This window comes from Nonomuraea sp. MTCD27, from assembly GCF_041950495.1.
Lineage (GTDB): Bacteria > Actinomycetota > Actinomycetes > Streptosporangiales > Streptosporangiaceae > Nonomuraea.
Genome location: NZ_JBGNUW010000027.1, coordinates 54,514 through 112,184, shown reverse-complemented (window position 1 = coordinate 112,184; position 57,671 = coordinate 54,514). Strand labels below are relative to the sequence as shown.

Genomic DNA, 57,671 nt, shown 5'->3' with positions numbered 1-57,671 from the left:
AGTGCTGGATCCCGGACTCGAAGAGCACCGCCAGGGCGAGCTCGAACCCGGCCGAGATGGCGCGCACCCCGGTGAAGGTGCACGGCGTGAAGTCCATCGGCCCCTGCACGTTGCGGGTGAACGCCAGCGACAGGTAATGGGTGGCCGGGTAGAGCGGCTCCTTGCCGGGCCTCGGCTTGATCCACTCAGCGCCCTTGACCGCCTCGGCGGTCATGAATTGGGGCCAGGTGCGCTCGGTGCCGCGCGGGATCGTGCCGCCGTGGAAGACCACCATGAGCCCGAGCCGGGCGGTGGCCGCCAGGACGGCGTCGAACCAGCGCATCCGGTCCTGGCCGTCGGACTCGGTGAAGTCGATCTTGACTCCGGCCGCGCCCCACTCCTTCCACAGCGCGAGCTTCTCGCGGTGCTCCAGCTCGGTGTCGACGTGCTGCCAGTGCGACCAGAGCCACACGCCGACGCCCCGGTCGCGGGCGTAGGCGATCAGCTCCGGCATCCACTCCTTGTTCCAGCCGGCGTCGGCCAGCACGTACGGCCAGCCGTGGGCGGCGGCGAAGTCGACCCAGCGCTTCTGGGCGCCGAGGTCGCGGGTGGAGGGGCCGTCGGACCACCACGACCAGGCGGCCGCCCCCGGCCTGATCCACGAGGTGTCCTCGACCCTGGAGGGCGCGGCGAGGCTGGTGACCAGGTCGCTCTCCACGATCGTGGCCAGGTCTCCCATGATCGTGGCACGCCAGGGCGTGGTCAGCGGAGAGGCCGCGGTCACGTACGGGTCGGGCAGGTCGAGGCGGAAGGCCCGGCCGTCGAAGCGCAGGCGTGACCCGGCGTATCCGCTGTCGAGGCCCGCCTCCGTGACGAACAGCCACGTATCACCGGTCCGGAAGAGCGACGGGTAGCCGTACAGGACGGGCTCGGCGGCGGCGACCGTGGTGTGCCGGTGGATCTCCTCATAGTCACAGCGGCCGTTCTCGTACGGGAGCAGGACCGCGCGAGCGTCGGCCGGCACCACGTATTCCGACATTTCCTCGACCACGGTGACCGGCCCGCTCCATGGCACTACATACCGATATGCCACGGCGCCTGCGCCGACACGTACCTGCAGGTCGAGCCGGTGCCCGTTCTTGGCGAACGACAACGTCCACTCCCCTGCCGCGTACCGGTGCTCGCGCCGCTTCCCCGTCACCGTCCGGTAGGACTCCTCGATCTGCCGCTCCGACATCCCGGCGAGCCTCAGCCCGGTGCTCAGGTCCTCGTGCGCGGTGCGAAGACCGAGCCTGGACGGCTCCACCACGACCCGCCCGGCGTACCGCAGTTCCAGCGTGAGCTCTCCCCTGCCGGAGAGGGCGAGCGCCGCCTCCACGTCCCCGTCGTTGAGCGTCCAGTTCGGCACGTGGCCCTCCAGGAGTCAAAGAGATAGGAGGAGTCGATCGCAGCCCGCTGACCGGTCCATGCCCCGCCGGCGGCGGCGGATGGAGCCCTCCGGCTCCCCTCACAGTGGGCATGAGCCTAGGTTGAGAGCGGTTTCAATTCAATTCTTGACGAAGTTAATTACCAGGTCTACGGTACGGCCATGCCCCATGGATCAGAGCGAGACGACCGGAGAGCCGGCGGCATTCATCCGATCTCTGCCGCCAGACTGGCAGAATTCCGTGAACAGCGCTTCGGGTTGTTCGTGCACTGGGGCCTGTACGCGCTCGCCGCCCGCCATGAGTGGGTCAAGCAGCGCGAGCGATTGACGGACGAGCACTACCAGCGGTATCTGGACCACTTCGACCCCGACCTGTTCGATCCGGACGCGTGGGCGGAGGCGGCGGCCGGGGCAGGGATGCGCTACCTGGTGCTGACCAGCAAGCACCACGACGGCTTCTGCCTGTGGGACTCGGCCCACACGGACTACTCGGTGGCGCACACGCCGTACGGCAAGGACCTGGTCGGCCCGATCATCGAGGCGTTCCGGGCGCGCGGGCTCGGGGTGGGGCTCTACCACTCGCTGATCGATTGGCACCATCCGCACTTCCCGATCGACGGTCTGCATCCGGCGTACCACGAGGGTGTGAGCAATACTGGCCGAAATATCGGGATATACCGCTCTTATTTGCACCACCAGGTCGAAGAGCTGCTTACCCGCTATGGCCGAATCGACACCATGTGGTTTGACTTCTCATATTCGACGAGAGTCAGGAACGGCCGGCTCACACCCGGCGGAAAGGGCGCGGCGGACTGGCACTCGGAGGAGCTGGCCGCACTGGTCCGCCGGCTGCAGCCGGACTGCCTGATCAACGACCGTCTGGAGATCCCGGGCGACTTCACCACGCCCGAGCAGTTCCAGCCGGCCGCGCCGCCGGCCCGGGTCTGGGAGGCGTGCCAGACGCTCAACGGCAGCTGGGGCTACGACCGCGACAACCTCGACTACAAGCCGGTGGACCTGCTGGTGCGCATGCTGGTCGACACCGTCTCCAAGGACGGCAACCTGCTGCTCAACGTCGGGCCCGACGGGCGCGGCGCCTTCGACCCCCGGGCGCTGGCGACGCTGCGCGGCATCGGGGACTGGACGCGGCTGCACGGCCGCGCCCTCTACGGCGCCGGCCCGAGCGCGTACCAGGCGCCACCGGACTGCCGCTACACCCAGCGTGACGACCGGCTCTACCTGCACCTGTTCGCCTGGCCGTACAAGTATCTGCACCTGCCTGGGCTGGCGGGCAAGGTGCGTTACGCCCAGTTGCTCAACGACGCATCGGAGATCCGCACGCTGACCCCCGACCCGGCCGTGGACAGCGGGCACACGAAGCTGGGCGCGCTGCCGCCCGGCACCCTGACCCTGCAGCTCCCCGTGCAACGGCCCGACGTGGCGGTGCCGGTGATCGAGCTCTTCCTGTGAAAGGCCCACCCCCATGGAGATGAACCGTCGGCAGATCCTGGCCCTGGCGGCGGCGGCCGCGGCCGCGCCGGTGTTGTCCGCCTGCGGCGACAGCCGCACGCAGAAGCAGGCCGCGGCCCCCGTCAAGTCGGGCGCGCAGGTCATCGACCCGAACCGGCCGGGCAGCGACGCCTGGCCGTTCGAGGAGGCCGAACAGCTCAACAACTCGCTGACCTGGCCCAGGACGAGCGTGCCCGACCCGGCCACCAAGATCGTGATCACCGTGGCGCTCACCACCGACGCCGTCACCGAGGTGCGCAACGCGCAGTTCGACTTCTTCTTCAAGCAGCGCCACCCGAACATCGAGATCAAGCGCGAGTCGGCGCCGTTCGACCAGTTCCTCACCAAGTACATGACGCAGGCGGCCGGCGGCACGCTGCCCGACGTGCTCTACAACCACTACTCCTGGACCCAGAACCTCGTCGCCAACAAGGTCCTGCATCCCCTGGACGATTACATCGGCAGGACGCCCGGGTTCGACATGGACGACATCCCGCAGTCCGGGCTCGGCTACTTCAAGCGTGACGGCAGCCTGTACGGCCTGCCCACCGACATGGCGCCCAAGCTGCTGTTCTACAACAAGGACCTGTTCGACCAGGCCGGCATCGCCTACCCCGACGAAACCTGGACCTTCGACCGCCTCTTCGTGACCATGCGGAAGATGACCAGCGGATCGGGCGTCGAGAAGGTCTACGGCTTCTCCCCGATGCCCAAGCCGTCACCCGACCTGACCGCCGTGTTCCTCCTCCCCTACGGCGGGCGGTTCCTCGACCAGGCCGAGGCCAAGGTGATGATCGATGACCCGGCGGCCAGGGATGTCATGGCCCGCTGGCTGGACCTGCTGATCAAGGACAAGGCCGTGCCGAGCCTGGCCGAGCTCCAGCTGCTGGAGAAGGTGGATCCGTTCAAGTCCGGGCACGCGGCCATGATGATCAACGGCGCCTGGCTGATGCTGGAGCTGTCCAAGCAGAAGGCGTTCAAGTGGGGCGCCACGCACGTGCCCAAGGGGCCCGAGGGCCGCTTCACCCCCGCCGTGGGCAGCGCGCTGGTGATGGCCGAATCGTCGCGGAACAAGGACGCCGCCTGGATCTACATGTACGAGTGGCTGTCGGCCTCCGGCTACAAGTTCCGCCGGATCGCCGCGCCGGCCCGCCAGTCCGCGTGGGAGGACAACGCCAAGGCGCTCGGCATCCCGGCGCAGGAGGTGAAACTGGTCAAGGACGTCCTGGCCGACTACGCCTCCGACGACGGCGTGCTGCGGCTGCCGGCCAGCAAGAAGGTCGAGAACACCGCCGCGCCGGTCTGGGAGCGGGCGATGCTCGGCAAGATCGGTGTGGACGACGCGCTGAGGGAGATCGCCGGCAAGGTCACGCCCGTCCTGGCCGAGAACAAGGTCGCATGACCGCCGTGAGCGCCACCAGCACGCCGGCCCGCCGGGAGGCCCGGCGCTTCCACCTGTTCGTCTCGCCATGGCTGATCGGGTTCGTGCTCTTCAGCGCGGGCCCGATCGTCGCCGCGGTGGTGCTCAGCTTCATGCAGTGGAACCTGCTCCAGCCGCCGAAATGGGTGGGTCTGGCCAACTACGAGCGCATGCTCGGCGATTCCGAGTTCTGGGAGTCGATCGAGAACACCGTGCAGTACGGCGTGGGGGCGGTGGCGCTCGGCGTCACGTTCACGTTCCTGCTGGCGATGCTGCTCAATCAGCCGCTGCGCTTCCAGGGCCTGTTCCGTACCGTGATGTACCTGCCCTCGGTCGTGTCGGGCCTGGCCACCGCGCTGCTGTGGCTGAACATCCTGCACCCCGACTACGGACTGATCAACAAGATGCTGGCCTCGGTCGGCATCGAAGGACCCGGCTGGCTCGCCTCCCAGGAGTGGGCCATCCCCGGGCTCGTGCTGATGAGCGTGTGGGGCGCGGGCAACACGATCGTCATCTACCTGGCGGGCCTCCAGGGCATTCCGAAGACGCTCTACGAGGCGGCCGAGATCGACGGCGCCGGATGGTGGCGCAGGTTCTGGAGCGTGACCGTGCCGATGATGTCGCCGGTCATCTTCTTCAACGTGGTGACCGGCTTCATCGCCGCGTTGCAGAGCTATGTGCTCATCCTCGTCATGACCGAGGGCGGCCCCGGCAACGCCACGATGGTGCTGGGGCTCTACATCTACCGGCACGCCTTCGTCTACTTCGACATGGGATACGCGGCCACGTTGTCGTGGGCCATGTTCGTGCTGGTCATCGTCGTGACCGCGATCCAGTTCAGCCTGGCCAGGCGCTGGGTGCACTACGAGTTCAAGTGAGGTACGCCGAGTGCTCGTCGAAACCGCGACGCATGATCGGGGACCCGCGCGCACCAGGCCGGGCCCGCCCCTGACCTCGGAGCAGGCCGAGCGGATCAGGCGGATCCGGCGCAGCGGCGCCTACGTCCTGCTGATCGTCAGCTCGGCGGTGTTCCTGCTGCCTTTCCTGTGGATGCTGACGACCTCGCTGAAGTCGGACGCGGAGAACCTGGCCTTCCCGCCGCAATGGTTCCCCGATTCCTTCCACTTCGACAACTACGTCAAGGGCTGGACGGGCTCGCTGCCGTTCGACAGGTTCCTGCTGAACACCATCGTGATCACCGCCCTGTCCATGGCCGGCAACCTCGTCTCCTGCGTGCTGCCCGCCTACGCCTTCGCCAGGATGCGGGCGCGGGCCTCCGGCTTCTTGTTCGCCGCGCTGCTGGCGACCATGATGATCCCGCGGGAGATCACCCTGGTGCCGAAGTTCATCATGTTCTCCGAACTCGGCTGGGTGGACACCTACCTGCCGCTGGTCGTGCCGGAGTTCTTCGGCGTGGCGCTCTACATCTTCCTGCTGCGGCAGTTCTTCACCACGATCCCGCAGGAGCTCATCGACGCGGCCCGCATCGACGGCGCCTCCGAACTGCGCATCCTGTGGAGCATCATGCTGCCGCTGGCCAGGCCGGCCATCGCGGCGATCTGCCTGTTCTCCTTCGTCGGCAACTGGAACCAGTATCTGGAGAACTCCATCTACCTCCGCTCGATGGAGAAGATCACTCTCGCGCAGGGCCTGGGCATGTTCAACGGCCAGTACGTCACCCAGTACAACCAGATGATGGCCGTCGCGCTGCTGTCGATGCTGCCCATCCTCGTCGTCTTCTTCCTGGCGCAGAAGACGTTCATCCGGGGCGTCACGCTCACGGGAATCGCCGGAAGGTGAGCTCTTGAATCACGAACGACAGCCGTACCGCGGCGGACCGGCCACCAAGGGGGCGGGCGACGGTGCGTAGGAGCACGCTGGCGGACATGCGCGCGGGGGTTTCGCTGCCCGGCTTCCGGGTGGCGTCCGGTGGGGTGTCGACACTCCGCCCCGGCCAGGTGAGCCATGCACACGAGGCTCATACGCACGTGGACCCGGAGATCTTCCTCATCCTCTCTGGCAGCGGAAAGGTCCACATAAACGGCGAAATTTCACAGTTTTCTGGGGGCGATGTGCTCATCGTGGAGGCCGGCGAGGATCACCACCTGGAGGCGGTCTCCGAGGTGGTCACCACCTGGCTGCACCTGGAACCCCGATGACGCCCGCCGTGGGGCTGGGCGGCGGGCCACTCGGCAACTACGTGCACGCCGTCTCGGACGCGCAGGCCGCCGCGGTGATGGAGGCCGCCTGGGAGGGCGGCATCCGCTACTTCGACACCGCCCCCTTCTACGGGCTCGGCCTGTCGGAGCGGCGCATGGGCCGCGCACTGCGACTGCGGCCCCGGTCGGAGTTCGTCCTGTCGACCAAGGTCGGCCGGCTCGTCCGCCCGGGGCCGGGTGACAACGGCGGCTTCGCCGTACCGGATGACCGGCACGTCGAGTGGGACTTCAGCCGCGAGGGGGTCCTGCGCAGCGTCGCGGAGTCCCTCGACCGCCTGGGCCTCGACCACGTGGACATCCTCTTCATCCACGACCCGGACCACCACTGGCCGCAGGCGCTGAACGAGGCCTATCCGGCGCTGGCGGACCTACGTTCCCAGGGCGTCGTGCGGGCCATCGGTGTGGGCATGAACCAGTCCCCCATGCTGGTGGACTTCGTCAGGCACACGGACCTCGATCTGCTGCTGGCCGCCAACCAGATCACCCTGCTGCGCCGCACGGCCTTCGACGAACTGCTCCCGCTCTGCCTGGATCGCGGGATCCCGGTCATCGCCGCCGGCCTGTTGCACCGCGGCCTGCTGGCCGGATCCCAGCCACCGCCGGACGCGCCCGCCGAGGCCCACGCACTCGCCGCCGTGTGCGCCCGGCACGGCGTCCCGCTGCCCGCGGCGGCCCTGCAGTTCCCGCTGCGGCACCCGGCCGTGCGTACGGTCCTCGTCGGGGCCCACCACCCGGCCCACATCGCCGCCAACCTGCGGGCGCTGGACCACCCCGTCCCGGCCGGCCTGTGGGACGACATCGCCTCTCACTCCACGACCCCCCGGTGGTGACCATGCCCTCCCGACGCTCTCTGCTCAAGGCCGGAGGATCCCTCGCCGCGGCCTCACTCCTGCCCGGGACCGGCCCGGCGGCGGCCGAGTCCCGGCCTCCCGATCCGTGGCGCAAGGTGCCGGACATTCTGCGCAAGATCCGACCTCCCCGGTTCCCGAGCCGGGAGTGGGACATCACCGCGTTCGGCGCGGTGGGCGACGGCACGACCGACTGCACGGCCGCGTTCGCGGCGGCGATCGGCGAGTGCCATCGCCGGGGCGGCGGCCGGGTCGTGGTGCCGCCGGGACGCTTCCTCACCGGTGCCGTCCACCTGCTGAGCAACGTCGAGCTGCATGTGTCGGAGGGCGCGGTGATCGCCTTCAGCACCGATCCGAACGCGTACCTGCCGGTTGTCCTCACCCGGTGGGAGGGCACCGAGTGCCGCAACTACAGCCCCTTCATCTACGCCCACGGGCAGCGGAACATCGCGGTCACGGGCAGGGGAACGCTCGACGGCCAGGCGCGGCAGGGTCCCTGGGAGAGCTGGTACGCCAACGGCGGACCGCAGGCCGGGGACCAGCGGGCGCTGCGGAAGATGGGCGACGACGGCGTGCCGGTGGAGGAGCGCGTGTTCGGGGCCGGGCACTACCTGCGTCCCGCCATGGTCCAGTTCGTGAAATGTCAGAACATCCTGGTCGGCGACATCACGATCCTCGAGCCGCCCATGTGGACCGTGAACCCGGTCCTGTGCACGAACGTGACCGTGCGCGGCATCACCGTCGTCAGCACGCTCTACAACACCGACGGCTGCGACCCTGAGGCGTCGTCGTACGTGCACATTCACCATTGCCGGTTCAACACCAACGACGACTGCGTGGCGGTCAAGTCCGGGCGTGACGCCGACGGCCGCAGGGTGGGCGTGCCCAGCGAGAACATCGTGGTCCAGGACTGCCAGTTCTCCGGCCGCTGGGGCGGCATCACGGTGGGCAGCGAGATGTCGGGCGGGGTGCGCGACGTCTTCGCCGAGCGGTGCGTGATCAACTCACCGGACTTCCCCGGCAACTACCCGGTGAAATACCCCGTCTACATCAAGGCCGGCAAGAAGCGCGGCGGCTTCATCGAGGGTGTCTACACGCGCGACTTCACCGGCGGGAACGTGGACCGTGAGGTGATGTTCGTCAACATGGACTACGCGAGCAACGAGCAGGGCACGGAGCCGGTGTCGGTGCGCGACATCCGGATGGAGCGGACCCGGCTCGACGGGGCCGACGCCGTGCTCAACCTCGTCGGCCTGGAGACCGACCACCTGGTCGGGGTGCGCCTGGAGAAGTGTGCGTTCACGAACGTGACCGGGCCGGACAAGATCGCGTACACGGACGGGCTGAGCCTGCGGAAGGTCTTCGTGAACGGGGTGGAGCAATGAGGCACCTCCTCGCCGTCCTGATCCTGCTGGCGACGGGCGTGGTGGCGCTGCCCGCACGGGCCGAGGCCGGACAGCCGGTGCGCGGGTGGACGATCCTGTCCGACAGCGACGCCGGGGCCGACGCCGTGATCGCCGCCGCGAAGCCGTACAAGATCAATCACCTGCAGCTGAGTCACGAGATCGTGCACGACCTGCGGGAGGTGCGCGACCCGGTCAAGCGGGCGCGGGCCAACCGGCTCACCAAGGCCGCGCACGACGCCGGGATCGCCGAGGTGGCGATCTGGGACCACTCGCTCTACGACCTGAGCCACTACCCGGCCGAGTTCCGCACCGGACCGGGCGGCACCATCGACCTGGACGACCCGGCGTTCTGGGAGTGGTTCAAGCAGGACTACCGGGAGATGCTCGATCTGGTGCCGGACATCGACTCGGTGGTGCTGACCTTCATCGAGACCGGCGCACGGGTGGAGCGGCAGCACTCGGCGAAGCTGGCCACGGCCGAGCAGAAGCTGGCCTACCTGGTCGACCAGGTCGCCGACGTCATCATCGGCGAACGGCAGCTGGGGCTCTACCTGCGCACCTTCGGCTACTTCCCGGAGGAGATGGAGCGCACGATCGGCGCCATCGCGTTGGTGCGCAACCCGGACGTCAAGGTGATGGCCAAGGCGACGCCGCATGACTTCTTCCTCACCCACCCGAACGATGCCACGATCGCGCGGATCGGCAGGCCGGTGCTCGTCGAGTACGACGCGGCGGGCGAGTACAACGGCCAGGGGAAGATCGCCAACGCGTGGCCGGAGGAGCACGTCAAGCGGCTGCGCCACTATCAGCGGCTCCCGAACGTGATCGGCTACGTGGCCAGGACCGACCGATACGACGACTCCGGCATCATCGGCACGCCCACCGAGATCAACCTGTACGCGCTGGCCCGGGCCGCCGAGGATCGCCACGTGAGCGTGGAGACGATCTATCAGGAGTTCGCGGCCAGGACCTACGGGCGGGCGGCCGCGCGTCATGTCGCGTCGGCGCTGTCGAAGTCGTACGAGATCATCACCTCGGTGCTGTACAGTCTCGGGACGAACACCGCCAACCACTCCCGGCTCGACTACGAGCCGTACTGTTCGAGCTATCACCGCAGCGTGTCCGGCAAATGGATCGAGCCGCCCGTCACGTATGTGCGTCACGGTGTGAACAAGCGGCTCCACTTCTGGCTCGACGTGGTCGACCACCTGTCGCCGGCCGCCTGCAAGGCCGATCCCACACTGGCCAGGGAGGCGCAGTACGTGCTGGACCGGGGCTGGGTGACGCCGGGCGACCATATGACGCCCACGTACCTCCGCTATGTGCTGACGGAGAAGGACCACGGGGTGCGGGTGGCCGAAAGCGCGCTGCGCGACATCGCCAAGGCCCGGCGCGCGCTGGCGCCCGAACACTTCCAGCAGCTCCACGCGTACTTCGAGCGCACCCTGCTGACCGCCAGGCTGCACCGGGCGATCGCGGCGGCGTACTTCGGGTACCGGATCTATGCCCGGGACGAGCGGCAGCGGACCCCGGCGATGCGGCGCCTCATCTGGGACGGGCTCGACCAGGCTCAGCACATCGCCGAACGGATCCGCACGTACCCGGTGCCCGCGGCCGATGGGGAGTGGAACTGGATGCAGGACGCGGCCGAGGCCGACAAGTACCACGACCGCATTTCCACGGGCTGGGACCGATATGGGGGGATAGCGGTTCCCCGCCCTTGACGGTCAGGGTGCGGATCGCCACGGCCTCGCCCCAGGCGTTTCATCTCATGCACCGTGAAGATCACCCGCTGATGCGGAGCCGCCGTCTTGATGGTGCGGGCGAAGTCCAACGCCTTGGCGAACTCCGGCCGCACCTTCACGCGGGTGCCGATCTTCGCCGAGAAGATCGGCTCACGCTCCGCCTGGTGCAGCATCGGGCACCACCGGGCGGGGTGGTGCGGCGTGTCGGAACTCCTCATCTCTGAACAAGACCAGCCCGACGCCCGAATCCCCGCTGTGCGGAGCCACGGGTTCGGCCCGTGCGGGTCAGGGCGCGGTGCGGAACCGTTCAGCGTGTTCCCGCGCCCACTGGGCGAAGGTTCGCGCGGGCGTGCCGGTGACGTCCTCGACGGTGGGCAGGACCACACCGCCGGCCCCGGGCGGGTTCGTGGCCAGTTGGATTCCGAACTCCACGTAGTCCTCGTCGTATCCGTAGCCGCGCAGCCGGGCGCGCTCCGCGTCCTCGCTGAGGTGTACGAAGGCGATGTCCTGCCCGGTGGCCTCGGCGATGATCCGGACGCGTTCCGCCGGGGTGAGGGCTTCGGGCCCGGTGATCGGGTAGCTCCGGCCCTCGTGGCCCTCGTGGGTGAGCGCGGTGGCGGCCACGGCGGCGATGTCGGCCTCATGCACCATCGCGCTGGGGAAGGTGGCGAGCATGGACGCGGTGCCCTGGGAGCGGATCTCATCGGCCCATTCGAGGGCGTTGCACATGAACTCCGCCGGCTGCAGCAGGGTCCAGCGGATCGCACTGGACTCCAGGGCGCTTTCGATGCTGGTGGGCGACCAGCCGCCGAGAACCGTGGCCCGAGTGATGCCGTGGCGTACGGCGAGGTCGATGATCTCGGGGCCGTTGGTCAGGTCGTGGTCGCCGCCGAAGGTGATCAGGTGGATCGCGTCGACCCCCTCGAAGGCTGCTCCGAGCGTGGCGGCATCGGTGAGCTCGCCCGCCACCACCTCGACACCGGCCGGGAGGTCGGCTTTGGCGGGGGTGCGGGAGAGTGCGCGGACGTCGTGTCCGGCTTCGTGGAGTTGTCCGACGAGGTGCCGCCCGACCTGGCCGGTCGCTCCGGTGACGAGGATGCGCATGTTCGTGGGTCCTTTCGTGTGAGTGTTGTCAGTCGGTGCTGGCGCGCAGGGCGCGGAGCCCGAGGAGGAAGCCGAGGACGGCGGTCGCGCCGGCGGCGAGGAATCCGTAGCCGACGTCGGGAATCGCGATCTGTCCGGCGAAGAGGTCGCGGGCGGCGGCCCGGTCGAGGCCGTAGATGCGGCCCTGGGTGACGACCTCGTCCAGGGCCCGTTGGGTGTGCCCGGCGCCGTTGCCCTGGCCGACGTAGCCGATGCGCTCGCGCACCAGCGGAGCCTGGGTCCGCACGGCGAAGCCGGCGACGCGCGCGGTGCCGCCCGTGGGCGGGAGCAGCGTCGAGCGCATCCGCATGAACGTGCTCTTGCCCGCGCCGTTGGGGCCGAGAGCGGCGACCGTTTCCCCGTGCGCCACGGAGAGGTCGATGCCCCGGACGGCGCGGACCTCATCGCCGCCGGGAGCCCGAAGACTCCGGGACAGATCGGCAGTGCTGATCATGTGTCGGCGTACGCTCCATTCCCGCTTCGGTGGCGGTTCCCATCATCACCGGGCTTGTGGCCGCTATATGTCCACAAGCGGGCCTAGAGTGGGCCCATGTCGACCGGCACCCGCGTCCTCGAACTCCTCGGCCTGCTGCAGAACCGGCGCCATTGGCCCAGCCACGAGCTCGCGCGCCGCCTCGGCGTCAGCCAGCGCACGCTCCGCCGCGACATCGACAGCCTCCAGGAGCTCGGGTATCCGATCACCGCCGCACGGGGCACCGGCGGCGGCTACCAACTCAGCCCCGGCGCCTCGCTCCCGCCCCTGGTACTCAGCGAGGACGAGGCCGCCGCCATCGTCATGGGGCTCCAAGAGATCACCTCCGGCCCCTCCCTGATGTCGGCCGACGCCGCGCTGAGCGCCATGGCCAAGATCGTCCAGGTGCTTCCCGTACGGATCCGACGCCGCATCGACAGCCTCCGCGCCGTCGCCGTCCCAGCGCCCACCCCAGAGGCAGGCGTGGGCGTCACCGATGTCGCCTCGTTGACGACCCTCGCCCTGGCCTGCCGCGACACCGAGACCGTGGGGTTCGCCTACCGCACCCGCACCGGTCAGACCGCGGCCAGGACCGTCCACCCGCACCACATCGTCCGCGTCGAGAACCGCCTGTACCTCATCGCCTGGGACCTCGACCGGGCTGACTGGCGCACCTTCCGCGTCGACCGCATCGGTGATGCGAGCCGCACCGGCACGACGTTCGCCCCCCGCCCCCTCCCCGCCGACGATCCCGTCGAGTACGTGCGCGCCCGGATCAGGGCGATGCCCGCCAGGTATCCCGTTCGCGCCACGGTGGGAGCCCCCGCCGAACGGGTGCGGGCGGAGATCGCGCACTACGGGACGGTCGAACCCATCGACGACACCTCGTGCCGGGTGGAGATCGCCACCGACTCCCTGGACTGGGCCACCTTCTGCATCGGAGCGCTCGAGGCCCCCGTTGTGGTCCACGGCCCACCGGAAGCCATCGCCTACATGCGCGCCTGGGGACGACGCCTCACCGCCGGCACCCAAGAGCCCCCGTGACCGGCGCAACCGTCTTCAAAGGGCGCAGAACCGGGCGACGCCGACCCGGAGCAGCGGACACGGAGCCAACCCGCACCGCCCCAGGCCCCCGGCCCACCCGCCACCCCTTTTGCGTCAACGCCCGGCGCCGGGCTGCATGGCCGGTGAGGGGTAGACGGTGAACACCCGCTGGCAGCCACGCGCCCAACCGCCGCGCTTCGGCGGCCAACGCCTCGCGGGCCTGCCGGGAGACATCGTCATCAAGCAGGCGCAGCTCGCCCACACCGCCGGGATCCTGCACCCATGCACCGACGACGCGTCCGTCGACCCCAGGCGGTGGTGCCGGAGGCCGAGATGCGGCGCGAGGTCGGCGATCCATGGCTGGAAGGCGGCCTGTGGGCCGTGCAGCGGCTCATAGACGGTGTGGCCGATGTCGGCAGGATCGCGGGCCGGCGGGCCAAGCCCTGGACGAGGTGGTCCAGGGCTTGGCCGTTCAGGCGAGGGTGTAGTCGATCATCAGGTTGTCGCTGTCGGTGCCGCCGAAGCGGCCGCAGTCGATCTTGCATGCCAACGCAGTACTTGCCCGGGGTGTGGGGCGATACCGAGCTCGACGCAGCCGCCCTCGTCCGGGACCCGGCCGTCCAGCACGGGCTTGAGCACCTGGCACTCGTCCATGCCTTGCGCGACCAACCGGGCGGCCTCGCCACCGTCGCGCTGCGGCAGACAAGTGTCCAGGCCCAGGCCGCGTACGGCGGCTTCCACGACCAGGTTGAACTGCCCTTCGGCGTCGCAGGACAGCGGCGCGGCCGGCTAAGCCTTCACGGTCGTCGCCCAGGACCGGAGGGCGGCGCTCCGACGTGGCTCATCTCACCTCGATCAAGGTGAACTCCACCTCGGGCACGCTTCGCCCACTGTCATGGTCGTGGACGGCCGCGCCCCACTGGGTGAACTCGGGGGTCTTGTCGCGGTAGCCGCGGTTGCCGCGCAGGGTGATGCGGCAGGAGCCGCGGACGCTCACGGCGTACGGGTGCGGCCCCAGGACGGTGGCCACGCGGAAGAGAACGGAGTTGGCCAGCAGGATGTCGCGGCTGCGCTCGATCTCGACGGCCTGGGATCGCCAGCCGTAGATGTGGTCCTCCGTCTGCAGGCCGAGGAAGCGCCATCCTGACACGCCGCGCAGCACCACCTCGCGGGTCTCGTGGTGCTCCACCGAGATCTCGTACAGGCGGGCGGGGACGTGGGTGTCCTCCACCAGCAGGCCGTTGTCCGCCCAGCCGTTGACGCTCCACACGTTGGCGAACGTGCCGCCGCCTCCGCGTACCCAGATGCTGTACTTGTGCCTGCCCCGGTAGCTGTAGCCGGGGTCACCCGTCGGGGCGTCCGCCGGGTGCCACTTGACGAACTGGGTCGCGATGTCGGCCAGATAGGAGTCCGCGCCCGACTGCCACAGCAGGTTCACCGCGCCCGGTGTCTGCCTGGCGGTGTCGAGTCCGATGCCCGTCACGACGGTACGGCCACCGCGCGGGGTCGACACCAGTGCGCGTGGCGCGTCCGGGTCGGAGAAGGCAGGGTGGCCGTCGGCGGCGAGCAGCCAGGTCTGGCGCGGATGCAGGCCGATGAGGCGGGTGCCGGCCCGCAGCCGGAGCGTGCCGGTCAGCGTGTACTGCCCGATGGGGACGAACACGGTGTCGTGGCGGTCCACGGCCGCCTGGAAGACCGCCAGGTCGTCCTCGCCCATGCCGATGGTGCGCCCCATCCTGGCCGCGACGTCGGCGACGCTGACCCACTCGCGCGTCGGCGGCGGCACGGGGGTGTCGGGCCTCAGGTTGGTGAGGGAGCGGCCGATCGGGGCGCCCGGGCGAAGGTCGGCGTGCACGCCTTCCCGCCGGGTCTCGCCGCTGGTCAGGGCGTGTTCGACGCGCAGTCCGTACGTCAGCTCGCGGATGTGGACCGACGGCGACGGTGCGGAGGTACGCGAACCGCTCTGCGCGAGCAGGAGCAGGTCGCTGACCCGCGAGGACGTGCAGTTCAGCAGGGTGAGCTGGGTGCTGCGCCGGATGAGGTCGTTCTCCGAGCCGGGGACCTGGTCGTTGAGCACCACGGCGACGTCGCGGACGTCGTGGAAGTGGGAGTCCTGGACGTACAGGTGCTGCCACTGCCCCGGCGCGCCCTCGAACGCCCTCGGCGTGCGCGCGACCACGGCCCTGACGACGACGAGCTTGGCGTCGTTGACCATCGCCACCGCGGCGCGGCGCTGGCCCTCGAACCGGCAGTCGAGCAGCGTGGTCTGCCAGCCGGCCGAGGCGGCGTAGGCGTTCAGGCCGACCTCGCCGCCGCGCACCCGTACGCGGTGGATCAGGTTGGCGTTGTGGTCGATGCCGGCGCGGGCGTCGCCCGCGTCGATGTCGAGGTCCTGCAGCAGGCAGAGCTGCGCGCCGCCGAACCGGACGGCCACCGCGTCCGGGTTGCCGGCCGCGATGGTGATGTCGAGGTTGACCAGGCCGGAGCCGAAGGTGTCGTTGTTGGCGTAGGCGATCGGCCCGCCCACGGGACGCCGTACGAAGGAGAGCACGTCCTTCGCCGTCCCCGACGCGTAGCCGAGGGTGTTCTCCCCCAGCAGGAGACGGGGACGCCGGCGGCCGAAGCCGATCACGCGGACCGAGTCGTACACCCGGACGGTACCCGACAGCCGGTACGTGCCTTCGGGCACGAGGACGACGCCGCCCCCGTCACCGTGGGGGAAGTCGCGCACGCCACCGAGGATGTCGCCGAGCTTGTTGGCGATACCGCGCCGGGAAGCCTCATCGATGGCGGCCTGCAACGCCGCCGTGTCGTCGCCGACGCCATCGGCGTGGGTCTCGAAGCCGGGCCCGCCGAGCAGCACGGCCTGCGGGTCGGGCGGCGCGGTCACGAACACCGACCCCGGCAGGTCCCACCCGCTCGCGAGCGGATCGGCGGCGGCGGGCTCGGGCAGCAGCGGTAAGGCGGCCGCGCCGGCGGCCAGGGAGACGAAACCACGTCGGGAGTACACAGGACATCACTCCTTAAGCCCGGTGTGCGCCAGTCCCTCGATGAACTGGCGCTGGGCGAGGACGAAAACGATCAGGATCGGCACGGCGGTCATGGAGGCGGCGGCGAGCTGGACGTTCCACATGGGCCTGCCGTAGGCGTCGACGAACTGGGTGAGCGCCTGCGGCTGCGTGAACATGTCGGGCTGGACAGGCACACGATCGGCTCCAGGTGGAGGTTCCAGGAGTGCAGGAAGGCGAAGATGGCCGGGGCGCCGAGCGCCGGTCTGGCCGGCGGAAGCGCGACCCGGTAGAAGGTGCCGAAGTGGCCCAGGCCCTGTTGAACATCCGGAACAGCGGCACGATCGTGACCTCTCGGGATGAGCAGGCCCTGGCTGTCGTCGTTGAAGATCCGCCGCTTGCCGCGCGTGGCCCGCGCGCTGGTGAACAGCAGCAGGTCGTACCCGGCCTCCTCGGCGAGCCTGCGGGCGGCGGGGTCGGCGATGTAGCCGGTCTCCCTGATCACCCGCAGCACCCGTTGCCGGGTCTTGGGCGAGATGCGCACCGCGCTGTCCACGCGGTTGCTGAGCACCAGCGACACGGTGGTCTGGCTCACCCCCGCCATGCGGGCGATGTCCTGCTGGGTGAGGCGTCTTGCCACCATCCGTCTCCTCGATAATGCGCATTAGCAGAGAGTGTGAGACTTCACGAAGGGTGGGGTCAAGAGGTGATAGCCCAGTAATAATCCGTATTAGCAGAAAACGCCCGGATCGCAGCCCTCCGACCGGGCCCGGAGCCGCCGACTCGCCGGAGACCGCAACGACCGCCTCGGGCAGCGGCTCCCCCGCCGCTCCCCCGGTGCGCGCTCGCCCTTCTGACTGGCGTGTTTTCATTAACACGATCAGCGCCACGTACGCAGTGCGCAAGGGCTCAATTGCACAGCTCCCGACCTGGGACGACGCTCCCCGCACCGATACGACATCATCGATCCTCGTACTCGTGCGACTGCTCCACCTGATCGCCACGCAGATCTTCGCGTGGCTCGTCCCGCTGTCTCGTTCCTCCGCGGCCGAAGACGCAGAGATATTGATCTTGCGGCACGAGATGGCGGTGCCGCGCGAACCAGGGCGACCGGAAGGGCCATGATCGGGCGACACGCCGTGACGCAGTCCGCCACAGCGGACACGCGCTGCTTAACCTGGGCATACGCCAGCACATGAAGATCGATCACTGGATCGGCCGCGTGGGCGTGCCCTGCGCTCCAAGGACGATGTTCCGCGATGCCGCGCACGGGATTTCGATCGTCGGCATGCGGTTACGAAGGAGAAGTCATGACGAGTACGTCGCCGCACATCACTTCTTTGGCGGCTCTGCCACCCGCATTCGAGAACGAGCTCGGATCGGTCACCATGGTGGACGCCACCGTGCTGCCGATCCTCAACCGGCTCTCGCTCAAGCATGTCGTGCTGGAGCCCGGCGCCATCCGCGAGCCGCAGTGGAACGTCAACGCCAACCAGCTCGGCTATTGCCTTGCCGGCACGGTCCTGGTGTCGATCCTGGGCGACGCCGACGCCTTCTCGTCGTTCATCGTCCGAGCCGGTCAGATGTATCACGTCGAGTCCGGCGCCATTTACCACATCGAGAACATCGGCGACGAGCGCGCCGAGTTCCTTCTCGCGCTGCGCAGCGAGCGCCCGCAGCACTTCTCGTTGCACGCCAGTTTCAACGCCATGACCGATGCCGTGCTCGGTAACACCTACGACCTGCCCGCGTCGGCGTTCGCCGCCTTCGAGCGGTCTCCGGCTCAGCAGATCGTCCGGCGCGCCGGTTCGGCCGATGTCCCGTCCACGGCGGGGCTGCCCAACGCCCATCTGTTCGACGCGGAAGGTCAGCATACGCCGCTGTCGTACGCCTACGGCGACGCGCGCCTGGCCCGCAAGCAGTACTGGGCCGCCCTGGAGGACATCTCCATGTACTCCCTGCGTATCAGGGAGAGCGGGATGCGTGAACCGCACTGGCATCCGATCACCGCCGAGATGGGATATGTCGCCAAGGGGCACGCCCGCATGCGCGTCCTGGACCCCGACAACACCCTCGACGAATACCTGCTCGGCCCCGGCGACATGTACTTCGTGCCGCGCGCCTTTCCGCACCACATCGAGGTCATCGGCGACGAGGACATTCACTTCCTCATCTTCTTCGACCAGCCCATGCCCGGCGACATCGGCTACCGGGCCACCGCCTCGGCATTCTCCCGCGAAGTCCTCGCCGCGAGTTTCGACATTCCCGAGCGGGAGCTGCCGCAATTTCCCTTCACCCCGATCGACCCGCTCATCGTCGCCCGCGCAAACCCCGGTGACCCGGTCCGCCGATGACGGCTCACGGCTTGCATCGCGATTCACGCTTCGGCGGCATGAGGAGAACGGAACGGATCAGCTCCGTCCCGCCCAGGATCCCCGCGGCCAGCAAAATGGCGACAGATGTGAGCAGCAGCACGAGGGTGAGCCACACGGTCGCCTCGAACATCGCGCAGCCGACGGTCAGACCGGCGAACACGAAGAACTTGCGCCTTATCCGGCACAGGGAAATCGGAATGAACGTCTCCGGTGAGGCCCCGCCGGAGCCGGGCCCGGTCTGGTCGTGCATCGAAAGATCCCGTTCACAGCTCACAACAGCAGGAAAACCGGCAACGAGCAGCCCAGGGCCGCGACGATCACTGCGGCCGTACCCGCGATCCAGGTCGTGTGCGGGGCGTTGACCAGCTCACCCATCAGCGAACGATCACGACAGAAAGAGACGAGCAGGAACAGCACCACGGGCACGCCGAGGGAGATGACCACCTGACTCAGAACCAGCAGGTCGGTCAGGGAAGCGCCGGAGAACAGGGCAAGAACCGCCGGCGTCATGGTCACGATCCGGCGCACGCGCACCGGCACCCGCCGGCCGAGGAAACCCCTCATCACGATGTCGCCGGCGAGGGTTCCGATCCCGGAGGAGGAGATCCCCGACGACAGCAGCGCGACAGCGAAGGCGAGGGCGGCGGCTCCACCGATCCGGGCGCCCAGCTCCGCATGGGCGGCCTCCAGATCGCCGGTCCACCCACCGCCGGTCGCGGCGCCGAGCCCGGCGCCGAGGGCGATCATCGACACGTTGATGACCGTGGCCACGCCCAGGGCGAGCGAGCAGTCCAGGCGCAGGATCCGGCGGACGAGGACGGGCTGGCGGCGGACCGCCTCGGTCGTCATGCCGCGCCCCTGCACCAGAGCCGAGTGCAGGTAGACCGCGTGGGGCATGACCGTGGCGCCGACGATGCCCATGGCCAGCAGCAGCGCTCCCTCACCGCCAAGGCTCGGGATCAGCCCGGCGGCCAGGCCGCTCACCGACTGGTTGCCCGTGACGACGATGTCGTAGCCGATGCCCGCGCCGACGAACATGAGCGCCGCGGCACTCATGAGCTCGAACGGGCGAGTGCGCCCCTTGCGCCGCAGTTCCAGCAGCGCGAGCGACACCACGGCCGTGGACAGCGCCGACACCGCCACCGGCATCCCGAACAGCAGGTGCATGCCGATGGCCGCACCCACGAACTCGGCCAGATCGGTCGCGAGCACGACCACCTCGGCCTGCAACCACAGCATGAGACGGCCTGCCCGGGTGAAGCGCCGACGGCACAGGCTCGGCAGGCTCTCCCCGGTCGCCATACCGAGTTTCGCCGCCTGGAACTGCACCAGGATCGCGACGAGACTGGCCGCCACGACGACCCACACCAGCGTGTAGCCCAGCGTCGCACCCGCGGTGAGGTTGGTGGCCACGTTCCCGGGGTCGACGTACGCGATCGCCGCCACAAAGGCCGGCCCCAGCATGGCGGCGACCCGGGTGGCCCCCGTTTCCTGCGGCGGGACCGGACGAACGCCCGCACCACCGGTGGACCTCGGCGAAATGGTCCACCATGATGCGCGTCGGCCTGCCCACCCGCGCGAATGCGCTGTTCTGTGACGAGCAATCACCGGGATCCTCATGATTATGCGATGGACATTTCCGTCGGCCACCGAATAGGCATATCGAGTCAGGGGTACCCAGGAAAAGCCGGCTCTGAAACATGCGCCACCCTCGACGGCGACTCCGATGAGAAATGATGTCATTCCATTCAAGCCGTTTTATTTCTTGATTTGTCCACTAAAAGCGGCGATCCGGATACGGTGCACGTGGGACTCTTTTCGCCGCTCCCGCACCAGCCGTTCACCGTTCTGGCGGCGAAACCCTGCCGCCGACCGACCCGCGGTTTGTGCGCGAGACATGGAGCGAGCGCGGCGGCGCTGACCCGCCGACAGGCGGGATGCTGCGGCGTGCGACAGCTGCCGGCAGGCCGGGGGCGGCGATGAGCTCGTGCACGCCCTCGCGCCGCAGGCGGACGCAGCCACCTGTCCCGGCCCGATCGCCAACCGCGCATTGTTGCGGCGGCTGCTGGTGCACGTCGAACACGTCGCCGCAGGCGATCCGACCGCCGACCACCTTGCACGCCAACGGCCGCACCCGGCTCAGCCGGCCACCTCGATGACGGATCGCCGCATGTCGAGGCGGTGCACCGCTGCCACCTCGATTACAGTCAGTGATCGAAAGGAGGCGGTGATGCGTGTGACCGCCGGCCCGTGAAGGAGTGGGCGAAGCGGGTCCTGATCGGCCGCCCGCTGCCGACCGGGAGCCTTGCCACACAGCTCCTGCCCAAGCGGCTGGCGTTGCCCGTCTTCTGCAGCGACCCCATCTCATCGGTGGCGTACGCGACCGAGCAGATCATCATGGCCCTCACCCTGGGCGGGCTCGCCCTGCTGCACGTCACGGGGTGGATCGGGGCGGCCATCGTGGCCATGCTGGTCATCATCATCGTGTCCTACCGGCAGACCTGCTACGCCTACCCCAACGGAGGCGGAGCGTACGTCGTCAGCCGGGAGAACCTCGGCACCAACGCCAGCCTGGTCGCGGCGAGCGCGCTGCTGGTCGACTACGTGCTGACGGTAGCCGTCTCCGTCGCCGCCGGAGTCGACGCCATCACCTCCTATCTACCCGCGCTGGAACGCTGGTCGGCCGCGCTGAGCGTGGCCTGCATCGCGATACTCACCCTGATCAACCTGCGCGGCACCCGGGAGTCCGGGCACGGCTTCGCCGTGCCCACCTACGCCTTCATCGCCGGCATCTACCTGCTGTTCCTGGTCGCGGCGTGGCGGCTGGCCACCGCCGACCTGCCACGCGCCATCAGCGCGGACTTCGCCATCGACCCGCTCTACCAGCCCGCCGGTGTGGTGGCGATCTTCCTGGTGCTGCGGGCGTTCGCCTCCGGGTGCACGGCACTGACGGGAGTCGAGGCCGTCAGCAACGGCGTGCCTGCCTTCCGGCCGCCCAAGAGCAAGAACGCGGCGAACACCCTGGCGATCATGGGCGTGTTGTCGATCACCATGTTCTCCGGCATCACCGCGCTGGCGCTGTTCACCGGCGTACGGATGACCGACCCCGATCACCCTGGCCGGGTCACCGGGATGCCCGCGAACTACGTCGAGCCGACCGCGCTCGCCCAGATCGGCGACGCCGTCTTCGGCGGCGGCGTCCTGTACGCCTACCTCCAGGCCACCACCGCGGCAATCCTGATCATGGCCGCCAACACCGCGTACAACGGGTTCCCCCTGCTGGCCTCCATCCTGTCCGCGGACTCCTACCTGTCCCGGCAGCTTCACAAGCGGGGAGACCGACTGGTCTTCAGCAACGCGATCCTGCTGCTCGCCACGGCCGCGGCGATCCTGCTCGTCGCCTTCGACGCCAACACCTCCCGGCTGATCCAGCTTTACATCATCGGCGTCTTCGTGTCGTTCACACTCAGCCAGGCGGGCATGGTCCGGCACTGGCAGCGCCTCGGCCGGCCGTACACCCTGCAGGTGCGGCGGCGCCAGGCGATCAACGCGGTCGGAGCGGTGGTGACCGCCGTGGTGCTGGTGATCGTCCTGGTCACCAAGTTCCTCAACGGCGCGTGGATCGTCTGCCTCGCCATGCCGGCGCTGTTCGTGCTCATGAAGGCGATCCGGCGGCACTACGACCACGTGCGGGAGGCGACCGAACCGGACGCGCCCCCGGTTCGCCCGGCCATCGCTCACGCCATGGTGCTGGTGTCCCGGCTGAGCAGCCCGGCTCTGCAGGCGCTCGCCTACGCCGCCGCCACCCGGCCGGCCAGCCTCGAGGCCGTCCACGTGTGCACCGATGAGGAGATGACCCGGGAACTGCGGGACGGCTGGGAGCGGTACGCCCCGGATGTGCCGCTGACACTGATCGACTCGCCGTACCGGACCACGGTGGGCCCGGTGCTGCAGCATGTGCGCGAACGACTGGCCCGGCACGACGGCGAGATCGTCACCGTCTACATCGTCGAATACATGACCGGCCACTGGTGGGAGCGGATGCTGCACAACCGGCTGGCCGCGCGGCTGCGGGACCAGCTGCTGCTGATCTCCGGAGTGATGGTCACGCTGGTGCCCTACCGCCTGGCCTCGGGTGAACGCCGCGCCGCCGACCGGCGTCCTCCTCGGCGGGCCCCCCGCCTGGTCACGCTGGCCCGAGGGCTTCCCCGAGACTCAGCATGATGCCGCCTCGCCGGGGGCCCGCCGACCGACGATCCGCCGATCCGCCGATACGAGCCGCCTGGCCCGGGACGGCAATCCGGGCATCGCTCTGCTCGGCGACGCCATCGGCCAGCGCCCGCACCCGAACCCCGCCCTGATGACGACCCTGCGGGGACCACCTCATCGGCACCTGACCGCCCTCCTGCAAACGCCGGACCCCGCCGCCGCGGCCATGGCAGCACCCGGCAAGCCTGACAAGCCCCCGCCGTACGCCTGACCGCCTCCCTACCGCCCGGGGAGCGCGTTTGTAGGAGTCCACGACTCCGATCGCGGCCCATCCGCCATTGATGCACGCGGTCCCGCACCGCCAGTCCAGCGGGTACGAGCCGGTGTTGTGCAGGGCTCCGTCGGAAGTGCGCACCCTGACTTCGCCCGCCTGGACGTTCCAGGTCACGACGTCCAGATTGCCGATGAAACGGGCAGCATCCCAGGCCAGGTCGAGGGCCTGTCACAGGGCAGCAGGCATCCGGGGTGCCGCCGCTCCTGATCACCTCGGCCCCACGCCGCCACGCTCGATGGGATCATCCGCGCATGCCGGATTTCGCGCGCCTCTCGATCGAGCAGGTGCGGAGGATCAGCCGGAAGGAGTTGCGGCTCTCAACCACCTCAAGATCAGCACTTTCGACCGCATCCTGCTCAAGCCGACTCCCTTTCAGGGAACCTGGCCAGCCTCACCGCCTGCACCCGTCCGAGATCGTCAAGGACCTGGACTTGCCCGAGGCCGCGCCGCTCTCGGCCGGAGAAGGACGACGACCCTGGGAAGGTGATACGCCCATCTGGGCCGCTGCTCCGCGAGAAGCTCACGGCCTGGGCGAGCAGCCGCGACGTCGAACTTGTCGGTAGCTTCACGATCATGTCCGATCCCGACTTCACACCCCTTCGTGTCACCCATCTCACCCATGGCCTCGCGGCTGCTTTCCTATAGTCCGATCATGGATTCTCTGTCAGGCCACTACATCGGTGACGTCGCATCCGCGATGGCGGCGGTGCTCGGCTCGCGGCTGACAGGCGTCTACCTCCATGGGTCCGCAGTGCTCGGCGGCTTCGACGCGCGGCGCAGCGACATCGACGTCATTGTCGTGTGCGAGCGTCCCATGACGGCAGATGAGCAGGCAGCCGCCGCAGAACGGCTACGCCGCGACCGCCTGCCTTGCCCTGCTCAGGGGCTGGAACTGAGCGTCGTTACCCTCCCGGTCGCCCGGCACCCCACGGCACAGCCGCCGTTCGAGCTCCATGTCACGACAGCTGCCGATGACACCAAGGTCGTCGATGGTCATGGGCATGAGGGAGACCCCGACCTGGTGCTGCACTTTGCCGTATGCCGCCGGGCCGGGCGCCTGGTCGGTCCCGGGCGCTCCCCCGCCGAGGTGTTCGCTCCCGTCGCCCATGACCTGGTGGTGGCCCAACTGGTGTCCGAGTTGCGCTGGGCCGCGGAACGCGCGCCTGGTGAGTACGCGGTGCTCAACGCCTGTCGTGCCTGGCGGTTCGCAGCGGAGGGCACACTCGTGTCCAAGATCGACGGTGGACAGTGGGCGCTCCACCGCGTGTCCGCCATGAGTCATGAGCTGGTCCAGTCAGCCCTCGATCGCCAGCGATGCCTGCCCGCCGCCGAGCTCGACCCGCGCGAGGTCACCCGATTCGTTCGCTGGATCCTTTCCAGGATCATCGACGCATCGGCATGACGCGGCCTCGGTGTGGAGACAGGGTGACCCCGATGAGCAAGAGCGCTTGTTGACCGTCCGCGACGGTGACTCCCCCGAGCGTCTGGAGCGCCATGGCGAACTGGCGGCTGGAGGAATCGGCCACTCATCTTTGCGAGAGCCACCTCCCCGGGTGGATACGGCAGACAACCAACCACTCTCCGGCGCTCTCAGCGCCTTCCATTTCCTCCGCACCATGAGAACGCGAACGGACCGTCGCCTCGCTGCGAGACGATGAGGCCGTCTGGGCCGCCCCTCCTGAGAGGTGGCTTCGACTCTTCAGGGACTCCCGGAACTGGGAGGTTCACCCAAGGGTCAGGCGCTTGGTGTCCGACACCACCACTTCTGGAAGAACGGACCCCTGCTGAAGCTGAACGCCGGCCTCTGCTTTTTCGCCTCGTTTGATGGTGTTGTAGTTACTGGAGACGGATACGTCCGTGGTGTGACTCTGCCCGTCGCAGGTGAGCGTGGCGAGCCTGCCATACACATTGCCCCAGCTGAACTTGAGCCTTGCCGCGATGAAAGGACTTTCCAGGTTCTGGTCGCAGGTGTAGGTGACGTTGATGGCGGCGTTCTTGCCGCCCTTAGCGGCGGCAGAATTGATGCTGATGGAGTTGGTTTGGGCGATCGCTGGGGTGGCGGTGCCCAATGTCGCGGCTGCCGCCAGCAGGGCGGCGGTACGGGTAAGCGGGGAGAGCATGGACCCTTCCTTCACTAGATGACTTGCTGTAGTAATTTAATTACCCAGTGTAGTTGAATGTATGTTGAGGAAGGAAAGAATTCAAAGTTTGACCGTCTGGGCAAGTCCGCTTGCCACTGCAGATCTCGAGAGGCGACAGATGACCGCGGGACGTTTCCGTCGGCGTGCCGCCTGACGTACGGCCGCCACCATGTGGTCGCGCGGGTGGCCGCCTGTGCACGACGTCGCCGAGGTTGTCTGGAGTGAGGTCATCGATCCCGCCGCACGTTGACCCGCGAGCGTTTCGGCAGCGCGCCGCAGTGCCGCCGCGCTCACCACGGCGACCACGTCCATCGCCACCCGATGGAGACGTGGGTGTATGCCCCGATCGACAAGGGCGCGGTGGCACACCGGCCCACCGGCCGCGCCCGGCGACGCCGCGGACGCGCTCACCCTGCTCGGCGCCGCCCGCGCCCGGCTCGACCGCGATGAACTGGACCTGCTGCAGGCCGCCCGAGCCGACGGCCGCGACTGGGACGCCATCGCCGCGCTGCTCGGCGACGCGGCGACCCCGCGAGCCGCCCGGAACCGGCACACGGAGTTCCTGCGCGCCTTTCCGGACCATCAGCCGGTCCGTGCCGCCTGGCCGACCGTGCCACCGTCGCCGAGCTCGACGATCGCCCGGTCCGGGCATTACTGCTGCCCGATGACGCCTGCGGCATCGGGTCGCGTGGCCGGCGCACACCGCGTACACATGGGGGGCGTTCGGCTCACTGCGGTCCCAGGCGTCGAGTTGCCTGGCGTCGCTGGTGACCAGGTGCCGCATGCTCTGGCGGCACACCTGGTTCAGCCGGTCGCCCGGCCGTCGCCTTCACCGCCCGCCAGGACGGCTTCATCGTGGTCGCCCTCCAGCCTGTCCCGGCCCGTCCTCCGGCCAAGCGCTGGCTCCAGCGGTTCGACCAGGGGGCACAGCCCGACCACGCCCGCTATGTACGCCGCCGCTATGGGCAGCCCGCCGCGAAACGGCTCGGCCGCATCGCGCTCGAGGGCTGACCCGGCACCATCATCGGGTTCTGCGACGCCTACCTGCGCGTCCGCTTCGACGAAGCTCGGGGCCACCCCCTGCTCTGTCACCCCATCGCGGGTGTCACGTATCTGGATGCAGCCAAGGCGCCCCCCGCAGTGAGTGAGAGGCCGGGCCCCAGGGGACCAGCGTCATCCGCATCGCCGGCCGGATGCAGCAGGACCCGACGACGGGGTCGACGCCAGCGAGATGCATCTGCATGGCCAGGACCTCGTCCACCAGGCCGACACCGCGTACTACGCCGCGTTCGGCCTGAGATATCTGCGCGATCCTCCCCGCTGGATCGCAAAGTACGGCTGCGTACAGCACCTGGAGGTTGTGCACCCCACGACCACGGGTCCGTTGACCTGCCCGCAGCTTTCCACGCTGCGGCCGGGTGACCCCGGCCCCGGTCCCCATCCGGACCGCCGGGTGACCCGGCCTGGCTCCCATACGGCAGGTCAGCCCACTCGGCCGCCGTCGAGGTGGGCCTGTTGAGCCGCAGGGGGTTGCCGTCGGAGACCCGCCCGGCTTTCAGGACGGCAACGGCGGCCAGGGTGGTGAGAGCCGCCAAGAGGGCGGCGGCGGCCAGGGTCAGAGCGTCGGGGCGGACGAGGGGCTGGGCGCGTAAGGCCTGCCAGATGAGCAGGGCGATCAGGCCGGTGTAGCTGGTGGCCGCCACGCCGATCAGGCGAGCGCGGAGGCGATCGTCCCGCAGGAGGGGATGGCGCGCCGCCAGCGCGGCCAGCAGCAAGGCGGCGATCAGCATGAACTGCAGGCCGTGCAGCCCGACGAAATGCGGGATCCGCAGGTCGCCGCCGGTGGTGCTCCACTGCGTGAGCGGCAGGCCGGGCCCGCCGTCGGGCACGCCCACGCTGTGCCCGCTGCTCAGGAGGACCCTCTCGCCGCCGGTGGTCAGCGCGGTCTGCGCCGTTCCCTGCGCCGGGATGAGGAAGCCCAGGGCCATGCCGAGGACGGCCAGACCGAGGCCGGTGTGGATCGCCCGGCTCATCGCGCGGTCGGCGTGCACCCGCTGGACGGCCAGGATGATGGCGAGCGCGAGGTTGGCCAGCATGATGCACAGCACGCCGTTGCCGAAGATGACCTGCATGACCCTCTCGGCGGAGGCGGTGGACTTGTTGAAATGGCTGAAGGTGCCACGGGCGGCCTGGATGGCGACGATGGCGGTGTCGACGAACCCGGCGACGGCGAAGACGGTGGCCAGTCCCGAGGTCCACCTCCTGCCCCGATGGGGCAGGGACAACATCCAGGCGAGGGTGGTGCCGTAGACGGCCATCGACACCGCGAACTTGAACGGCTTGAGCCAGACGGGGGCACCGAGCAGGACCCGGTCGTCGAACGCGAGCCCGGCCACCGAGACGACCACCAGGAGCAGCATCGAGGCGACCATGAGCATCAGCGGCCGATGCCACCGCATCACCCGGCCGAGTGGCGCACGGAGAACAGGGGACATCGGACCTCCTGTGGACGACCAGAGCTACGGCCCAGCCTCCCGGTCGCCGGCCCCGGCCACATTGCCGTACACCCCCTTGTCGCAGTGAGGTCAGCCCTACCATCCAGGAACGCCCGCCAGACTCAGCGGCGCTCGCCTGCGGGCGGAGGAACAACACCCGGAGGACGCAGCGCCATGGGCGCGGTGCATGCTTCAACTGACGGGGTGCGGCTGGACCGGAGGCTGTTCACCGAACGGACGCCGGCCAGGGCCGCCGGGCTGGCGTCCTGGCGGTCGCGACCATGGGCTTCAACGACGGCACAAGTGACCCGCCGGCCGGCGCAGCGATGATCCGGGCGGCCTGAACGACCTCGGCCGGTGGTCACCTCCTGTGCAGAGAGCGGCCGGCGTCTGACCGCGAGGCCAGGAAACCATCGCCGCCGCCGACCTGGATGGTGGTGGACGACACCACCATCCAGTGCAGAGCCCCGCGCACGCCGCCGGCGCGGTGGCCGTCGTGGTGACCACGGACGCGGGCGCGGTGACGAACAGCTCCACCTACGCCTGACCCGCTGCTCAGGGGATTGTGATCGGGAGTGCCGAGGTGGATGCCGGCGCCAGCGGGCACCAGCATCCATTCGGCAGCGGTCAGGCTGCTGCGGCGCGGTTGCAGGCTTCCTCTGCTACATCGTTGGGCGCGAAGCTGGCGACGAGTCCCTTGCACGCCTCGATGTCGCCGTTGCTGCCGAACACGCAGCCGATGGGGCCGGTGGCGATGCCTTGGCCTTCCAGGTAGGACATGCATGCTTCGATGTCGGCCTGAGCGGGCGTAGCGGAGACCGTCAGGCTGGCCGCGGTGGCGGTGATCGCGGCGGCGAACAGGATGGTGAGTCGGCGACGTCGGGGGGAACGCATGGTGCCTCCAATGTGCGGGGGATCTTCGGGGGGTTTGGGAGGTTGGCCGGATTCGGCGTTGTACTCCTCGGTTGCTTCTCTACCCATCAACTACTGAAAGTAAACAAATAACTACAATAAGTAGCCTCTGGGTAACGCGAGCATGCCCTTCGCTCCTACGCGACGTTAGCGGCGGCTTCAGGCGCCCTGCCCCGATTCGTACGTCGGGAGGGTGGCCCAAGTGAGCGTGCAGCTCGAACACAAGTCGGTGGCGGTCTCGCCGATCGCCGATCGCCGCGGCCCTACGACCCCGGTCGCAGAGCGGTCGTGAGAGGTCATACCGAGGTCGCGCACAACTCTCCACATTGGGGCCGTTGTCCGGCTGAGGTCACTCCGCCACGGTGATCAACATGACTGTGACCGTATTCTTCGGCCTGACCCTCCCAGAGCTCTTGGCCTTGGCGGCCGCCGTCGTGCTGGTGCTGGCCCGCTGGCTGCCGCCCGGCGCGCGCCGACCCTCGACGTGGGCTGGTGCGGCAGCCCTCGCGGTGTCCGCGATCGTGCTGGCCGTGCTCGGGATCCGCTGGCAGCTCGTACCCGTCCTCGCGGGCGGGGCCATCGCGCTTGCGTTCGCCGCTCCCTGCCTGCTGAGGCGGCGTGCCGGGCGGCCCGCACGGCGGGCTCGGTGGTGGCTGGCCCTGCCGGGGTCGGCGGCATGTCTGGCTCTGACTCTCACGGGCGCGGCGGCGGCGTGGGCGCTACCCCGGCCCGTGTTCCCCACGCCATCGGGCGCATACGCCGTCGGCACCACCGTCGTGCAGTGGACCGACCCCGATCGAGCGGAAACCGCCACCTCCCGGACCGATGACAAGCGGACGGTCGTCGTCCAGCTCTGGTATCCCGCGCAGCGCGATCCTGCCGCCCGGCGGGCGTGGTACTTGGGCCGTACGCCGCAGGAGGCACGGCTCGTCGCCCGCGGCGAGGCCGACTACCTCGGCCTTCCGAGCTTCATTCTCGACGAGGCGGCACGCGCCCACACGCGCTCAGTGCCTGATACCCCCGTGGCCGCCGGAGGCGGCCGGTTCCCCGTGGTCCTGTTCTCGCCCGGGCTCGGAGGCGTGCGCACCCAGAGCACCGCCTGGGCCGAGGAACTGGCCAGCCGCGGCTACGTCGTGGCGGCCCTCGACCACCCGTACGACTCAGCCGTGGTCACCCTTGCCGACGGCCAGACGATCCGCACCCGGGTCGCGTCCACCGGCGACCAGGCGGAGGACGACAGGCGCGCGGCCGGGTGGACGGCGGTCAGGGCCGCCGACCTCGGCTTCGTCCTCACCCAGCTCGGCCGCCTGGACCGCGGTGAAATCCCGGGTCTCTTGACCGGGCGGCTCGACATCCACCGGGCCGCGGCGACCGGCCACTCCCTGGGGGGCGCCGCCGCCCTGCAGGCCGCCCGCCAGGACCCCCGGTTCGCAGCCGTCATCGACATGGACGGCTTCCCGCGAGACCCCGCACCGCAACCGTTCAACCAGCCCGTGCTCGCGCTCACCCACGACGTGGAGCCGGGCGAGGAGCCGGACTACATCCCTCGCCTCACGCGGGTGCTCCAGCTCAGCACAGCGACGAGCTACCGGCTCACCGTCCCCGGTTCGGCACACCTCACCTTCACCGACGCTCCGCTCTTCCTGCCGCCGCTGCCCACGCTCGTCGGCTCCCTCGGTCGGAACGCCGGGCCACGTATCACCGCAGCGGCCACCGTCGCCTTCCTCGACGCCGCACTCCGCGGCAAATCCGGCGACCTGGCCGCAGCCCTGTCCAGGTACGGCCACCTAACCGTCCTGTAGGCGGCCACGGCCACGTACGGGTCGTGGCCATCCCGGGGGGCGAAGATCTCCCGCTGCTGCGCACTGCCAGGGGACCTTGCCACATTCGAGTGACAACGTCAGGACCCCACGCCCTTGGCCCGACGAAGCCTCAACGCGGTAGTGCCATACCTCCCAGCGGCGCCTCGTACGGCAGGTCCCGATCCCGCCACCACTCCCGCGTCGCCGCCCACGCCTCCAGCACCGCGCCCACCCGGTAGGTACGCGCCCGCCGGCCCCGCCGTGTCCACGTGAACCATGATCGCCCCGCAGATGTGAGAAGTCGGTCCGCGATGGCGATGGAGGTGCAAGGCAGCAGGAGCCGCAGCGGCGTTGACGCAGGACGCGACGACCGCGCTCGTAGCCTGGCGATCCACACGCTCGGCCGTCCGGATCCGCAGAACGACGCGGTTGCAGCCAGATTGACGCGCCCGGGAGGCGAGACGGCCGGCAGCCGGGTCAGGTGCCGCCGGGGTGAGGTTCAGCCGGTCAGGCCGGCGTCGTGGGCGAGCAGGGCGATCTGGGTGCGGTTGTTGAGGTCCAGCTTGTCGAGAATGCGCGAGATGTGGGCCTTCACGGTCGCGATGCTCATGAACAACTCACCACTGATCTCGGCGTTGGACCCGCCCCGGCCCACGGCGACGGCCACCTCCCGTTCCCGTTCGCTGAGCAGGCTCAGCACGCGTACGGCGTGCTGCCGCCGGGCGGCGGCGCCGGAGTCGGCGACGTGGGCGATCAACTGGCGGGTCACCGTCGGCGACAAGATGGGCTCCCCGGCCGACACCCGTACGATCGCGCGCAGGATCTCGGCGGGCGGCGTGTGCTTGAGCAGGAAGCCGCTGGCCCCGGCGCGCAGGGCGCGCAGCACGTACTCGTCGGCGTCGAAGGTCGTCAGCACGACGACCTCGGGCGGGTCGGGCCGGGCACGCAGCAGCTCGGTGGCGGCCAGGCCGTCCAGCACGGGCATGCGGATGTCCATCAGCACCACGTCCGGGGCGCAGGCCTCCACCGCGGCGGGCACCTCGGCTCCGCAGGCCGCCTCGCCCACCACGCTCAGCTCGGGCGAACCGCCGATGATCATCGCCAGGCCGGCCCGTACCAGCGGGTCGTCATCCACGATGAGAACCCGGATCGCGGCGTTCACCTCGGCCACGGCAGCCATGCCCACAGCCGGAACTCACCCGCGGCGGTCGGGCCGTACTCCAGCCGTCCACCGGCCAGGCCGGCCCGCTCGGCCAGGCCGATCAGGCCACTGCCGCCGCCCGGGATCCCGGCGACGGCGGTGGCGCCGGCCGGGTTGCGCACCTCGACCGTCAGCCCCTCCCCCGCCGCCCCGCCGACGGCCACCGACACCTGGCCGTCGCGGCCGTGCTTGCGGGCATTGGTCAGTCCTTCCTGCACGATCCGGTACGCGCCGCGCCCGATCGCCGCGGGCGCGGCCGCCGGTTCCCCCACCCGGCAGTCGAGCAGCACCCGCATGCCCGCGCGCCGTGACTGATCGACCAGGTCGGGAAGATCGGCCAGGGTGGGCTGGGGCCGCTCCGGCCCCTCCTCGGACCGGTCGAGGCCGGCGCGGAGCATGCCGATGACCTCGCGCAGATCCTCCAGCGCCCGGTACGCGCTGTCGCGGATCACCCCGGCGGCCCGGGCGACCTCCTCGGGCGCGGCGTCGGGACGAAGCTCCAGTGCCCCGGCGTGCAGGCTGAGCAGGGACAGGCGGTGGGCGAGCACATCGTGCATCTCCCGGGCGATCCGGTCGCGTTCGGACTGGCGGACCTGGGCGAGACGCAGTTCCCGCTCGGATTCGACCCGCCGGGCCCGTTCGCGCAGGGACTGCCGCCGGGCTCGTACGAACATCCCCCAGGCGAGCACCGCGGCGACGCAGGCGAAGCCCAGCAGGACCTGCCACCAGGGCGGCACCGGGACGTCCGGCCGGACCAGCGGTGTCAGGAACGGCACCAGCACGCACCCGGCCACGATCGGGCCGGCCACCGCCACGCGCCGGTGCGCCGCGACGGTGAACAGCGCGATCAGCGCCACCCCCGCGGCCGACATCGAATAGACGCTGAACGCCACCGCGACCGCCGCGAAGCCGACCGGCCGGCGCCGGCGCAGCCACATCCCCAGGCAGCTCAGCCCGCCGAGGGCGACGTCCACCGCGAACGGCACCGGTGCGGGACGCTGGCCGAGGCCTTCCACCACGCCGAGCGCCGTGAGGCCGATGGCCAGCAGGAACAACGCCACATCGGCCGCCCAGTCGCGCCTGGTGCGTCCGGCCGGGCGCGCCGGGACGGGCTCGGGCCCGCTGAGCGCGCTGGCGGAGAGCAGGATCCGATGGTCCAGGCCTGCCGGGGTCGTCACGACCAAAGGGTACGGCCGCCCCAGGTCCAGCGGAATCCGACCAAAGTAGATCCCGTACCGCCAACCTTCGGCCATCCGGGCGCCGACCTGCGGCCGTAGCGATGCGCCCGCCCGTCGCGCCAGCCTGTCCCCATGACCGGTACGGGCAGCTTCCGTCATCGCCGGCAGCCGCGCGGAACCGGCCGGGAATCCCCGGACCCCCCGTCCAACGACCCAGAAAGGCGCCGAGGCCGAAATGAGTGACGTGCGAGCAAGACTCTCCACCCTGTGGATCGTCGTCATGTTCACCATGCTCTACGCGGATGTCCTCAGTTTCCTGGACGCCGGATTTCTGCGAGGGCTCATGGCGGGGCATGCCGAGGGCGTACCCGTCACCCCGCTGCTCCTGGTGGGATCCGCGGTCATGGTCGAGATCCCGATCGTGATGGTGGTGTTGTCGCGTGTGTTGAAACCGGCGGTGACCCGGCGGGTCACCTTGGTGGCGGTCCCGCTGACCGCGGCGTTCATCATCGGCGGCGGATCGGCGAAACCCCACTACCTGGTCCTGGCCGCCGTGGAAGTGGTGTGCCTGGCGGTCATCCTGCGGCAGGCCTGGCGCATGGACACCTCACCCGCCGTGAGCCGTCCTGCGGGATGAGGCTTCGCCGATGCCGGGCCCGCACCGGGCCCGCACCGGCCTCGCGGAAGCGCCGGACGGCTGTGACATGAGAATGAGCATCATGACGACCTTCCCCGGCCCGCGCTCGTCGGCCGAGATCCGCGCCCACCTCAAGGCCCGGCATGTTCGGTGGTGAGATGGCGCTGCGCCTCCTGCTCGATCACCTGGCCTACGCCGAACACCACGATCAGGAGTGGGCGCGAGCACTGCGGACGCTGGAATCCCGGGGCGTCTTCAACTCCCTCGGCGTGACCGGAGCGCTCAGCACCGTACTGCCTGTTCCCGGCCAGGACGCCGTCGCCTCGATCTACGCCGAACTCGCCCACGATCATGGATGGTTACAGCCCGACACGACCCTTACGGCGGAGGAGCACGCGTCCCTGCGACGGAGACTCCTCTGCTGGGCTGCTCAGGATCGCCCACTCACCGACGTACTCGAGCCGTCCGCTTGGGAAGAAGAGCATTCCAGGACGCTTTCACCTTCACGCCGGAAGGAAGCAGACTCCGCCCGGCCTGACCTCTGGTGGCCGGCGGAACGGGCCGCGTTCGATGAGGGGATCGATGCGGGATGCATGCTCGGCAGCGCCTCCGAGAGCAGCCCAGGCGAACGGTGTTCAGCCCTCGGGATGCGGTGGCCGGTCAAGGCCCGGCGAGCTGGTACGACGGTGCCAACGGCGGCCCTCAGATTTATCGGCCTGAATGTGGGTTTTGGGCATATGTGGGCCGACCCCCTATTGAGTCGTCCGGCGGCGGGTGGATTTCGGCCAGCGCACCGGGACAGCGAAGTCGCGATCAAATCGCCATTGAACAGCACTGGGGGTTGACAGGGGTGGCGTTCAGGCAGAGATTTATCTCTGCAACACGCGCGCGAATCTGTGAGGGGGGGCTCGTTCGAAGGAGCCTGGCGATGCGAATCGGTGCGCGATCTCTGCTGCGTGGATGCGCGGCATTCACCTTATTAGCAGCCATCACTTCTGCGCCGCTCACCTCTGCGGCGGCGGCGAGTTCCGCGCCGGATGATGTGCCCGCAAGCGTGCTCGACAGCGTTCGCCATCTCGCGCAAAGCGCGAATCGTCCCGACATCCGACTGGCTGGTCCGGCTGCACAAATGCATTACCTGGGAAAAGATTCAGCTCCGGTCAAAAGCGGCGCCCCTGACCTCGAAACGCATCGCTTCCTGCTGACGGCTGCGCGATCGCCGGGCGCCGGCGGCTACTCGGGGAGCTTCGTCGACCTCACTCCCCTGCCCAACGAGACCTGGGTGGGAAGGATGTCCAGCGAGACGGGGTCCCTTGCGGCCGATGGCGTCGCGAGGACATTCCCCACACTCGAATTCTCCATGAACGCAGACGGTGAGATGATTGCGTCGTCCGTGGATCCGGATGGCCTCTCCCTGATGCGTCTCGCAGCGGAGGGCTCAGAAAAGCAGACCAGCGCCGCTGCGCAGGCGCAGTTCACCTGCACATTCGGCGTATGGGAGCCGGACGTCCGACTGTTCTATACATTCGTCATGGTTGGCGATGATTTCCACATATGTAATCTGCCTGGTGGCTCGCTGGACAACATCTCCCTCATCCGCGTTTTCGTGGACGTTGTTCGGTCAAACGCGGGCGGGGGAATGCGAACCGTCACTGGGTATGGCTGGTACGTCAGCAACTCCGTGTCCGTATGCGTGATCGGAACAACGTCTCTTTATGCGTGGACAACCGAGCAGCAGGCTGTCGCAACAGCGCCATTGTTTCCGAATCTCTCCGCTGTGCACCAGTCGCCGTACCTGACCATCGAGCTACGGCCGTCGCCCGGCTGCTGACAGGGGTGGCTCATCTCGTCACCTATCCCCAGTTGCCGACCCAGGCGCTGCCCACCCCACCTGGGGTCCCTGATGTCGGCGAGAGTTCCAAACGGCCCACCTTGGTTGCCCGTTAAGCCAGGATGTCCCTCGGATTCGATGTTCATCGAGACTCTTCGTTCACCCGTCTGATCAGACTCTGCAAGTACGAGAGGCAGGGGCAGTCGAACGCTGAACTGCTGGTCAGAGATACCCCTTTGGGGGTGGGGGTGGTGGAGAATTCTGTCGAGGTCAGCGGGCCTGCGGTGACCGTCGCGGAGGCCCGCACGCCTTGTCGCGCCGGAAGTCCTCGCGGTCCAGCAGCAGGACGTCGGCCTGCGGACGCGACTGTTCGGCCGCAAGGCGGCCGCGCTTGCTGGACCGCCACCGACGACGAGCACATCCCGCAGCTCTGCCACGTTTCGCCCCTACCCGGCCAGGTACCGGAAATCGCGTCCGGGAATTGAGTACGGGGTACTCATGCCGTTCCACTGTTCCCCGTCATGTACTGAGCCCAGAGCAAATCGTCTGGGTAGGAGCGTCATGAATGACCTGAAACTTCCTCGCGCAATGGCCGTCGCCGCGGCCGTTCTCACCGCGGCGGGCATCATGCTGCCGACGGCCGCCACCGCCGACGCGGCTCAGCAGGCGAAGTCGGCCGACTGCTACGTGAATCTGGGCACCCTCACCTTCGGCGCGGGCGGCCGGAACATCGGCGGATACCCTCCTCGGTACGAGTTCGACGCCAGCCCCTATCTGGGCGCCATCTACGATTCATGCGCCGGCACTATGAAGGTGTACTACGGCGGGTATAAATCGACTCATTACAATATCCGCGGCTACGGGAATCAGCGCGAGGTCCCTGGTGGATTGAAGCGGGTCACGACGTGGCGCGTTTCGGGCTCAGAGCCGCGGGCCTATCCCTTCACCGTCCAGGCCTGCAACCGCGGCAGCGGGGGTGGCAGGTCCAAGTGCACCCAGTGGTCGCCGACCGTCTGGCTGCAGATCAACGCGGAAGTGGTGCGGTAACTCCGGCACCACAAAAGCCCACCGCCAGCCCGCCTCAAGAAGATCCTCTGGAACGCCGTGCCGACCGGGCCGCTCGGGGCCTTACCCGGCCGGCGACCAAGTACCGGCACGGTCGTTTCAAGATCATGATATGAGCCCGAGGATGGTGAAGGGCCTGGTCATGTAGCGGCAGGCCCAGCGGGTGGCTTCGGCGATGTCGGTACGTCCGGCCAGGCTCCTCCAGCCACGAGTTGCGCACCCCGATCGCCGGAGTGTGCACGCAGCTGGAGGAGGAGCGCGCTGATGGCGAGGTTGCGCAGGGATGCCAGGACGCGGGGTCCGGAGCGGATGCGGACGCGGGAGTCGTCCTCGCGGAACAGGGTGTCGCGGATCCAGTGCACGACTTCGATGCCCCACCGGACGCGGACCAGGCGAGCCACGCGGGCCAGGTCGGCGGGGGTGACCAGATCGGGGCCGGCGCTGGTGACGCCGAGCTGGGCGATGGTGGAGATCGGGGTGCCGTCGCGGGTGGTGACGTAGCGTTCGATCAGCCGGATCTGGCTGACGTGTGGGAACGGCAGGCGTGCGGGAGCGGGCAGGACCTGGATGGTGTGGGTGGCGATTCGCCGGTGTCCGATGTCGATACTGGTGTGCGCGTGCGGGACGGTCGGCCAGGGCAGGGCGTTGAGCGCGTCGAACAGCGCGCGGCGGTTTTCTTTGACCGGTAAGACGAAGTGGCCGCCCTGGGCGCGGATCAGCCCAGCGGTGGCCTTGACGGTGTGGAGCGCGTCGCCGGTAACGATCACGCCGGTCAGGTCGCGGCCTTCAGCAGGTTGCGGGGGGCGATGGTCTCCCGCGGCTTGGCGCCGTCCACCTCGGCCGAGGCCGCCACGACAGCTTGGTCGGGCGGGCCGAGCAGGGCGGCGATCAGGGTGCCGCTGGGTGCCGTCGGCGTTGGTGGCGCCGCGAATGATCTTGCCGTCCAGGCGCAGGTGTGTCAACGCCGTACGCCCGCTGTCGCCGGTGTCGCCGCTGGTCACGGTGTCGTGCTCGTTCTGGCGGGTCAGGAGGGTGGCGGTCAGCCAGGTACCGATCGCGGCGTCCAGGGCGTCGGCGTCGGTGGCCGACAAGATGCGCCAGATTGTGGACCTGCTGGGCGGGCGGCGGGCGTGGCGCCCGCGCGCATGTACAGGTCGGACTGGACCTCGGTGGGCACGTCGGCGATCCAGCCGCTGACCGCGGTGTAGCCCTTCATCCCGGCCACGGTGGCCGCCGCGGCAAGCGCCAGCACGGCTGCCACCGGGTGGTCCCTACCTTGATCCGAGCGGCCATCGGACACTCCTTCCAGCAGTTTCATGTCATCCCTGCGGCCGAGCCGGTAGCGGCCGTTCCGATCATTTCGGTCTCTCTTGACCATGCCTGCCGTGACCTGCTGCCGAGAGTGATCACGCGTCCGCAGTAGCAAGGGTCTTCCACAGATCATCTTGCACGCGGAGCTTCGCTGTGGCCCAGGGGCACTGCTAGCGGCATACGCACCGGTCGAGCTGAACAACCTGGGCCGCACACCCGATCCCGAGCAGCGGACGTTCTGGCCGACGTCGGACAGAGTGATGGGCTGATGTCACAGCTCCCGGTTGTACGCCGCCACGGCACACCGGCGCCATCCCGCGAAGCGACGACCTGGCGCCTGCGAGGATGCGGTAAGGAAGAATTCCCGTTCTCAGGCTCGTCCTGGGCTGGTCCATGAGCAGATGCCTTTGTCGCTGCGACAAGCGAGTTTCATGCCGTTGCTGTCCACGGCTGAGGAGCACACGTATCACCCGTTGATCGCCGAGGTGCTGACCCGGGCCGGTCGGCAGCTTTGACCGGCGCGAGCCGGCCAAACTCATGCTCGCGTCGTGAACTGCGCGCGTACCCACAGGTAGCCGAGCAAAGAGAGCCCGGCGCACCCGGCGATCGCCATGATGACCTGGCCCGCCGACGGCGGGCCGGTCAGCAGGCCGCGCAGGGTCTCGATGAGCGGGGTGAACGACGATGGAGCTGATGGCCGCGCCCTCGGCCCCTTCTTGCCAGCCGGCACGAGCCCGATGATGACCCCGATGGCCACGAGCCTCCCAAGCATGGCGTCGTAGCGGGCCAGCGGGCCCCGCATGGTGTGGCGAAAGTCGATGCCGTTCAGGACGATCTTGTCCTCGTACGCCTTACGCGGCGTCGCGGCCGCGATCACTGAACCGTTCATGGTCGTTACGGTCCCGGACCGCTCTGATGCCCGGCCGATGTCGCGCTGACACGGCCGCTGACGCGGCCGTCCGCCGCCGATATCTGCCCGTACACCGGCCGCGCCCGCCTCGGGTACACCGCGCCCGCGCCCTGCTGGACGCGTCCGTGCCCCGGCCGTCGCCCGTGATGGTCTGGACGCCCTCGCACACCTACACATTTCTAGGCCAGGCGGCCACCCACCGGCTCCTCATCCAGCGCCAGCAGCGCCCGGGCGTGCTCCAGCTCGGCCTCCACCTCCTCGAGCGTGGCAAAGCCGCGCCGTCGCAGCGGGTCGCGCCGCCGACCGTCCGCGTGCGCGGGCAGCTCGAGCTGGTAGGCCCACCGGCCGTGGGCACTGCACCACTTCCCGCCTCCGCCCGGGCGGCGCAGCTTCGGGCAGGCCTTGCCCAGCCGCTTGCCGGTCGCCTCGTCCCGGCAGGAACACGTCTTGAAGGTGGTTCCATTCACCGTCGCTGTCGCGCCCTTCCTCTTGTTCGCTGATATCACGCCGCCGGCTTGCCCGACGCCGCACTTCCTGCGGCCCGCCCCGCCGCCGAGGACCACAGCTGCGTTGTCGCCCGTGCGGGACGCCACCGGCGGCCTTACTCATCGGGCCGATGCCCGCACAGGGTCACCGCGCAGCGTCCCCCGGGAATGCGGCATGCGCATGCTCCGCCCCAGACCGACTGGGCCCCTGTCGGCCCACACAGGCCCGTAGGGGCCGCAGCGGGACGGTCGGGAGCCACCGATTGGCCCGGGGCGGTCGGTATCGACGCCCACCTCCACCGCCCACGTCAAGCGATATCCGCTGGTCACGTGTCCCGACCCACGTGCAGGCTCCGCCTGGGCGCACTGTCGGTATGGGCGTGATGGAACAAGGCCGGCCTCACGCACATGGCCAGCCGCTTGCATGCATGACGGCTTCGCTGCCGCCCCGGAACATGAAGGCATGAGGCTTCGGCGATGCGGGCGAAATGTACTGTCGGCATCATCGTCCCGATCCGGCGGACGAGCTTGTCCCTGTCACTTACCTAAATACCGACCCGCAGAGCCAAGTTAGGACAGGGCGGCAGGCCAGGCTTTGGTCAAACCGACATGAGACTGCTCCGAGGGACCCGGGCGATCAACGGTCTCACGTGATCGCAAAGCGTGACATGCAAGGACGAACCGAGTCATGCACGCCTCCCCGGCAGCATCTCCAGAACGGCTGCCATGAGCGAGGCCTGGACCGACAGCGGATTCGTGATCACTCAGCGCGACAGCAGCCGCCCATGCCCTCAAGGAATCTCCAATCCTCCCTGCGGCCGGCCTGCCTCACGGGCCTTTCCGCCCACCCCTTCCACAATTTGCGCCATGGCGTCGCCGCGCTGAGACTGCCGCCCGGGATGGAGATGAAGGTGAGGCTGGAAACGCCGGACACACCTCCGGCACCTTCGCCCCCAATACCGCGGATCCACCCGCAGGTGGCCGCGGCCGAGAAGGCCGCCGCCCTGTTGTACGGCGATAAAGACTAGACCGAATCGGGGAACTCATCTCACTGCGAGGCTGACAGTCGGATTAAGCGTCCGGCCCCGCACCGGCCGTCTTCTCTCAATGGCTGCCGGGGCCACCGCCCTTACCGCAGAGTCCGGGGACAGCGAATCGGATCGAGGCCTGTGCAGAGTTGGCGCCTCCGAGCACACACGGAGCACGCAGCCGCTAGATATAGATCTCTAGACGCATCCGATCCTTCGCTCTCGCAGGTCAGAACCATGCTCAGAGCGCGCCCTACAAAGTTCGTACCTGCAACAATCGGATTAGAAGCAAGATCTTTAAGTGTGGTGGAGTGTCATCTAACGGTGATTTATACCGTCTCGGCGCACAATGCGTGTCAAGTGGTGCCGGGCCCTGACGACGCGTGACGGGGCGTGCGAGCACGCATCGAGCACGGCGAACACCCTGATTTGATCATGCAGGTGCGCCACACGATGAACGCCCCACCGCAGAGCACGCCGACACTGCGTACAGGTGACGATCGCTGTGCTCGGCACGTGCTCCAACCTATACACCACGCCCGTGGACGCTAACGGGCATGTGAGGCCGGGAGAAGGGTGCCGGCATCGGCGCGCCCCAAGTACGGCATCCACGCTTGTCCCGCTCGGAAATACAGTTTCGTGCTGTGAGCTGGGGTTTTGCTGCATGATCAGCGCAGCGGCTGCGACCATCTCGAGGTGTTGTTATCGCTTGTCTACCGGTTGGTGAGGTGCTTGTTCGACGTGCTGACCGTGCTGGTCCGCACTGATCTGTCCAAAGATGTTGAGCTGCTGGTGCTCCGACACGAGAACCAGGTGCTCCGCCGTCAACTCGATGGTCGGCCGCGGTGGGACCACGCCGACCGGCTCTGGCTTGCAGCGCTATCGCGGCTAATCTGCCGCCACCAGTGGACGGAAATCCTCCCGGTCACTCCAGCGACGATCCTGCGTTGGCATCGTCACCTGGTAGCCCGTAAATGGACCTTCACCGACAGGCGGTGCCCGGGACGGCCCCGCACCCGTCAACCCGTCAACCCGTCAAGAGACTGATCGTTCGGATGGCGCGGGAGAACCCGACCTGGGGGCACCGGAGAATACAAGGCGAGTTGGCTCGCCTGGGCTATCCGATCGCGGCCTCCACGGTGTGGGAGATCCTGCACACAGCCGGTATCGATCCGGCACCCCGCCGGGCCGGGCCGACCTGGCGACAGTTCCTGACCGCTCAAGCCCACGCGATCGTTGCCTGCGACTTCCTCGTGGTCGAGACGATGATGCTCAAACGCCTGTACGTGCTGGTCTTCATCGAGCACGGCACCCGGAAACTGCACCGTGCCGGAGTAGCCGCGCACCCAACCGGGGCATGGACAGTGCAGCAGGCCCGCAATCTCATGATGGATCTTGGTGATCGCCACTCCGGGCTACGGTTTGTGATCCACGATCGAGACCCGCTCTTCACCTCCGCCATCCGGGAGGTCTTCACATCTGAAGGGCTGGGGGACATCACCACGCTGCCGCGGACGCCGAGAATGAACGCCATCTGCGAGCGCGTCATCGGCACCCTACGCCGCGAACTCCTCGACCGGATCCTGATCCTCAACGAACGCCACCTGGCCCTTGTGCTTCAGGAGTACCTGATCCACTACAACGGGCACCGGCCGCACCAGTCCAGGCACCAACGTCCCCCGGACATCGCAACCCAGCCCGCCCGCGACGTAACCGACCTCAACGACCAACGGATCGTCCGCCGAAAATCCGTCGCCACAGGCACGATCAACGAATACCACCACGCCGCATGACCGCAGCTCAGACCACGTAACTCAATAATATTCGAGCGGCACACCGCCAGCCTGGCGAAACCAGCGCGTCCCGACCACCGGCGACACGCCGATCTCCGCTGCGGCGTCCTCCGAAGTCGCTCCTCGAGCGATCGCTTGCCAGAACCGGACGCGGTCCTGTCGCCAAGCGACAGTCGGCCGTCCCGGTGAGGGAATCTGACCGCGATACAACCGGACAGCCTGTTGTTTCTTGCCCAGGCCCATGCACCAACACCTCCACCGATGAAGTGTTGCGAGCACCGGTTGAATCCGCCCGGCGAGCAAGCGTCACAGTGCGAACGGTCGATAGGCGAGCGCCTTATCGACTATCCGCTCCGCTGAATCATCTTCATCGTCGTCGGGCTTTACAAATAGCAGCTCCCCTATGTTGGGGTGTGGCACGTTCGCGTCGAACAGCTCTTGATAATAATCCGAGTCCTCATCGCCCTCCATCATAAGCTGTACGATCTCAATAAGATCATCTCTAGTTACATCCGAGACCTTTCGAGGCACAGGACGTGCGGCTTGCCGAGCAAAGTCTTCCGCGTCCCATGCCTGCCAGTACTTCCTAAACGACGTAATGTCATAGTGTCGTCCAGTGAGTTTATTAAACTCGTCGACGGCCCACCTGACATCTTCGCCGCGCTCGATAGCGTTTGCGATTTCGTCAATCATCGTTGCCAGGCGAGCGAGGAAACCGGGATCGATCGCCGGTGCGCGCAACTCTGGCCGTAGGGTCATGTCCACACTCCTATCAGCAATAACATGTTGACCGCAGTCATAAGGGTACCAGACACGAGTATTCGCACAAGAGACCGGCAGCCCAGGGCTTCGCCGCCCTGGGCCGCTCTAGTATCGCTGCGCGCTATTCGGCGGTCGCCCTTACGCTTCCGTTGTGGTACCCCTTCTCGAGGATTTCATCGTGTACTTTTTTGGTTACAACAATAAGATTATCTAGATCGTAAACCGCACCCCCTTGCACTACGGGCGTCTTGTGGTGGATTTCATATTTGGCTCCCTCGCTCGAGCTGGGAGCCTTACCCTTGCGTATGTTGCCTTGGTTTTGTTTGGTAAATTGCTTAAGTAATTCCGGGGTGTCGGCCACGGCCTTCCAGAACGCTTCTCTGAATTTTCGCCAGCTCTCGAATTCTCGTCCACGCAATTTGTCGGCCACTTGGCGCGGGATGGCTCCAGCGTTTCCATGGGAGCCGCGCATCCAGTTCCCGGTTATTTCTTTGGTCCGGTAGCCCCCGATGGCCACGCCGGGTGTATTCTTTTGAGTTTCCGCCTTCTTGGGAGCTTCAATGGCCTTGGGGGATGGCGACCCATCGCGCCACCGGATCTCACTCATCCGACGGCCAGCGTCTATACCAAGCCCTGCTCCCACCGTTGCGAGTGCCGCACCTCCGGCAATCATTCCGGCGCTTACCGCGCACCCTCCACCGGCTGTGATGACGCAGAGTCCACCCCCGGAAATGACCAGCATCCCGCCGCCGACCATCCCAAGCAGGCCCAGCGCAGCTTCGGCACCGGCTTGGGTGGATTGTGCGATTCCGTCCTTATTGGCGTCGAGCCAATCCCAGAAATCGTGGCCGTCGAGTTCGACGTTTGTAATGGGGTTGCCGCCGGCAAAGGCATAACGGTTGCCAGTCCAGGGATCAAGGGAGAGGGAGAGGTCCTCCAGCGCGCCGTTGTAGTTGTCGAGGGTGAGAAAGCGGTTGAGGTTGGGGTTGTAGTCGCGGAACCCCATGTCGTACATGCCGGTAGAGTTGTCCCAGCGCTTGGCATTGAAGCGGTAGGGGTTGTACTCCTCTTTGGCGGCGGGGTCGATGGGGTCGGGCTTGTCGACGCCAGTGAAGAGTTTGTCGTCGTTTGTGCCGTAGGCGGTGTAGCCGTAGGTGGCGCGGGTGTCGCCGTTCTCCTTGGTGATCTGTTCGACGTCGGTATGTGGGTTGTAGCCGTAGTAGGAGGACTCTTCGCTGTTGTCGGCGTTGACCTTGACCTGAGACAGGCGTTCGCCCCAAGGGCTGTATTGGAAGGATTTGGTGAGTTTGCCGGCCACCACTTCGTCTAAGACCTCGGCGGACAGGCCAAGGTAGGAGTAGTCGGTGGTCTTGGCGGAAGAGGTGCCTTCCTTCTCGGTCTTGCTGGTGGTGCGGTCGAGTGGGTCGTAGGTGTAGGTGGTGACAGTGTTGGTGACGCCGTCGGTGCCGAGTTTTTCGTGGCGGGTGACGTGGTCGAAGCCGTCGTAGGTGTACTTCTCCCTGGTCTTGCCGCCGCCCTGGATGGTGCGCAGTCGGCCGTAGGGGTCGTAGGTGTAGATGGAAGTCTGGCCGTTGGCGACCGACGTCATCAGGCGGTTGCGGTCGTAGGTGAAGGTGGTCTTCTTGCCGAGGATCTCCTGCTCCCAGACGTTGCTGTTGGCGTCGTGGGAGTAGGTCTCCGTCTCGACTGGTCCACCGCCGACGGGGGTCTTGACGGTTTTGGCGATGCGATCGCGGGGGTCGTAGGTGTAGGTGTAGTCGTGTTCGAGATACGCGCTCAGGTTGTCGGCGTTTTGTACCTTGACGTGGTCGCTCGCGCGCTGCAGGTTGCCCTGGTAGCCGATGGTGTGCTCGGATACCACGGTGGCGTTGGGCTTGGTCTCCAAGGAGTGGCGCAGCGCTCCGGACAGGAAGTAGTCGTAGGTGACGGTGTTGCCGTTTGCCTTGGTCTCCGTCTCCCGCTCGCCGCGAGAGGTGTAGGTGTAGCCGGTGGTCTTCGGCGCCGGGTCGGTGGCCGACTTCTTGTTGACCACCTCATCGACCAGGTCCCGCACGTCGTAGCCGTAGGTGGCGACGGTCTTGTCGTGGGTGCGCTCCACCACCGCGCTGTTCTCGTTGTACTTGTACCCGGTGGTGTTCTTCACCGTCGGGTTGGTGTCGCCGACCTTTTCCAGGATCTGCTGGATCTGGTTGAGATTGGTGTAGGAGACGTCCCAGATGTCGATCTTGGCGGTCGGGGACGCGTCGACAATCGAGGTGAGGTTGGCGTTGGCGTCGTAGGTGTAGGTGAAGTCCTTCTTCTCGGTATCGGTCTCGCCGCTGTTGTCGCGCACCAGCTTGACCGCGTCGGCCGCGACCGTGCCGTTGGCCTCGTCGGTGAGGGTGACGCTGCCGGCGGTGCCGACGGTGCCGGCGGTGAAGGTGTAGGAGCCGAGGTCGACCCAGGTGCCGGGGTTCTGGGTCTGGTCGAGGGTGACGCTCGCCTCGCCGCCCTGGTGTTTGATCTTGTATGTGGCGTTGGTGGCCGTGGCGCCGGTCGGGTAGCGCACTTGCACCGTGTACGTGCCGTCCGAGGGGGTGGTCAGGTTCCAGGTGAAGGCGGACTGGCCGGTGCCGGCGGGAGCGGTGGCGTAGTCGTAACCGACAAAGCCTTCCACGGTGGTCTGCGGGCCGACGATGTTCGACGCCGACGTGCCGCTGCCGGCGAGGGTCCAGGTGCCGGTGGTGACGGTCTGGCCGGTGTCGGAGTTGTCGGACAGGACGACGTCCAGGCCGAGGGGGACGCCGTCGTCGGAGTGGGTCTTGAGCTTGCCGTCGGGGTAGTACGACCAGTCCAGCGCCCGCTGGGAGGAGCCGCCCGCGCTGGTGACGGTGCGGTTGGTCTGCAGGCCGAGCTGGTTGTAGTCGTAGGTGGCCTTGATGTCCCACGGGTCGGTGGTGGTCTTGGACCAGCCGTTGTCCCAGTAGGTCACCGTGGTGATGTTGCGGATGCTCTGCCCGTGGGAGGGCGGGTGGGAGATCTCCTTCAGTCGGGATACCGCGTCGTAGGCGTAGAAGACGCTGTCGGGCTTGTTGTAGACCGGGTCGTCGGGGTCGAACGGGTAGATCTCCTCGACCGGCCGGTTCAGCTCGTCGTAGCGGGTTTCGGCGATGAAGTCGGCCGCATCGTCCGGGGTTTCCACGCCGCGCGGGGTGATGACCTTGGTCCGGTTGCCGACCTGGTCGTAGGCGTACTCGGTGACGACGTGCTTGACGCCGTCGGAGGTGTCGGCGTGCGGGACGCTGGTGCGGATGACCTCGTCGCGCTCGTTGTAGTCGGTGCGGGTGACGTTGTCGTCCTGGTCCTCGGTCTCGACCACGCGGCCGTCGAGGTCGTAGCGGACCTCGGTGACGAACCCGGCGGCGTCAGTGACCGTGCGGACGCGGTGGTTGAGGTCGTAGGTGTAGAACGCGGTGCGGTCGGTGGTGTCGGGGGTGGCGTTCTTGCGCGGGTCGATGATCTTGACGGTGTTGCCGACGTTGTCGTACTCGTAGGTGATCTTGTTGCGGCGGTTGTTGTTGGCGACGTCGGTGGCGAAGACGTCGGTCAGCTGGTTGATCTCGTCGTACTCGTAGGTGGTGGTGTAGTCGGCCGGGTTGGCATCCGGCAGGTGGCCCTTGGGCTCGGTCTGGGTCTTCAGGTTTCCGGCCGGGTCCCAGGTGAAGGTGGCCTTGCGCTCCGGCCCGTCAGTGGTGTCCTTGGGCAGGAAGGAGCTGAGCAACTGGTCGGCGCGGTCGTAGACGGCGGTGGAGACGGCCCCGTTGGGGGCGGTCATCTCGACCACGTTGTCGTTGCGGTCGTAGACCGGCGCGGGCGTGGTGATGAGGACTGGTGGGGAGGCGTCCTGGTCCTTGGGGACCTTCGACTCCAGCGGGCGTTTGAAGATGTCGTAGGTCTGGGTGGTGGTCTTGCCGAGGGCGTCGGTGACCGTCAGCACGTTGCCGCGTATGTCGTAGGCGGTGGTGGTGACGTTGTTCTTGGCGTCGGTGATCTTCTCGGGGTAGCCGGTCGGGTGGTAGTCGCCGAAGGTGGTGGTGTTGCCCCGGGCGTCGACCGACGTCTGCAACTGGCCGAAGTCGTCGTAGGTGTAGCGGGTGGTGTAGTCGGCCGGGTCGGCGGTCAGCACGCCGAGCGGGTCGGTGACGGCCGTCAGGTTGCCGCGTTCGTCGTAGCCGAACTGCCAGGTGTGGTGCTTGGGGTTTGTACCGGCTTCCGGCCGGTTGCCCATCGGGCTGGTCTTGAACACCAGGTCGGCGACGAATCCCTTGAAGTTGTCCGGGCCCTGGTAGGTCAGCGTGGTGGACGCGGTGCCATTCTTGTTGGCCTCGGCGTCGGTGATCTTCAGCGGGTAGCCGGTCTTCTGGTCGTACTCCCACGTGGTGAGCGCGCCGTTGGCCTCTTTCAGCGCGCGGACGTTGTGGTCTTCGTCCCACTCCAGATCGGTGAGCTCGTCCTTGGCGTTGGTGATGACATCGGGACGGCCGTAGGCATCCAGCACGTACCGCGTCGGGTTGCCGCGTGGGTCGGTCACCGTGGCGTGCATCACCCCGTCCTGCGAGCCGTCCGGATCGTCGTAGACGAAGCCGGTCGGCCCGTTCAGCCGGTCGGTGAGGGTCTGGACCTTCCACAGGTCTTCGGGGTCTTCGGTGGCGTCGTAGTAGTCCAGCTTCGTGGCGTACTTTTCCGGCTGCGGCGTGTCCTCGGCGTTGGAGCGAGGGTCGATGACCCTGACGAGTTTGACGTTCTTGTTGCCTTGGGTGGCGTCGTACTCGAAGCCGAATGTCTTCGCGTCGTCGTCGCCGGCCCCGTCGATCATGCGGGCCATCAGGCCCTTGTCGGTGTAGGCGAAGGTGACCTTGCGGCCGGCGATGTCGGTGATCGACTCGACGGTGTCGATGATGTGCGGGTTGGTCAGCTTGGTGGCCTCGACCGGCTGCCAGGTGGTGTCGTCGATGTAGGTGTAGTCCTGGCCCTTGGTGTAGTAGTCCAGGGTCAGGGTGTGGCGGCCGGTGGCGTCGGTGATGTAGCGCAGGAACTTGGTGGGCTTGTTGTTGGACTTGCGGCGTTCGTAGGTGAACGACATGGTGTTGCCGTTCTTGTCGACGATCGCGGACTGGAAGCCCTCGTCGTCGAAGAAGAACTGGGTGCGGTCGGGCTTGGTGAACACCCACTGGCGCAGCGGGTCCGGCGAGCCGGTCTTCTGCAGGTACAGGTGCACGCCGCGGGGGTGCTTGTACTCACAGTTGGCGGTGCAGGTGGGCGGGTCGCGCTGCCACACGTGGGTGGTGCCGTCGCCGTCGGTGAGGCGTACCTGCTCGGGCCAGTCCTGGCCGGGCGGGTGCAGGTAGAGCTGCGAGCCGAGGCGTTGCAGGGTGGAGGTCTGCAGGGACCAGCCGTAGCCGAGTGAGGCGGCGCTGGTGTCGAGGCTGTTGTAGGTCATCCGGGCGAAGGTCTGCACGCCGCGGGAGGGGTTGGAGAAGGCGTTGTAGCCCCATACCACGTTGCCCGCGTACAGGTTGACCAGCGCGGTGCCGCCGGCGCCGGTGTTCTTGCCGGTGTAGGCGTAGAACTTCTCCAGGCCGAGCAGGTCGCTGGTGGGCGAGTCGACGCGGATCTGCTGCGGGAGTTGCGGCAGGTGGTGGGTGGCCGACTTCCAGTTGTTGGTGACGGTGTCCTGGATGTCCCAGACGAGAGAGACGGCGTCGGCCAGGTTGCCGGAGTTCAGCACCGGCGCCTTGACCTGGGCCTGGACGGTGACCGTGTCGGAAGGCTCCAGGTCGGTGGGCAGCGCGGTGAACAGCTGGGTGGTGCCGGTGACGTCGGTGCCGTCGGGCAGCTTCCAGAAGTAGCCGAGCCGGGTGGTGCCGGCGGGCCAGGTCTCGCTGGTGGGGTTGGTGATCGTGACGGGGATGGTCTGCTGCTCACCGCCCTCCAGCCGGGCGGGGGTGGCGGGGGCGTGGTAGATCTGGGCCGGGTCGTAGTAGAAGACCGACAGCCACGCCCGCGTCTCCGGCTCACCCGTCTCGGAGGAGCTGAAGGTGGCGCCGTTGCCACTGGTCGGGCAGGCCTTGCTGTTCTCCTGGTCGGCGCGGATCAGCAGGCCGTGGTTGCTGGCCGGGTCGTTCACCCAGCGCTGCGCCAGCGCGTCGAAGCCGTCCATGACCGACCAGGTGGAGTCGTCGGACGGGAAGCCCATGTACGGTTCCCCGACGGGGCTGGTCTCGTAGTCGCCGCCCGCTTTGCTCCAGGGCACGCCGGGGGCGGCGTTGGTCCAGGTGGCAGCGGTTTCGTCGAAGGCGCGGGTCAGCGGGTAGAAGCTGAAACTCTGGTCGCTGCCGCGGTAGCCGACCTGGAACAGCCGCACGCTGGCGTTCACCCGCTGGACGTTGGCGGGGATCATCGAGGTGTCGAACTTCAGCAGCGCCCGGGTGTTGCCGTAGGCGGTGCCGCCGAAGCCCGCGGACACGTTCGGGCGGCCGTCCAGGACGTCATGTCCCGCGGTCGGCCGGCAGCTGGACAGCGTGGTGTCCACACTGGCCGGGATGGTGGCGCGGGCCACGCCGACGTTCGGCAGTCCCTCGCGGATCGCGTTGGACGCCGACGCGGTGCCGTCGTCGCGGACGGCCACGATGCGGTAGACCACGTGGCCGGTGGGGACGGCGGAGGTGTCGGTGTAGGAGGTGGTCTCGCCGTCCAGGGGTGCCACCAGGGTGGCGGCCGAGGGGGTGAAGTCGTTGTCGGTGCTGCGGTGCACCTGGTACTCCACGATCTCGCCGGGCCCGTCGTACGGTGTCCAGGACAGCTCCGCGCCGGTCGCGTGCACGATCAGCGCGCGGGCGAGCTGCACCGACGGCATGCCGTAGGTGATCGTCAGCTTGGGCATCGGGTGCTCGGGGAAGCCTGCCCCGTACTCGCCGCTGGTGTAGCTCGGGCCGCCGCCGGCGACGGTCTCGTTGACGGCCTTGATCATGACGCCGTGGTTGGGCTTGGAGCCGTCCAGCCAGCTCCGGACCAGGCCGGTGATCGGGTAGGTGTGCCACAGGCCGGCCTGCGGCGGCTGGTAGGTGGCGGTGCCGGCGACCTCGCCCATGGCGGCGTTGATGGAGTTCCAGGTCGCGGTGTCGTCTTCCCATGCGCTGGTGACCGCCCGGGCTTCCAGCGGTACGGCGGTGGTGCCGGTGACAGGCAGCGTCTGGTCGTAGTAGAGGCCCAGCTCTGCCTTGTCGACCACGGTTCCGGCGGGCACCAGGCCGCTCAGGTCGAACTGCAGCAGGGACCGGTTCACGCTGGTGCCGGTGCGGCCGGCCATCAGCCGCCAGTCGTAGTAGTAGTTGGTGGTCGGCGCGGAGGAGACGATGGAGACGTCCTTGGACTGGCCGGCCGCCGGGGTCACCACCACGGTCGGGTCGATCGTCACCGGCCAGGCCCGCTCCGGTGCGGCCAGCCAGGAGGCGTCCGCGGTGATCGTGACTGTCACCTGGTCGCCCTGCTGGCTCACCGTCTGGGAGACCGCCGCGGAGAAGCGTTTGCCGGTCGGCGCGGCCGGGTCGTCGGCGGCGTCGGTCATGATCGGCTTCGGGATCGTGAACAGGGGCCTGGTGCCCTGCTCCAAGGTGAACGTGATCGATCCGTCCTGGCCGGCCTGGGCTTTCAGCCCGTCCGTGACCGTCATCGTGAACGCGTACGACGGCGCTCCGGAGGGGGCGTTGGACAGGACGAGGTTCTCCTTCACGCCGGTCGGGGTCACCTCGTAGACCAGGTCGGCGCCGTCGCCGAACGCGCCTCGGTAGGTCACCTTGGCCCCGTCCACCTCGGGCGTGATCGCCCTCGGCTCGCCGGGCAGCGCGTACGTCACCCGTGCCGTGCCCTGCCCCACTCGCAGCACCTTGTCGCTGCGGTCACCGAAGCGCGCCTCGAAGGCGGTCCTGGTCGCGGCGAGGGTGAAGCCGTCCTCGGCCTGCTCGCGTACCCGGGTGTCGATCGGCTGCCAGCGGCCGTGCTCGTCCTGGGCGTGCTGCCGGACCGGGGAGATCTCGATCTGGCGGCGGCCGTCGGCCAGCTCGAAGGTCTTGCTGGCGGCGGTGCGTTGCCCGGTCAGTTCCTTGACCCGCTTGCCGGGCTCGTTGACGGGGTCCAGTTTCAGCGGCTGCGGCGGGCTGTCCCGCCCGGGCAGGATGATCTTCTGCCCGGACGGGCGCATCTCGCCCTCGGGTTCTTCGGCGAACCAGCCGGCCACCCAGCTTGACACGCGCGACAGCAGGCCGGGTTCTGCCGGGCTGAGTGCGGCGGTCTGTGCGGTGGCGGGCGGCGCGGGGGCCATCGTGATCAGGAGCATGGCGGCCACTGCCACGCTGATCAACTTGCGTAACCGTGTGTGATGGAAACGTCGGGTCGGTCGAGGTCGATCGAGGGGTAATTGCGACACGGGCACACTCCACGATGCATGCAGCCCATAGGGCCACAGATAAGAAGGACCTAAAGATCCTTCGAGCAAAAACACCCGCATCACGCCACAAATCTGGACATTTGGTCAAGAGTTACGGAATGTGGCTTACCTCAATTTGCGAACACACTGTTGAATCCACCGGTACGGGCGGCTCCCGCTGCGGAGATCCAGTACACAAAGATCATCCGATATGATCCCGCCCAATGTCACGCACAGTGAAAACTCCTGGTCGCCGTAGCACCACACACCACTACGGCGCCCCGATTCCCAGCAAACTCACAGCAACTGACGAACTCACCGCCACGGGCGCCTAACACCCACCTCACCTGCGCGAACACCGAGCATCGGACCTTTCAAGTCAACGGCTCTTGACCACCGTCAGCATCCGTGTCTAGATCAATAAGCCCCGCCGCACCGCCTGGAGGACCCCCGCACATGGCCGCAGCAGCAACTCCCAGACCACGATGACCCGACCGGACGACGACCCCACCACGAAGCACCCACTCCACCGAGGACAGGCCTTACGGATCTCCACCATCCTGGCCGGGCTCCTCCACCTCACCCTCGCCGCACTACTGGCCAGCATCCCGTCCAGCTCCCCCACCCTCGACGAACTACCCACCCCCGACAACCACGCCGCCGCCCGACTCCCCGCCAACGCCACCCGCGTCCATCTCACCGCCTCCCCCACCAGGAGCGCCACACAGCCGCGCCGCATCACCACCACTCCGACGATCACACCGCCCCGCAAGCCCAGCACCCATCGCCCGACGGCCACCTCCAGCTCTCAGCGCTCCACACGGCCCGCCGCCATCCGCACGACAACGGCCAGGCCGACCCTGATGGCCGCCGCACCGACCGCGTCGCACCGCACGACGCCGGCAACACCCAGCCCCGGCAAGGCCGAAGAGACACCTGAGTCGCCGCCGTCTAACACACCAGAGCCGGAAGCGGCATCCCAGCACACCCCCCCGGGACAGACCCGGGAACCGCCCGGGCAAACCCGAGAACCGCCAAGGCAGGCGGGGAAGGAGCAGAGGGCAGGCATCACCCAGAACATGTGGGGTTTCAAAACTCGTCCACCCTTCCTGACCTGCGGTTCCGTTGCATGATGACAGGTAGCAATCGGACAAGCTTGAGCAAGCGCTCAATTGAATTGAGCGTCTGCTCAACATCGTTTGAGCACCTGCTCAAAATGCGATCTCTGTAAATCGAAGACTTGCAGGTCAGACTATTGGACGTAATTTTCGGCACTCGCAGCATGAGATGAAGCGCCTGGGCCGGGGCGCGGCCGAACTGCTCGCCATCGCCGAGGAACTACGCCGCCACGACATCGAGCTGGAACTGCTGAGCGGCCCGCTGCAGGGCATCTACAACCCCTCGGGGCACGGGGCGGCGTTGTTCGCGTTCTTCGCCGGGATGGCCGAGTCCGAACGCGAGTACATCCGGGAGAAGTCGCTGGAAGGCCAGGCCTCGGCGCGCGAGCGCGGCCGGCACGGCGGCCGTCCCAAGGTGTTCGACGACGACATGATCGCCTATGCCCGGTCGCTGCGCGCCCGTGGCGTGGCGGTGCCCGACATCGCCCGCAAGCTGGTCATCCCTGCGGGTAAGAACAAGGGCCGGCATCCGTCGGTGGCCAGTGTCTACCGGGTCCTAGCCGACGAGGACGGCGGGATTCCGGCCGGGAGCTGATCGCCTTCTGCGGGGGCGATCATTGCGAAGGGCCGCTGACGGGCGCCACGGCGATCGTCGCCTCGGCAGAGGTTCCGGGCACCAGGCGGATGGAGTCGCCCGGCTGGGCTGAGGCGAGCGCGATGGTTATCTTGGGTTCTTAACCTCTTCGCAGGTCAGAGGCCGATGATCTTGTAAGGCACGTAAGGCATGAAGCGCGTGCGGAAGAGAGCGACCGTGGGTGAAGCGGGGCTGGTCGTCAGCGATTGCGGCGCCAGGGGCGGGGTCATGCTCGGTGGTAAGGCGAGCGGAGGTCGCCTGGCCGGGGCTGGCCGAGTGTTGGTGGTGGCACTCTGGGCCTGCAGTTCGGGCGCGATGCGTCCGGTCTGGGCCAGATGCTGCGGCGCTGGATCGCTCACGCCAGGTCAGTGGCGCCCCGCGAGGGCGTGCTCCACGCTGAGGTAGCAATGCAGGTGCCGCCAGGCGCCGGTGAGTTGCAGCAGGCGGGCGGGCGCGGCGCGCACGGCGGCCAGGCGCAGGCCGCCGCCGTACTGTTCGGTCCGGGCGTGCGCGCGGAGGAGGACGCTCAGTCCTCCACAGTCGAGGAAGCAATCGTCTGCCCGCGGCTGACATAGATCAGCGTCGCCGCCAGGGATCCAGTAAGCTGCTCGGCCGCGAAGCGGGCATCGGTCGGCATCTCGCGGGCGTCGGAATCGCATTGCCCAAGGCTTAACGGGAATTTCCGGCCGGATATGACCAGGACCCGTTCCGACGCCTGCGCGCCATCCCTCCTCGCCCGGGTATCCCGACCACGGGTAGGACGAGCGCCGCCGCGGCCATCACGACGGCCGACACGATGAAAGCGGTGGTGTAGCCGGACTCGGCCGGGAAGGAGGTGCCGGTGGCTAGGGTCGACGTGACGATCGCCGGCGCGGCCTGGGCGCCGAGCGATCCGCCGAGTGTGCGCACGATGGTGTTGACGGCGGTGGCCTGGCCAGTCTCGTTCGGCTCCACGGCGGAGACGACGAGGTTGACCACCGAGGAGAAGGAGAAGCCGACGCCGACTCCAATGATGCCCGCGCCGGTCGCGATGATCCACGCGCAATCGAGTCCCGCGGCGATCACGGCGAAGCCGGCCACGCCGATCGTGCAGGCAGCCACGAGCGTTCTCTTGGAGCCGCTGCGTGCGCCGAGCCAGCCGGCCACGGGACCGGCGACGAGCATGGTGAGCGCCATCGGCAGCAGGAACAGCCCCGATTCGGTCGGTGTGGCGCCGAACCCGTAGCCCGCGCTCGTGGGTGTCTGGACGAACTGTGGGACCAGACTGAAGGCGCCGTAGAGTCCGAAGCCGATGAGCAGGGCGACGAGGTTCGCGCCCAACACCGGGCGCCGGCCCAGCATCGACAGGTCGATCAACGGCTCGCTGGCCCGCCGCTCGACCATCACGAACACCACCAGCGCCACGGCGCCGCACCCGAGCAGCGCGGCGATGGCGGGCAGCGTCCACGCCCGGGCCTGGCTGATCGCCAGGAGTACGGCTGCCAGCCCGGCCGTCACCAGGATCGCGCCGGGCCAGTCGATGCGGCCGGGGCGTCGTACCGGGGTCTCGGTGATCGACGCGGCGACGGCGGCGAATGCGATCGCTACGGCGATCAGGCTGACCCAGAAGATCCACTGCCAGCCGAGGTGGTCCAGCAGGGGACCGGGAATGACGAGCCCGACGCCGAAGCCGATGCCGAAGACGGCGCTGATCGTGCCGATGGCCACCGGCACCTGGTCCCGGTGGAAGATGTCCCGCACCAGGCCGAACGCCAGCGGGAACGTGGCCGCGCCGAGTCCTTGGACGGCGCGGCCGGCAATCAGCATCTCCGCGGAGAATGCGAGGGCAGACATGAGCGTGCCGAGGCCGAGGATCGCGAGGCTGACCAGCATCATCCGCTTCTTCCCGACCATGTCGCCCAGCCGGCCGAGCAGCACGGTGCCGACCGACGAGGTCAGCAGGAACGCGCTCAGCACCCAGGCCATGACAGACGACGACGTGTGGAACTCGGCCCGTAGGTCCGGCAGCGCGGGGATCACCATGGTCTGCAGGAGCGAGAACGACAGTACTGCGCACAGCAGAGCGGCGAACGCTCCCCGTGACGATCGGACTTCTGGTCTGGCCAGGACTGGGGATGTCACAACAGTTCCTTTATGCGGTGCTTGTCCTGGGTCGTCTCCCGGCGTAGCACGGGAGCCACCTCGGTGGCGAACCTCTCGAGGGAGGCAAGTACGTCGTGGCGCGACAGTCCGCCGAGGTCAATCTGGCCCATGAAGCGGTCTAGGCCGCCGAGCACGGCCCGCTGGCGCATGATCTTGTCGACGATCTCCTGCGGGCTGCCCACCATGAGGGCACTGTCCGGCTCGGCCAGCGCGTCGAAGTGCGCCCGGCTGAGGTGCACCCCGCGGCCGTCGGCGAAGTACGAGCGGTAATGCGGATAGAACGTGTCTCGGGCCGCCTGGGAGGTGGGGCCGACGTACATGTGGGTCACGACTCCGACGCCCAGTTGTTCATTCGGGTGGCCGGACTCCTCGGCGGTCTGCCGGTACAGCTCGGTGAGTGGTCTGGCCTGCGACAGGTCACCAAGGAGGGTGGCCAGCGTCATAGGCAGTCCGAGGCGCGCGGCCCGGGCTGCACTCTGCGGCGTGCCGCCCACGGCGACGCGTATGGGCAGCGGGCGCCCGGGCCACGGTGTGACGAGGGCGTCGCGCAACGCGGGGCGGTATCGTCCTCGCCACGTGACGGTGCCGGGTGTGCGTAGCCGCAGCAGCAGGTCGAGCTTCTCCTCAAAGACCTGGTCGTAGTCCTCGACCGGTACGCCGAACAGGCCGAACGGCTCGGTGTAGGCGCTGCGCCCTGCCGTGATCTCGGCACGCCCGGCGGAGAGCAGATCGAGCTGCGCGAAGTCCTGATAGAGCCGGACCGGGTCCAGCACACTGAGCACCGACACGGCGCTGGTGAGCGTGATGGATGACGTACGGGCGGCGACACCGCCCAACACCACGGCGGGGGACGACACCGCGAACCGCGTGGTGTGGTGTTCGCCGACACCGAAAACATCGAGCCCGAGAGCGTCCGCGCGGGCGCCGTACTCCACGATGTCGCGGACCCGGTCCGTTGCCTCGGCACCGCTTGACATGTCCGTCAAGGAGAAGACGCCGAGTTTCAGAGCACTGGTATGCATGGTTCTCTCTTTCCTCCAGTGCGGGGCCGGGCGGCCCGGCCCCGCACTGGGTCAGCCGAGCTTGAGCAGCAGGTCGGCGAGCTCGGCCGGCATCGTGATCATGCAGTCGTGACCGGTGGGCAGCTCCCAGACCTGCGCCGGGTCGCCGTTGGGCTGTACCGGGGCCACCGGCCGCCGGTTCGGCGGGGCGCCGACGGTGCACTCGATGTGCGTACGGGGAATCCTCGTCGTAGCGGGGTTGTTCAGCCGGACCGGCTGCTGGAAACAGCGGATTGCTTCGTCGGAGAGCATGGTGCGCAGCCAGGCCTGGTCCGCGGGGTCGGTGACGCCGAACAGGCCGGCGGGCGGTGGCATCTCAGGCAGCGGCGGGATGCGCCACGGGGTGGCGGTCCCCGCGGCCTGGTCGATTAGGAACTGGGTCATGGGGATGACGTCGATCGCGGTCTCGCCGTGCTCGGGGACCATGGCATCCAGGTAGACCAGGTGCGCGATCCGCTCGGGGACCTCGTTGACCACGGAAGTGATGACGAGCCCGGCGTAGCTGTGACCGACCAGCACCACGTCGGTCAGGTCCTCGCCGGTGATCAGCCGCACGACGTCGTCGACGTGCGTGTCCAGCCCTACCTCGGGGCCGAGCAGATGCGCCTTGTCGCCGTGGCCGGTCAGCGACGGCGCGACCACCCGATGCCCGGCTGATTCCAGCAACGGGACCACCCGCTCCCAGCATTGCCCGCTGTGCCAGGCCCCGTGTAACAGCAAATATGTTGACATGGTGTAGCTCCTTGCTTGCGGAAGGCACCACCGGCCGAGTTCGCCGGTGTTCGTCCTGGAAGTGAGGTTTCCGCTCGCCCGCTGACGGAGCCAGAGTCCCCGCGATCCTGGGGGTGACAGGACCAGGCACGCACGAAGGTGCGCGAATTACAGTGGGGACATGAGCGACGAATCTAACCTTCTGGGCGAATACGTACGCGCCCGCCGGGAGCTCGTCACTCCTGAACAGGCCGGCATCCCCTCCGCGGGCGTACGGCGCGTGTCGGGCCTTCGCCGGGAGGAGGTCGCGATGCTCGCCGGCATCAGCGCCGACTACTACCTGCGTCTGGAGCAGGGCCGCGACCGCAACCCCTCCACGCAGGTCCTCGAGTCCCTCGCCCGCGTGCTGCTGCTCGACGATGACGCGACGGCCTACCTGCTACGCCTCGGGGCGGGAAAGACCCGGCGGCGACGGCGGCGGCCCCGGAAGGAGACCGTCCCTCCGGGCGTCGCCAAGCTCGTCGTCACGCTTCCGCTGCCCGCGTATGTGGAGGGCCGCTACTTCGACGTCCTCGCCGCCAACGCGCTGGCGACCGCTCTGTCGCCGCGACTCGTGGCGGGGGGCAACCGCCTGCGGGACGTGTTCCTGGACCCCGCCGAGCAGGCCCTCTACCCGGACTGGGAGGACGCCGCGCAGGGCATGGTCGCCGGTTTCCGCGAGTCCGTCGGCACCGACACGGACGACCCCCGATTCATCGAACTCGTCGGTGAGCTCTCCCTCGCCAGCCCTCGCTTCAGCAGGCTCTGGGCGCGCCACGACGTGAACACGTGC

Annotated in this window: 43 protein-coding genes and 1 pseudogene (2 of these 44 only partly in view); 21 read left to right on the top strand and 23 right to left on the bottom strand. The window is 68.2% G+C overall.

What is annotated here, in order from left to right:
* Positions 1–1,387, bottom strand: partial view of a glycoside hydrolase family 97 catalytic domain-containing protein gene (locus ACBJ59_RS52310; protein ID WP_375117454.1) — the 5' portion only. 359 nt of this gene lie to the left of the window's left edge; the window shows 1,387 of its 1,746 coding nt (coding positions 1–1,387); the start codon lies at positions 1,385–1,387; the stop codon falls past the left edge of the window.
* A gap of 180 nt (positions 1,388–1,567) precedes the next feature.
* On the opposite strand from ACBJ59_RS52310, the gene ACBJ59_RS52305 reads away from it, so the two are divergent.
* The 8 genes from ACBJ59_RS52305 to ACBJ59_RS52270 all read left to right on the top strand — a co-directional run bounded on the left by ACBJ59_RS52305 (position 1,568) and on the right by ACBJ59_RS52270 (position 10,531).
* Positions 1,568–2,875: an alpha-L-fucosidase gene (locus ACBJ59_RS52305; RefSeq protein ID WP_375117453.1), complete on the top strand. Its 1,308-nt coding sequence runs from the start codon at positions 1,568–1,570 to the stop codon at positions 2,873–2,875.
* A 19-nt stretch (positions 2,876–2,894) separates the two neighbouring features.
* On the top strand, positions 2,895–4,316 hold the full coding sequence (locus tag ACBJ59_RS52300; protein WP_375117452.1) for an ABC transporter substrate-binding protein: 1,422 nt from the start codon (positions 2,895–2,897) through the stop codon (positions 4,314–4,316).
* A complete protein-coding gene (locus ACBJ59_RS52295; RefSeq protein WP_375117451.1) occupies positions 4,313–5,212 on the top strand; it encodes a carbohydrate ABC transporter permease in 900 nt (299 codons plus the stop codon). The genes ACBJ59_RS52300 and ACBJ59_RS52295 overlap by 4 nt, the downstream gene beginning before the upstream one ends.
* A 10-nt stretch (positions 5,213–5,222) precedes the next feature.
* Entirely contained in the window at positions 5,223–6,134 is a 912-nt protein-coding gene (locus ACBJ59_RS52290; protein ID WP_375117450.1) for a carbohydrate ABC transporter permease, read from the top strand.
* A gap of 86 nt (positions 6,135–6,220) precedes the next feature.
* Positions 6,221–6,493, top strand: a complete 273-nt coding sequence (locus ACBJ59_RS52285; protein ID WP_375117449.1) for a cupin domain-containing protein — start codon at positions 6,221–6,223, stop codon at positions 6,491–6,493.
* Complete coding sequence (locus tag ACBJ59_RS52280; RefSeq protein WP_375117448.1) at positions 6,490–7,383, top strand: aldo/keto reductase; 894 nt, start codon at positions 6,490–6,492, stop codon at positions 7,381–7,383. The genes ACBJ59_RS52285 and ACBJ59_RS52280 overlap by 4 nt, the downstream gene beginning before the upstream one ends.
* Positions 7,384–7,385: 2 nt before the next feature.
* Positions 7,386–8,786: a glycosyl hydrolase family 28 protein gene (locus ACBJ59_RS52275; protein ID WP_375117447.1), complete on the top strand. Its 1,401-nt coding sequence runs from the start codon at positions 7,386–7,388 to the stop codon at positions 8,784–8,786.
* A complete protein-coding gene (locus ACBJ59_RS52270; RefSeq protein WP_375117446.1) occupies positions 8,783–10,531 on the top strand; it encodes a hypothetical protein in 1,749 nt (582 codons plus the stop codon). Before ACBJ59_RS52275 ends, ACBJ59_RS52270 begins: the two co-directional genes overlap by 4 nt.
* Positions 10,532–10,837: 306 nt before the next feature.
* Here the strand turns inward: ACBJ59_RS52270 and ACBJ59_RS52265 are convergent, their stop codons facing one another.
* Entirely contained in the window at positions 10,838–11,656 is an 819-nt protein-coding gene (locus ACBJ59_RS52265) for an NAD(P)H-binding protein (protein ID WP_375117445.1), read from the bottom strand.
* A 28-nt stretch (positions 11,657–11,684) separates the two neighbouring features.
* Positions 11,685–12,149 carry an ATP-binding cassette domain-containing protein gene (locus tag ACBJ59_RS52260; RefSeq protein WP_375117444.1) on the bottom strand — a complete coding sequence of 155 codons (465 nt, stop codon included), beginning with the start codon at positions 12,147–12,149 and terminating at the stop codon, positions 11,685–11,687.
* A gap of 96 nt (positions 12,150–12,245) precedes the next feature.
* On the opposite strand from ACBJ59_RS52260, the gene ACBJ59_RS52255 reads away from it, so the two are divergent.
* Positions 12,246–13,211 carry a helix-turn-helix transcriptional regulator gene (locus ACBJ59_RS52255; protein ID WP_375117443.1) on the top strand — a complete coding sequence of 322 codons (966 nt, stop codon included), beginning with the start codon at positions 12,246–12,248 and terminating at the stop codon, positions 13,209–13,211.
* Between the two features lie 841 nt (positions 13,212–14,052).
* On the opposite strand, the gene ACBJ59_RS52250 is transcribed toward ACBJ59_RS52255, so the two are convergent.
* Complete coding sequence (locus ACBJ59_RS52250) at positions 14,053–16,221, bottom strand: glycosyl hydrolase family 28-related protein (protein WP_375117442.1); 2,169 nt, start codon at positions 16,219–16,221, stop codon at positions 14,053–14,055.
* An 89-nt stretch (positions 16,222–16,310) separates the two neighbouring features.
* Positions 16,311–16,862: a LacI family DNA-binding transcriptional regulator gene (locus tag ACBJ59_RS52245; protein WP_375117441.1), complete on the bottom strand. Its 552-nt coding sequence runs from the start codon at positions 16,860–16,862 to the stop codon at positions 16,311–16,313.
* 667 nt (positions 16,863–17,529) lie between these two features.
* Between ACBJ59_RS52245 and ACBJ59_RS52240 the strand changes: the two genes are divergently transcribed.
* Positions 17,530–18,573, top strand: coding sequence for a cupin domain-containing protein (locus tag ACBJ59_RS52240; RefSeq protein WP_375117440.1), 1,044 nt, complete (start codon positions 17,530–17,532; stop codon positions 18,571–18,573).
* Between the two features lie 4 nt (positions 18,574–18,577).
* Here ACBJ59_RS52240 and ACBJ59_RS52235 read toward each other — a convergent pair whose 3' ends face one another.
* Both ACBJ59_RS52235 and ACBJ59_RS52230 read right to left on the bottom strand, forming a co-directional pair.
* Entirely contained in the window at positions 18,578–18,844 is a 267-nt protein-coding gene (locus ACBJ59_RS52235; RefSeq protein WP_375117439.1) for a hypothetical protein, read from the bottom strand.
* A gap of 20 nt (positions 18,845–18,864) precedes the next feature.
* Complete coding sequence (locus ACBJ59_RS52230; RefSeq protein ID WP_375117438.1) at positions 18,865–20,058, bottom strand: Nramp family divalent metal transporter; 1,194 nt, start codon at positions 20,056–20,058, stop codon at positions 18,865–18,867.
* 786 nt (positions 20,059–20,844) lie between these two features.
* On the opposite strand from ACBJ59_RS52230, the gene ACBJ59_RS52225 reads away from it, so the two are divergent.
* Together ACBJ59_RS52225 and ACBJ59_RS52220 are read left to right on the top strand one after the other, a co-directional pair.
* A complete protein-coding gene (locus ACBJ59_RS52225) occupies positions 20,845–22,818 on the top strand; it encodes an APC family permease (RefSeq protein WP_375117437.1) in 1,974 nt (657 codons plus the stop codon).
* A gap of 971 nt (positions 22,819–23,789) precedes the next feature.
* Complete coding sequence (locus ACBJ59_RS52220; protein ID WP_375117436.1) at positions 23,790–24,539, top strand: aminoglycoside adenylyltransferase domain-containing protein; 750 nt, start codon at positions 23,790–23,792, stop codon at positions 24,537–24,539.
* A 322-nt stretch (positions 24,540–24,861) separates the two neighbouring features.
* On the opposite strand, the gene ACBJ59_RS52215 is transcribed toward ACBJ59_RS52220, so the two are convergent.
* Positions 24,862–25,257, bottom strand: a complete 396-nt coding sequence (locus ACBJ59_RS52215) for a hypothetical protein (protein ID WP_375117435.1) — start codon at positions 25,255–25,257, stop codon at positions 24,862–24,864.
* 876 nt (positions 25,258–26,133) lie between these two features.
* Here ACBJ59_RS52215 and ACBJ59_RS52210 point away from each other — a divergent pair.
* Positions 26,134–26,289, top strand: coding sequence for a hypothetical protein (locus ACBJ59_RS52210; RefSeq protein WP_375117434.1), 156 nt, complete (start codon positions 26,134–26,136; stop codon positions 26,287–26,289).
* A gap of 77 nt (positions 26,290–26,366) precedes the next feature.
* Here the strand turns inward: ACBJ59_RS52210 and ACBJ59_RS52205 are convergent, their stop codons facing one another.
* Together ACBJ59_RS52205 and ACBJ59_RS52200 are read right to left on the bottom strand one after the other, a co-directional pair.
* Positions 26,367–27,773 (bottom strand): hypothetical protein, encoded by a 1,407-nt coding sequence (locus ACBJ59_RS52205; protein ID WP_375117433.1) that lies wholly within the window; start codon positions 27,771–27,773, stop codon positions 26,367–26,369.
* A gap of 627 nt (positions 27,774–28,400) precedes the next feature.
* On the bottom strand, positions 28,401–28,667 hold the full coding sequence (locus ACBJ59_RS52200) for a hypothetical protein (RefSeq protein WP_375117432.1): 267 nt from the start codon (positions 28,665–28,667) through the stop codon (positions 28,401–28,403).
* Positions 28,668–29,056: 389 nt separating this feature from the next.
* On the opposite strand from ACBJ59_RS52200, the gene ACBJ59_RS52195 reads away from it, so the two are divergent.
* Positions 29,057–30,487 (top strand): alpha/beta hydrolase family protein, encoded by a 1,431-nt coding sequence (locus ACBJ59_RS52195; protein WP_375117431.1) that lies wholly within the window; start codon positions 29,057–29,059, stop codon positions 30,485–30,487.
* A gap of 499 nt (positions 30,488–30,986) precedes the next feature.
* Here the strand turns inward: ACBJ59_RS52195 and ACBJ59_RS52190 are convergent, their stop codons facing one another.
* Both ACBJ59_RS52190 and ACBJ59_RS52185 read right to left on the bottom strand, forming a co-directional pair.
* Positions 30,987–31,667 carry a response regulator gene (locus tag ACBJ59_RS52190; RefSeq protein ID WP_375117430.1) on the bottom strand — a complete coding sequence of 227 codons (681 nt, stop codon included), beginning with the start codon at positions 31,665–31,667 and terminating at the stop codon, positions 30,987–30,989.
* A complete protein-coding gene (locus ACBJ59_RS52185) occupies positions 31,646–32,866 on the bottom strand; it encodes a sensor histidine kinase (protein ID WP_375117429.1) in 1,221 nt (406 codons plus the stop codon). Before ACBJ59_RS52185 ends, ACBJ59_RS52190 begins: the two co-directional genes overlap by 22 nt.
* Positions 32,867–33,110: 244 nt before the next feature.
* Between ACBJ59_RS52185 and ACBJ59_RS52180 the strand changes: the two genes are divergently transcribed.
* The 4 genes from ACBJ59_RS52180 to ACBJ59_RS52165 all read left to right on the top strand — a co-directional run bounded on the left by ACBJ59_RS52180 (position 33,111) and on the right by ACBJ59_RS52165 (position 36,381).
* The gene (locus ACBJ59_RS52180) at positions 33,111–33,503 is read left to right on the top strand and encodes a DUF6326 family protein (protein WP_375117428.1); all 393 of its coding nucleotides are present in this window, start codon (positions 33,111–33,113) and stop codon (positions 33,501–33,503) included.
* Between the two features lie 158 nt (positions 33,504–33,661).
* A complete protein-coding gene (locus ACBJ59_RS52175; protein WP_375117427.1) occupies positions 33,662–34,348 on the top strand; it encodes a hypothetical protein in 687 nt (228 codons plus the stop codon).
* Positions 34,349–34,431: 83 nt separating this feature from the next.
* Positions 34,432–35,334 (top strand): hypothetical protein, encoded by a 903-nt coding sequence (locus tag ACBJ59_RS52170; protein WP_375117426.1) that lies wholly within the window; start codon positions 34,432–34,434, stop codon positions 35,332–35,334.
* A 561-nt stretch (positions 35,335–35,895) separates the two neighbouring features.
* A complete protein-coding gene (locus tag ACBJ59_RS52165) occupies positions 35,896–36,381 on the top strand; it encodes a hypothetical protein (protein WP_375117425.1) in 486 nt (161 codons plus the stop codon).
* Positions 36,382–36,539: 158 nt separating this feature from the next.
* Here ACBJ59_RS52165 and ACBJ59_RS52160 read toward each other — a convergent pair whose 3' ends face one another.
* The 4 genes from ACBJ59_RS52160 to ACBJ59_RS52145 form a co-directional block, all read right to left on the bottom strand.
* Positions 36,540–37,490: an ISAs1 family transposase gene (locus ACBJ59_RS52160; RefSeq protein WP_375117424.1), complete on the bottom strand. Its 951-nt coding sequence runs from the start codon at positions 37,488–37,490 to the stop codon at positions 36,540–36,542.
* Complete coding sequence (locus ACBJ59_RS52155; protein ID WP_375117505.1) at positions 37,439–37,717, bottom strand: transposase family protein; 279 nt, start codon at positions 37,715–37,717, stop codon at positions 37,439–37,441. The genes ACBJ59_RS52160 and ACBJ59_RS52155 overlap by 52 nt, the downstream gene beginning before the upstream one ends.
* A gap of 528 nt (positions 37,718–38,245) precedes the next feature.
* Positions 38,246–38,599: a hypothetical protein gene (locus tag ACBJ59_RS52150; protein WP_375117423.1), complete on the bottom strand. Its 354-nt coding sequence runs from the start codon at positions 38,597–38,599 to the stop codon at positions 38,246–38,248.
* Positions 38,600–38,799: 200 nt separating this feature from the next.
* Positions 38,800–39,087, bottom strand: a complete 288-nt coding sequence (locus tag ACBJ59_RS52145; protein ID WP_375117422.1) for a hypothetical protein — start codon at positions 39,085–39,087, stop codon at positions 38,800–38,802.
* Positions 39,088–41,188: 2,101 nt separating this feature from the next.
* On the opposite strand from ACBJ59_RS52145, the gene ACBJ59_RS52140 reads away from it, so the two are divergent.
* Positions 41,189–41,926 (top strand): integrase core domain-containing protein, encoded by a 738-nt coding sequence (locus ACBJ59_RS52140; RefSeq protein WP_375117421.1) that lies wholly within the window; start codon positions 41,189–41,191, stop codon positions 41,924–41,926.
* Between the two features lie 39 nt (positions 41,927–41,965).
* Here the strand turns inward: ACBJ59_RS52140 and ACBJ59_RS52135 are convergent.
* The 3 genes and pseudogenes from ACBJ59_RS52135 to ACBJ59_RS52125 form a co-directional block, all read right to left on the bottom strand.
* A pseudogene (locus ACBJ59_RS52135) lies at positions 41,966–42,169 on the bottom strand (IS30 family transposase); the annotation flags it as partial.
* A gap of 63 nt (positions 42,170–42,232) precedes the next feature.
* Positions 42,233–42,685, bottom strand: a complete 453-nt coding sequence (locus ACBJ59_RS52130; RefSeq protein ID WP_375117420.1) for a hypothetical protein — start codon at positions 42,683–42,685, stop codon at positions 42,233–42,235.
* A gap of 124 nt (positions 42,686–42,809) precedes the next feature.
* Positions 42,810–51,098 carry a DNRLRE domain-containing protein gene (locus ACBJ59_RS52125; RefSeq protein ID WP_375117504.1) on the bottom strand — a complete coding sequence of 2,763 codons (8,289 nt, stop codon included), beginning with the start codon at positions 51,096–51,098 and terminating at the stop codon, positions 42,810–42,812.
* A 1,362-nt stretch (positions 51,099–52,460) separates the two neighbouring features.
* Here ACBJ59_RS52125 and ACBJ59_RS52120 point away from each other — a divergent pair.
* Positions 52,461–52,886, top strand: a complete 426-nt coding sequence (locus tag ACBJ59_RS52120; RefSeq protein WP_375117419.1) for a recombinase family protein — start codon at positions 52,461–52,463, stop codon at positions 52,884–52,886.
* Positions 52,887–53,290: 404 nt separating this feature from the next.
* On the opposite strand, the gene ACBJ59_RS52115 is transcribed toward ACBJ59_RS52120, so the two are convergent.
* The 4 genes from ACBJ59_RS52115 to ACBJ59_RS52100 are packed head-to-tail and all read right to left on the bottom strand — an operon-like array spanning position 53,291 to position 56,860.
* Positions 53,291–53,584 (bottom strand): STAS domain-containing protein, encoded by a 294-nt coding sequence (locus tag ACBJ59_RS52115; protein ID WP_375117418.1) that lies wholly within the window; start codon positions 53,582–53,584, stop codon positions 53,291–53,293.
* A 10-nt stretch (positions 53,585–53,594) separates the two neighbouring features.
* Positions 53,595–55,046 carry an MFS transporter gene (locus tag ACBJ59_RS52110; protein WP_375117417.1) on the bottom strand — a complete coding sequence of 484 codons (1,452 nt, stop codon included), beginning with the start codon at positions 55,044–55,046 and terminating at the stop codon, positions 53,595–53,597.
* Positions 55,043–56,089 (bottom strand): LLM class flavin-dependent oxidoreductase, encoded by a 1,047-nt coding sequence (locus ACBJ59_RS52105; protein WP_375117416.1) that lies wholly within the window; start codon positions 56,087–56,089, stop codon positions 55,043–55,045. Before ACBJ59_RS52105 ends, ACBJ59_RS52110 begins: the two co-directional genes overlap by 4 nt.
* Before the next feature lie 51 nt (positions 56,090–56,140).
* Positions 56,141–56,860 (bottom strand): alpha/beta hydrolase, encoded by a 720-nt coding sequence (locus ACBJ59_RS52100; RefSeq protein ID WP_375117415.1) that lies wholly within the window; start codon positions 56,858–56,860, stop codon positions 56,141–56,143.
* Between the two features lie 160 nt (positions 56,861–57,020).
* Between ACBJ59_RS52100 and ACBJ59_RS52095 the strand changes: the two genes are divergently transcribed.
* Positions 57,021–57,671, top strand: the 5' portion of a protein-coding gene (locus tag ACBJ59_RS52095) for a helix-turn-helix domain-containing protein (protein WP_375117414.1). It continues 171 nt past the right edge of the window; the window shows 651 of its 822 coding nt (coding positions 1–651); it begins with the start codon at positions 57,021–57,023; the stop codon falls past the right edge of the window.

What these genes read in the sequence shown, in the direction of transcription:
- ACBJ59_RS52305 (WP_375117453.1), top strand. Translation starts at nt 1,568, where the DNA reads ATGCCCCATGGATCAGAGCGAGACGACCGGAGAGCCGGCGGCATTCAT.
- ACBJ59_RS52300 (WP_375117452.1), top strand. Translation starts at nt 2,895, where the DNA reads ATGAACCGTCGGCAGATCCTGGCCCTGGCGGCGGCGGCCGCGGCCGCG.
- ACBJ59_RS52295 (WP_375117451.1), top strand. Translation starts at nt 4,313, where the DNA reads ATGACCGCCGTGAGCGCCACCAGCACGCCGGCCCGCCGGGAGGCCCGG.
- ACBJ59_RS52285 (WP_375117449.1), top strand. Translation starts at nt 6,221, where the DNA reads ATGCGCGCGGGGGTTTCGCTGCCCGGCTTCCGGGTGGCGTCCGGTGGG.
- ACBJ59_RS52280 (WP_375117448.1), top strand. Translation starts at nt 6,490, where the DNA reads ATGACGCCCGCCGTGGGGCTGGGCGGCGGGCCACTCGGCAACTACGTG.
- ACBJ59_RS52275 (WP_375117447.1), top strand. Translation starts at nt 7,386, where the DNA reads ATGCCCTCCCGACGCTCTCTGCTCAAGGCCGGAGGATCCCTCGCCGCG.
- ACBJ59_RS52270 (WP_375117446.1), top strand. Translation starts at nt 8,783, where the DNA reads ATGAGGCACCTCCTCGCCGTCCTGATCCTGCTGGCGACGGGCGTGGTG.
- ACBJ59_RS52265 (WP_375117445.1), bottom strand. Translation starts at nt 11,656, where the DNA reads ATGCGCATCCTCGTCACCGGAGCGACCGGCCAGGTCGGGCGGCACCTC.
- ACBJ59_RS52260 (WP_375117444.1), bottom strand. Translation starts at nt 12,149, where the DNA reads ATGATCAGCACTGCCGATCTGTCCCGGAGTCTTCGGGCTCCCGGCGGC.
- ACBJ59_RS52255 (WP_375117443.1), top strand. Translation starts at nt 12,246, where the DNA reads ATGTCGACCGGCACCCGCGTCCTCGAACTCCTCGGCCTGCTGCAGAAC.
- ACBJ59_RS52245 (WP_375117441.1), bottom strand. Translation starts at nt 16,862, where the DNA reads ATGGTGGCAAGACGCCTCACCCAGCAGGACATCGCCCGCATGGCGGGG.
- ACBJ59_RS52240 (WP_375117440.1), top strand. Translation starts at nt 17,530, where the DNA reads ATGACGAGTACGTCGCCGCACATCACTTCTTTGGCGGCTCTGCCACCC.
- ACBJ59_RS52235 (WP_375117439.1), bottom strand. Translation starts at nt 18,844, where the DNA reads ATGCACGACCAGACCGGGCCCGGCTCCGGCGGGGCCTCACCGGAGACG.
- ACBJ59_RS52230 (WP_375117438.1), bottom strand. Translation starts at nt 20,058, where the DNA reads ATGCTGGGGCCGGCCTTTGTGGCGGCGATCGCGTACGTCGACCCCGGG.
- ACBJ59_RS52220 (WP_375117436.1), top strand. Translation starts at nt 23,790, where the DNA reads ATGGATTCTCTGTCAGGCCACTACATCGGTGACGTCGCATCCGCGATG.
- ACBJ59_RS52215 (WP_375117435.1), bottom strand. Translation starts at nt 25,257, where the DNA reads ATGCTCTCCCCGCTTACCCGTACCGCCGCCCTGCTGGCGGCAGCCGCG.
- ACBJ59_RS52205 (WP_375117433.1), bottom strand. Translation starts at nt 27,773, where the DNA reads ATGTCCCCTGTTCTCCGTGCGCCACTCGGCCGGGTGATGCGGTGGCAT.
- ACBJ59_RS52200 (WP_375117432.1), bottom strand. Translation starts at nt 28,667, where the DNA reads ATGCGTTCCCCCCGACGTCGCCGACTCACCATCCTGTTCGCCGCCGCG.
- ACBJ59_RS52195 (WP_375117431.1), top strand. Translation starts at nt 29,057, where the DNA reads ATGACTGTGACCGTATTCTTCGGCCTGACCCTCCCAGAGCTCTTGGCC.
- ACBJ59_RS52190 (WP_375117430.1), bottom strand. Translation starts at nt 31,667, where the DNA reads ATGGCTGCCGTGGCCGAGGTGAACGCCGCGATCCGGGTTCTCATCGTG.
- ACBJ59_RS52175 (WP_375117427.1), top strand. Translation starts at nt 33,662, where the DNA reads ATGGCGCTGCGCCTCCTGCTCGATCACCTGGCCTACGCCGAACACCAC.
- ACBJ59_RS52170 (WP_375117426.1), top strand. Translation starts at nt 34,432, where the DNA reads ATGCGAATCGGTGCGCGATCTCTGCTGCGTGGATGCGCGGCATTCACC.
- ACBJ59_RS52165 (WP_375117425.1), top strand. Translation starts at nt 35,896, where the DNA reads ATGAATGACCTGAAACTTCCTCGCGCAATGGCCGTCGCCGCGGCCGTT.
- ACBJ59_RS52155 (WP_375117505.1), bottom strand. Translation starts at nt 37,717, where the DNA reads ATGAAACTGCTGGAAGGAGTGTCCGATGGCCGCTCGGATCAAGGTAGG.
- ACBJ59_RS52150 (WP_375117423.1), bottom strand. Translation starts at nt 38,599, where the DNA reads ATGAACGGTTCAGTGATCGCGGCCGCGACGCCGCGTAAGGCGTACGAG.
- ACBJ59_RS52140 (WP_375117421.1), top strand. Translation starts at nt 41,189, where the DNA reads ATGGCGCGGGAGAACCCGACCTGGGGGCACCGGAGAATACAAGGCGAG.
- ACBJ59_RS52130 (WP_375117420.1), bottom strand. Translation starts at nt 42,685, where the DNA reads ATGACCCTACGGCCAGAGTTGCGCGCACCGGCGATCGATCCCGGTTTC.
- ACBJ59_RS52120 (WP_375117419.1), top strand. Translation starts at nt 52,461, where the DNA reads ATGAAGCGCCTGGGCCGGGGCGCGGCCGAACTGCTCGCCATCGCCGAG.
- ACBJ59_RS52115 (WP_375117418.1), bottom strand. Translation starts at nt 53,584, where the DNA reads ATGCGATTCCGACGCCCGCGAGATGCCGACCGATGCCCGCTTCGCGGC.
- ACBJ59_RS52105 (WP_375117416.1), bottom strand. Translation starts at nt 56,089, where the DNA reads ATGCATACCAGTGCTCTGAAACTCGGCGTCTTCTCCTTGACGGACATG.
- ACBJ59_RS52100 (WP_375117415.1), bottom strand. Translation starts at nt 56,860, where the DNA reads ATGTCAACATATTTGCTGTTACACGGGGCCTGGCACAGCGGGCAATGC.